The organism is Hydrogenophaga sp. LT287, from assembly GCF_055702805.1.
Genome location: NZ_JBVPZC010000022.1, coordinates 1 through 57,072, shown reverse-complemented (window position 1 = coordinate 57,072; position 57,072 = coordinate 1). Strand labels below are relative to the sequence as shown.

Below are 57,072 nucleotides of genomic sequence, written 5' to 3'. Positions count from 1 at the left end.
ACGATGAACGCGCCCGCCGGTCCGCCAATCTGCACCGAGGTGCCGCCCAGCGCTGAAATGATGAAGCCCGCAATGATCGCGGTCCACAGCCCGGCCTCGGGTTTGAGCCCGCTGGCGATGGCAAAGGCCATGGCCAGCGGCAGCGCCACAATGCCCACCGTGGCACCGGCCCCCATGTCTTTGGCCAGTTTTTCGCTGTTGTAGCCCTTGAGGTCGTTCAGCAAGCGGGGTCGAAACGGCGCCAGGGGGGGCAGGTTTTTCAGCATCGTGAAATGTTACCGTTTGCGACGGTTCGCAGAACTTACAGGAAGATGACGTCGACCTGAGGGTTTACACTGACTTTTTGGTGTTTTTTGAGGGAAATCAGATGAACACAACCTGGCACCACCTGCCCCGCTGGTTGCTGGCGGGCCTGCTGGCCCTGCTGGTGGCGGCCTGCGACCCGCAAAACATCAGCGAGCTGGAAGAGGGGCTGTCCACCGAGGCCGACGTGCGCGAGCGCTTTGGCGCCCCCGAAGCGGTGTGGGACGGCCCGGACGGCGCCCAGGTGTACGAATACAACCGCCAGCCCGCAGGCCACACCAACTACATGATCACCATTGGCCCCGACGGCAAGATGACCGCGCTGCGCCAGGTGCTCAACCCGCGCACCTTTGCGCAGGTGCAGCCCGGCATGATGATGGAAGACGTGCGCCGCATGCTCGGCAAGCCGATGAAAATCACCACCTACGCCCTGAAGCAAGAAACCCACTACGACTGGCGCTACCTGGACGGGCCGAACGAAAGCGACAGCAAGGTGTTCACGGTCATCTTCTCGCCCGATCTGCGGGTGGTTTCAACCCTGTCGGTGCGCGATCCGGATCTGGACCGCAGCCGCTGAGCGCTGGTCAGTTTGCGCGCAGGCGCTGCCAGTCGTCCAGCGCCGGGCGCAGCACCAGCAGCAACAGCAGCGCCGCCAGCGGCACGGTGCTGATGTAGCCCGCGTATTTGAAGCCCAGCGCGCCGGCCAGACCGCCCAGAAAGAAGCAGGCGATCAGCTGGCCGTGCACGCGCAGGCGCTGGCGGTTGGCGCGCACCGGCTGGTGGCCCAGTTGGCGGTTCACATAGAGCAGTTTGCCCAGCTCGATGCCGAGATCGGTGAGCAGGCCGGTGATGTGGGTGGTGCGGATGACCGCGCGTGAAATCTTGGTGATGACCGCGTTTTGCAAGCCCATGATGAAACACAGCAGCACCACGGTGAGCGGCAGAAACACGGTGGTGAACAGGCTGATGGCGGCACCAAACAGGCCAAACACCAGCAGCAGCGAGGCTTCAAGCATGAGCGGCAGGCCGTAGGCGCTGCGCAGTTCGCGCCGCAGGCCCCAGTTGACTAGCCAGGCGGTGGTCATGGCACCGAGCAAAAAAGCCAGCACCGCGCCCACCCCGGCGCCCGCCAGCACCAGCTGGCCCAGCACCAGGTTGTCGGCCACGGACGACAGGATGCCCGTCATGTGCGAGGTGTACTGACCCACCGCCAGGAAACCACCCGCGTTGGCCGCGCCGGCCACAAAGGCCAGCACCGAGCCCAGCTTCAAGTCGGCCTGCGGCGTGCGCTGCAGGCTGGTGAAGCCGCGGATGGGTTCAAACATGCGCGGCGGTCAGTGGATGCGCATGCCGGGTGTGGCGCCCGGCCACGGGTTCAGGATGTAAATGCCAGGCTGCGCCTTTTCGTCGGCGTGGCTGGCGGCCAGCACCATGCCCTCGCTCACGCCAAATTTCATCTTGCGAGGCGCCAGGTTGGCCACCATCACGGTGAGCTTGCCCACCAGGTCTTCGGGCTTGTAGACGCTGGCGATGCCGCTGAACACGTTGCGGGTCTTGCCTTCGCCCACGTCCAGCGTCAGGCGCAGCAGCTTGGTCGAGCCTTCCACCGCTTCGCAATTCACGATGTGTGCGATGCGCAGGTCGACTTTGGCGAAGTCGTCGATGGAGATCGTGTCGGCAATCGGCTCGCCACCGGGCACGGTCTTGGGCTCTTCCGCTGCCGGCGGAGGTTCAAACAGCGCATCCAGCTGCTTCACGTCCACGCGCTGCATCAGGTGCTGGTAGGCGCCAATGGTGTGGCCGGCGCCCAGCAGGCGGCCGGCGTCAGCGAAGGTGAGGGGCTCGATGTTCAGGAAGGCTTCCACGTTGGCGGCCAGCGCGGGCAGCACCGGCTTCAAGTAGAGCGAGATCAGGCGGAAGGCTTCGATGCAGGTGGTGCACACATCTTGCAGGCGGCCTTCCATGCCTTCTTGCTTGGCCAGTTCCCAGGGCTTGTTTTGGTCCACATAAGCGTTGACGCGGTCGGCCAGCAGCATGATTTCGCGCAGCGCCTTGCCGTATTCGCGCTCGGCGTACAGCTCGGCCACCGTGGGCGCCAGGGTTTGCAGGTGGTCCAGCAGGGCGTCGCCGTCGGCCGACACGGCACCGAGTCGGCCGTCAAAGCGCTTGGCGATGAAACCGGCTGCGCGCGAAGCGATGTTGATGTATTTGCCCACCAGATCGCTGTTGACGCGGGCCATGAAGTCTTCGGGGTTGAAGTCCACGTCTTCGTTTTTGCCGCTGAGCTTGGCCGCCAGGTAGTAGCGCAGCCACTCGGGGTTCATGCCGAGTTCCAGGTATTTCAGCGGGTTCAGGCCGGTGCCCCGGCTCTTGCTCATCTTTTCGCCGTTGTTGATGGTGAGGAAGCCGTGCACAAAGACGGCGTTGGGCACCTTGCGGCCGCTGAACTTCAGCATGGCCGGCCAGAACAGCGTGTGGAAGGTGATGATGTCCTTGCCGATGAAGTGGAACTGCTCGGTGGTCGGGTCGGCCATGAAGGCGTCGTAGTCACGCCCGGTTTTGGCAAAGTAGTTTTTCAGCGAGGCCAGGTAGCCAATGGGCGCGTCCAGCCACACGTAGAAATACTTGCCCGGTGCGTCCGGAATTTCAATGCCGAAATACGGCGCGTCGCGGCTGATGTCCCAGTCGCCCATTTTGGGTTTGCCGTCCGGGCCGGGTTCGATCCACTCGGCAATTTTGTTCAGCACCTCGGGCTGCACCGCACCGCTTTGCGTCCACTGGTCCAGGAAGGCCAGACAGCGCGGGTCGGACAACTTGAAGAAAAAGTGCTCAGACGTTTTCAGCACCGGCACCGCGCCCGAGAGCGCCGAGTAAGGGTTGTGCAACTCGGTGGGGGCGTACACCGCGCCACACACTTCGCAGTTGTCGCCGTATTGGTCTTTGGCGCCGCATTTGGGGCAACCGCCCTTGATGAAGCGGTCGGGCAGAAACATGTTTTTCGCGGGGTCGAAAAACTGTTCGATGGTGCGGGTCTCGATCAGGTCGTTGGCCTTGAGCGCGCGGTAAATGTCTTGTGCGAGCTGGTGGTTTTCGGGTCCGTCGGTGCTGTGCCAGTTGTCAAACCCGATGTGGAAACCGTCCAGGTAGGGTTTGCGACCCGAGGCGATGTCGGCCACGAACTGCTGCGGCGTTTTGCCGGCCTTTTCGGCCGCGATCATGATGGGCGCACCGTGCGCGTCGTCGGCGCAGACGAAGTGCACTTCGTGGCCCTGCATGCGCTGGTAACGAACCCAGATGTCGGCCTGGATGTATTCCATGATGTGGCCGATGTGGAAATGGCCGTTGGCGTAGGGCAGGGCGGTGGTGACGAACAGGCGTCTCTGGCTCATGGCAGGGGCTTTCTATCAGGGGAACCCGTGATTTTAGGGCGCATGGGCGCACGCGGCTTGGCAAGCTGCACGCCCCAGGGCGCCACGTGGCTTTGGGGGAAGCCCTCATGGTGTTTGTGTGTATCCGGTGGGGTCGGGCGGGCGGGTAGACTTCGCGCCACCTCTTCCAACACCAAAAAACCGTTCCCCACAGGAGATTTCCCACAATGGCCGTTGACCAACAAGCGCTGCTGGCTGCCCTGCAGGCTGTGACCGATCCCAATACCGGCAAAGATTTCGTGTCCACCAAGGCCGTTAAAAACCTGCAGACGCAGGACGGCGATGTGTCGTTTGACGTGGAGCTGGGCTACCCCGCCAAGAGCCAGATGCCGGCACTGCGCAAGGCCCTCATTGCGGCGGCCAAAGGCGTTGCTGGCGTGGACAACGTGTCGGTCAACATGAGCATGAAGATCACGGCACACGCTGTGCAGCGTGGTGTGCAGCTGCTGCCGCAGGTGAAAAACATCATCGCCGTGGCTTCGGGCAAGGGCGGTGTGGGCAAGAGCACCACCGCCGTCAACCTGGCCCTGGCGCTGGCCGCCGAGGGTGCCAAGGTGGGCATCTTGGACGCCGACATTTATGGCCCCAGCCAGCCCATGATGATGGGCGTGGAAGGCCGCCCCGAGAGCGCCGACGGCCAGACCATGGAGCCGCTGGAAAACTACGGCGTGCAGGTGATTTCGATTGGTTTCCTGGTGGACCGCGACGAAGCCATGATCTGGCGCGGCCCCATGGCCACCCAGGCGCTGGAGCAGTTGCTGCGCCAGACCAACTGGAAAGACCTGGACTATTTGATCGTGGACATGCCACCCGGTACTGGCGACATCCAGCTCACCCTGAGCCAGCGCGTGCCGCTGACCGGCGCCGTGATCGTGACCACACCGCAAGACATTGCCCTGCTCGACGCGCGCAAGGGCATCAAGATGTTTGAAAAAGTGGGCGTGCCCATTTTGGGCATTGTGGAAAACATGGCGGTGTATTGCTGCCCCAACTGCGGCCACACCGAGCACATTTTTGGCGCCGACGGCGGCAAAAACATGGCGGCCGAATACGGCATGGACTACCTGGGCGCACTGCCCTTGAACATGCAGATTCGCGTGCAAGCCGACAGCGGCATGCCCACCGTGGTGGCCGACCCGGACGGTGAAATTTCTGGCATCTACAAAGCCGTGGCGCGCCAGGTGGCGATCAAGATCGCCGCCCGCGCCAAAGACTTTTCCAGCAAGTTTCCGAGCATCAAGATTTCGAAAGAAACCTGAACCGCTTTCGCCTGCACACCCCGGGGCCGCAGAAGCGGCCCTTTTCTTTGGTTTCACCGAAATTCCGGCAACCGCCTGCGTCCATGTCTTTGTCCCCCCGCACCCGCCGCATCGTTCAGGCCGTCCTGTACGAGACCTTTGCCATCGCCTGCGTCGCGCCCATGCTGGTGCTGGTGTTTGGGCAGTCGCCGCTGTCTTCGTTGGGGCTTTCGGTCACCATGTCCAGCATTGCGCTGGCCTGGAACTACACCTTCAACTTCTTCTTTGAACGCTGGGAATCGCGTCAGTCCGTCAAGGGCCGGTCGTGGCAGCGCCGGGCTGCCCATGGGCTGGGCTTTGAGGGTGGGCTGGCGCTGATTTTGGTGCCCGTCATGGCCGGCTGGCTGGGCATCACCTGGTGGGAGGCCTTCGTGGCCGATCTGGGCATTTTGGTGTTTTTCCTGGTCTACACGGTGGTGTTCACCTGGGTGTTTGACCGGGTGTTTGGGCTCCCGCAATCGGCGCAGGAGCCCGCCCGCTGAATCAGCGTTTTAGCGCTCAAACAGCCGCTGCGTTTCCAAGTCGCGCAGCTTGAAGCGCTGGATCTTGCCGGTGGCGGTTTTGGGCAGTTCGTCCATGAACTCAATGAAGCGCGGGTACTTGTAAGGCGCGAGTTTTTCTTTCACGAAGGCCTGCAGTTCGGCTTCGGTGGCTTGCGCGCCATTTTTCAGCACCACATAGGCCTTGGTTTTGGTCAGGCCGTCGTCGTCGGTTTTGCCGATCACAGCGGCTTCGAGCACGGCTGGGTGCTGCACCAGGGTGGCCTCCACCTCGAACGGGCTCACGTAGATGCCGCTGACCTTGAGCATGTCATCGTTGCGTCCGGCGTAGGTGTAGTAGCCGTCGGGGTCGCGGGTGTATTTGTCGCCGCTTTTGGTCCAGCTGCCCTGGAAGGTGTCGCGCGATTTGGCGCGGTTGTTCCAGTACATCAGCGCCGCGCTCGGGCCTTGTATGTAGAGATCACCGATCTGGTTGTGGCCGGTGATCACGCTGCCGTCTTCGTTGCGCAATTGCACCTCGTAGCCTGGCACCGCCTTGCCGGTGGTGCCGTAGCGCACGTCGCCCGGGCGGTTGGATAAAAAGATGTGCAGCATCTCGGTGGAGCCAATGCCGTCGATGATCTCGCAGCCAAAATGGGCCGTCCAGCGCTCGCCAATGTCGCGCGGCAGCGCCTCGCCCGCCGACGAGCACAGGCGCAGCGCCACCTGGCTTTTGGCCGGCAGGTCGGGCGATGCCAGCATGCCGCCGTAGCCGGTGGGCGCACCAAAAAACACCGTGGGCTGGTGGTCCACCATGCGTTTGAAGGTGGCCTGCGGCGTGGGCCGCTCGGCCATCAGCACCACGCTGGCACCCACGCTCAGCGGGAAGCTCAGGCCGTTGCCCAGGCCGTAGGCAAAGAACAGTTTGGCGGCGGAAAACACCGTGTCGTTTTCCTGCAGACCCAGCACCGCCTTGCCGTAGAGCTCGGCGGTCCAGTACAGGCTGGCCTGTGTGTGCACCGTGCCTTTGGGACTGCCGGTGGAACCGCTGGAATACAGCCAGAAGGCAGGCTCGTCGCCGTGCGTGTCGGCACCCTCGCCCGGGGCGTGCGCGGCCACGAGCGCTGCCATGTCATGCGCGCCCGCAGGCAGGGCATCGTGGGCGCGTGAGACCACCAGGTGTTTCACCTCGTGGCCGCCCGCTTCCAGCGCCGTTTGCAGCGTGGGCAGCAGCGCGGCTGAGACGAGCGCCGCTTGCGCCCGGCTGTTGGCCAGCATGTAGCCATAGTCTTTGGTCGTGAGCAGGGTGTTCACCGCCACCGGCACCACGCCCGCGTGCAGCGCGCCCAGAAACGCCACCACCCAGTCGCTGCAGTCGTGCATGAGCAACAACACGCGCTCTTCGCGCTTCAGGCCCAGCGCCTGCAGCGCACCGGAAAAGCGCTCTACCTGGTCGGCCAACTGGCCGTAGGTGAGCGAGCCGGCGTCGTCGATCAGCGCAGCTTTGCCAGCCCGACCGGCGTTGAGCGCGATCAGGTGGCGGGCGAAGTTGAAGCGCTCCGGTGGGGCGGTCGTGTCGGTGTGGCTCATGGTTTGTCTCCTGCTATGTTCTGCAATACACCCCGTTCGGGCTGAGCCTGTCGAAGCCCTCGCGAGCCCTTCGACCAACTCAGTGCGCACGGTCGTTGAGTCAACTCAAACGGGGATCGGGCTCACGGTTTGAAAGATATGCCCGTAGCGGCCAGCACGTCCAGCGCGGCGCTGCTGGCCTGCACGGCGCTGCGGCGGTGGTAGAAGCCCAGCGCGCGCAGGCCGCCCAGCTCTTCGCCACCACCTGCGCGGCCGGGGCCGCCGTGCAGGCTCATGGGCATCACGTTGCCGTGGCCGGTCTGGCTGGCGGCCACGTCGGGGCTGATGATGTGCACGCGGCCATGGCTGTCGGCCAGCGCCTGCGCAGCGCGGGCCATGAAGGCCGGGTCGGCGCTGTAAACCGACGCCACCAGCGAGCCTTCGCCACGGCGAATCAGCGCGTAGGCCTGCGCTTCGTCGTCATAGGCCATAAGCGTGGCCACCGGGCCAAACACCTCCACCGCGTGCAGCACCTGGGCTTGCGTGGGCTGGCGGTGGCCCAGCAGCACGGGTGCCACGCAGGCGGCCACGGCGCGCTCAGCGTCCACCAGGGCGGCGCTGTTGCCGTCAAACAGCACCTCGGCTTCGGTTTTCAGGTGGTCGATGCCGGCCAGCACGCTGTCAAATTGCTCGCGGCTCACCAGCGAGCCCATGCGCGTGGTTTCGTTTCGGGGGTTGCCCACGGTGGTTTTGGCCAGCTTGGCGCCAATGGCCTGGGCCACGGCGTCAAACAGGGCGCGCGGCACAAAAATGCGCCGAATGGCGGTGCATTTCTGACCGCTCTTGCCGGTCATTTCGCGCGCCACTTCGGCCACCAGCAGGTTGAAGGCTTCGCTGCCTTCGGTGGCGGCGGGGTCGAGCAGGGCGCTGTTCAGGCTGTCGGCTTCAATGTTGCAGCGCACCGACCGCTCGGCCACCGCCGGGTGGCTGCGGATGATGCGGGCCGTTTCAGCCGAGCCGGTGAAGCTCACCACGTCAAACGGCTGCAACTGGTCCATGAGCCCCGCCGACGAACCGCAGATGACCGACAGCGCGCCCGCCGGCAAGATACCGGCGTCCACCACGTCTTGCACCATGCGCTGGGTCAGCCAGGCGGTGGCGGTGGCGGGTTTCACGATCACCGGCACGCCCGAAAGCAGCGCGGGCGCCGCTTTTTCCCACAGGCCCCAGCTCGGGAAGTTGAAGGCGTTGATGAACAGCGCCACGCCGCGCGTGGGGTTCAGCACGTGTTGGGTCTGGAACACCGGGTCTTTGCCCATGCGGATGCGCTCGCCGTCGAGCAGCAAGTTCGCGTCGCCCAGGGCCTCGCCCTGCTTGGCGTAGTAGCCCAGGGTGAAGATGCCGCCGTCGATGTCCACCGCCGAGTCTTTGGTTACCGTGCCGCAGTTGGCGGTGGCGATCTCGTAGTAGGCGTCGCGGTTGGCTTGCAGCACTTTCACCATCTCGCTGAGCAAACCGGCCCGTTGTTTGTAAGTGAGTGCTCGCAAGGCTTCGCCGCCCTGTTCACGGGCAAAGGCAAAGCCCTCGGTCAGGTCCAGGCCGGTGTTGCTCACGCGCACCAGGCCGGTGCCCTGCACCGGGTCGAGCAGGGTGGTGCCGTTGCCGGCACCGGTTTGCCAGCGGCCGGCGAGGAAGTTGGGGAGCAAAGGCAGAGTGGTCATGGGGTCTCGCTGGGTAAGGGTATCGGGGAGGGCTGTTCGCCGGTCGGGATTGACGCTATAAATGCATTATCTTGCGCCTGACACAGCATGCATTAAAGTGCATGTTTCGCAGACTGGCAAGTCTAACTAGGGTTTTCCCTGAATTGAAGAGCACATTTATGAACCAACTGGCGACCGCAAAAGCCCCGGCCGTGGACCTGGCCCCCGCTACGGCGGGCACCCTCGACGCCACGCCCGACGAAGCCCCGCGCCACCCGTTTCTGGTGGCGCTGGGTGAGCGGGTGCGCACGCTGCGCTCGCGTCGCGGCATGACGCGCAAGGCCGTGGCCGTGGCGGCCGACGTGTCAGAGCGCCACCTGGCCAACCTGGAGTACGGCACCGGCAACGCGTCGGTGCTGGTGCTGCTGCAGGTGTCGCAGGCGCTGCATTGTTCCTTGACCGAGCTGCTGGGTGACGTGACCACCAGCTCGCCCGAATGGCTGCTCATACGGGAGCTGCTGGAGAACCGCAACGAAGCCGACCTGCGCCGCGCGCGCGTGGCCATTGGCAGCCTGCTGGGCGGCGGTGCTGTGGCGGGGGGTGACGTGGGCCGCAGCGCCCGCATCGCGCTCATTGGCCTGCGCGGTGCGGGCAAGTCCACGCTGGGTCAGCGCCTGGCCGACGACCTGGGCTACGCCTTCATTGAACTGAGCCGCGAAATTGAAAAATTTGCGGGCTGCAGCATCAACGAAATCCACGCACTCTATGGCACGCCGGCTTACCGCCGCTACGAGCGCCGCGCGCTGGAAGAGGCGATTCAAATTTACCCCGAGGTGGTGATTGCCACGCCCGGTGGCCTGGTTTCAGACGCTGCCAACTTCAACCTGTTGCTGAGCCACTGCACCACCATCTGGCTGCAGGCCGACCCGGCCGACCACATGAGCCGCGTGGCGGCACAAGGCGACATGCGCCCCATGGCCGCCAGCCGCGAAGCCATGGAAGATTTGAAGCGCATTCTGGCTGGGCGCTCGGCCTTCTATTCCAAGGCCGATCTGCAATTCAACACCAGTGCCTACAACGTGGACGACGCCTTTGCCGCCCTGCGCCAGCAAGTGCGCGAGGTGCTGGGTGTTTCATGGCATGCATAAAAGTGCATTGACGTTTTTAAAAAGATGCAATATTATTCACATCAACGGGTTCTGACAGGCGTTTGAGTGCAGGCCAGACCCGGTGCAGCACCCGTGTCCACGGGTGTCCCCCAGCCGAACACCCGCCCGAGGAGACAGACATGACCACCAGCACCGCCGTTGACTACCGCACCGAACCCAGCCAGTACCGCCACTGGAAGCTCGCCTTTGCTGGCGACGTGGCCACGCTGTCGATCGACATCGACGAAGACGGCGGCCTGCGCCCCGGCTACAAGCTCAAGCTCAACAGCTACGACCTGGGTGTGGACATTGAGCTGCACGATGCGTTGAACCGCGTGCGCTTCGAGCACCCCGAAGTGCGCACCGTGGTGGTCACCAGCGGCAAGGACCGTGTGTTTTGCTCTGGCGCCAACATCTTCATGCTCGGTGTGTCCAGCCACGGCTGGAAGGTGAACTTCTGCAAGTTCACCAACGAAACCCGCAACGGCATTGAAGACACCAGCAAACACAGCGGCCTGAAATTCCTGGCGGCCCTGAACGGTGCGTGCGCCGGCGGCGGCTACGAGCTGGCCCTGGCTTGCGACGAAATCTTGCTGGTGGACGACCGTTCCAGCGCCGTGAGCCTGCCCGAAGTGCCTTTGCTCGGCGTGTTGCCCGGCACCGGCGGCCTGACCCGCGTGACCGACAAGCGCCATGTGCGCCACGACCTGGCCGACATTTTCTGCACCACCAGCGAAGGCGTGCGCGGCCAAAAGGCTGTGGACTGGCGCCTGGTGGACGCCGTGGCCAAGCCGCAGCAGTTTGCCGCCGCCGTGACCGAGCGCGCCGCCAAGCTGGCCGCCCAAAGCAGCCGTCCAGCCGGCGCCAAAGGTGTGGCCCTGCCACGCGTTGAGCGCACCGACAGCGCCGACGGCATTGCCTACACCTATGTGAATGTGGCCATTGACCGCGCCAAGCGCAACGCCACCCTCACCCTGAAGGCACCGAGCGGTGCGCAGCCCACGACAATAGCCGGCATCGAAGCCGCCGGTGCCGCCTGGTACCCGCTGCACATGGCCCGCGAGCTCGACGACGCCATCCTCAACCTTCGCACCAACGAACTCGACATCGGCACCTGGATCTTGAAGACCGAAGGCGATGCCGCCGCGGTGCTGGCCAACGACGCCCTGATGCTGGCCCACAAAGACCACTGGTTTGTGAACGAGACCATCGGCGCGCTGCGCCGCACCTTCGCCCGCCTGGACGTGTCGTCGCGCAGTCTGTTTGCCCTGATCGAAGAAGGCTCCTGCTTCGCCGGCACGCTGGCCGAACTGGCTTTCTGCGCCGACCGCGCCTACATGCTGGCCCTGCCCGACGACGCCGACAAGGCACCCAAGCTGCAGCTCAGCGAGTTCAACTTTGGCTTCTTGCCCATGGTGAACGACCAGTCGCGCCTGCAGCGCCGCTTTTATGAAGAGGTGGGCCCGATGGAAGCCGCCCGCGGCGCTATCGGCAAGTCACTCGACGCCGACGCTGCCTTGGCCCTGGGTCTGGTCACCGCCGCGCCCGACGACATCGACTGGGCCGACGAAGTGCGTATGGCGCTGGAAGAGCGCGCGTCCATGTCGCCCGACGCCCTGACCGGCCTGGAAGCCAACCTGCGTTTTGCACAAAAAGAAAACATGGCCACCCGCGTGTTTGGCCGCCTCACCGCCTGGCAAAACTGGATCTTCCAGCGCCCCAACGCCGTGGGCGAAAAGGGTGCGCTGAAGGTCTACGGCAAAGGCGACAAAGCGCAGTTCGACATGAACCGCGTCTGATCCGATTCCTTGAGTCTTGTTGTGCGGTGGGTTTCCCGGTGGAGCCAGCCGCAACCTTAGAGCAGTCCACCGAACGAGAAACCTGCAGGAGCCAAAACATGTCCACCATCGACTACAGCGACAAAATTCCGAACAACGTCAACCTGAGCGAAGACCGCACGCTGCAGCGCGCGCTGGAGCAATGGCAGCCCAACTACCTGAAGTGGTGGGACGACATGGGCCCGGACGGCTCGCAAAACTTTGACGTCTACCTGCGCACCGCCGTGAGCGTGGACCCGCAGGGCTGGGCGCAGTTCGGCCACGTGAAGATGCCCGACTACCGCTGGGGCATCTTTTTGAACCCCGCCGAGCAAGACCGCAAGATCCATTTCGGCGACCACAAGGGCGAAGCCGCCTGGCAAGACGTGCCTGGCGAATACCGCGCCAACCTGCGTCGCATCATCGTGACGCAGGGAGACACCGAGCCGGCTTCGGTGGAGCAGCAGCGCCACCTGGGCCTGACGGCGCCCAGCCAGTACGACCTGCGCAACTTGTTCCAGGTGAACGTGGAAGAGGGCCGTCACCTGTGGGCCATGGTGTATTTGCTGCACAAGTATTTCGGCAAAGACGGCCGTGAAGAAGGCGAAGCCCTGCTGGAACGCAACAGCGGCAACGCTGACAACCCGCGCATTCTGGAAGCCTTCAACGAAGAGACGCCCGACTGGCTGTCGTTCTTCATGTTCACCTACTTCACCGACCGCGACGGCAAGTTCCAGCTGTGCGCCCTGGCCGAGTCGAGCTTCGACCCGCTGGCCCGCACCACCAAGTTCATGCTGACCGAAGAAGCGCACCACATGTTCGTGGGCGAGTCGGGCGTGAGCCGCGTGATCAACCGCACCTGCCAGGTGATGAACGAGCTGAAGACCGACGACCCGGCCAAGCTGCGCGCCGCCGGTGTGATCGACCTGCCGACCATCCAGCGCTACCTGAACTTCCACTTCTCGGTGACGATCGACCTGTTCGGTGCCGACGAGTCCAGCAACGCCGCCACCTTCTACAGCACCGGCCTCAAGGGGCGCTATGAAGAAGGCAAGCGCACCGACGACCACGTGCTCAAGGGTCAGTTCTACAAGGTGCTGAACGTGCAAAACGGCCAGCTGGTGGAAAAAGAAGTGCCGATGCTCAACGCGCTGAACGAAGTGCTGCGCGACGACTACATCAAGGACAGCGTGGGCGGCGTCGAGCGCTGGAACAAGGTGATCGAGAAGGCCGGCATCCCCGTGCGCCTGACCGTGCCGCACAAGGCTTTCCACCGCAACATCGGCATGCTCAAGGGCGTGAAAGTGGCGCCCGAAGGCCGCGTGATCTCCGAGTCCGAATGGAACGCCAACCGCGACAACTGGTTGCCCAGCGAGAGCGACCGCGCCTTTGTGGCCAGCCTTATGGGCCGCGTGGTCGATCCCGGCAAGTTCGCCAACTGGATCGCGCCGCCGGTCATGGGCATCAACCGCCAGCCGGTGGACTTTGAGTACATCCGCTTCGCTTGAACTGTTGACCCCCCGCGCCGCGCCCAAGGGCGCGTCACCCCCCAGGGGGCGATGCGAGTGGCCCGGCAAAGCCGGTTCCACCGCATCCTGGGTGGGGCACCTCCCGCCCCGGCTACACCGGGGCGTTCCTTTTTTTGCCTCTGATGAGCACGGGTCGGGGTGACCGGCGCAGTTAGGTACAGGAGGAGCCGGCGGCAGGCCGGCGGGGGACACGAACGGAGTCGGTCGCCCCGGCCCGTGCGGTGACGTGCCAAAGCCACCAGAGATTCGAGCGGCGTTGTTTGCCCCAGCCCAGCGCTTTCATCAAGAAGCCACGACAATCCAGACCCAAGCATCCCCACGAGAAGCCGGAGACCACCCATGAACGCCCCAGCCGAAGCCGCTGTGATCAAGCAGCACCTGATCGACCCTGAAATCTGCATCCGCTGCAACACCTGCGAAGCCATCTGCCCCGTGGGCGCGATCACGCACGATTCGCGCAACTACGTGGTGGACGCCGAAAAGTGCAACTGGTGCAACGACTGCATCTCGCCGTGCCCCACGGGTTCGATCGACAACTACCGCACCATGCCGCGCATCAAGGTCTATTCGCTGGCCGAGCAGCTCACCTGGGACGAACTGCCGGTGGAGCTGTCTGCCGAAGAGCGCAAAGCGCTGGCCGGCGACGATGCCGCCGGCGAGCCTGCGCCAGAGGCCGAGACCGAAGCCGCCGTGGCGGCCGACCCCACCGGCGAGACCGCGTTCAACTCGGGTGCGTTTGGCGCCCATGTGCCGCCCTGGTCGGCCGCCCATGCCTACACCAACCTGTATGGCCCCAAGGCCGCGCAGAAAACCGTCACCGCCACCGTGGTGGGCAGCGTGCGCGTGACCGAGGTCGGCAAACAGGCCGGCCACGACTACGACACCCACCATGTGGTGCTCGACTTCGGCAGCATGCCGTTCCCCGTGCTCGAAGGCCAGTCCATCGGCATCGTGCCGCCCGGCACCGACGCCAACGGCAAACCGCACCACGCGCGCCAGTACTCCATTGCCAGCCCGCGCAACGGCGAGCGCCCCGGTTACAACAACCTGTCGCTCACCATCAAGCGCGTGCTGGAGGACCACCAGGGCCAGCCGGTGCGCGGCGTGGCCAGCAACTACATGTGCGACCTGCAAGTGGGTGACACCGTGCAGGTGATCGGGCCGTTTGGCAGCAGCTTCTTGATGCCCAACCACCCCAAGAGCCACATCGTCATGATCTGCACCGGCACCGGCAGCGCACCCATGCGCGCCATGACCGAGTGGCGCCGGCGCCAGCGCGCTTCCGGCAAATTTGAAGGCGGCAAACTCATGCTGTTCTTTGGTGCCCGCACGCCGGCCGAGCTGCCGTACTTCGGCCCGCTCAACAATTTACCCAAAGACTTCATCGACGTTGAATTTGCGTTCTCACGCGAGGTAGGCAAACCCAAGCGCTATGTGCAAGACGCCATGCGCGAGCGCGCCGCCGACCTCGTGCCCCTGCTGCAAGACCCCAACGCGTACTTTTACGTGTGCGGCCTGAAAAGCATGGAAGAGGGCGTGGTGCTGGCCCTGCGCGATGCGGCACAAAACGCCGGCCTCAACTGGGACACCCTGGGCGCGGCGCTCAAGCGCGAAGGCCGCTTGCACCTGGAAACCTATTGAGCGCCTGAACGTGGGTGGGTGACCACCCGGCAACAAAGGGTCTGGCGGGCGTTGCCCACCAGACCCTTTTTTCTGGGTGCGGTTTTTGTGCCGTTTTATCAGGGTTTCCCCTCTGAAAGCACTGCCCGCAACGGGGAAAGCGCCCGGCGCCCGCTGAGCCGGTCCGGGATGGCTTACATTGCGGTCTTTCCAACATGACCGAAAACCCCATGACCCCCACCCCCAACCGCCCCGCCATCGAGGTGGACGTGGTCATGCGCCGCGAGCCGGTGAGCGGCCCCATGAGCCGCTGGCAAGCCTGGCGCTGGGTGCTGGCCGACGTGTTGCTGCGCAGCAGCCCCGAAGTAACAACCGCCCTCACACCCGACGACGTGCACGAGCCGCAGGCCGTCGAACCCATTGATGGCGCCGGCCACGGTGCGTCCACCCATTGGCTGTTTCCGCGCTTTCGCGTCACCTTGTTTCGTGACGACGCCGAAGGCTATTTTCTGAACCTGAACAGCCCCACGCCCTGCTTTTGGGTGGTGTGGCGCCCCGACGAAGCCCAGCTGGTGGACGGCGAGCCCCTGGCCGTGCCGCAAACCGTGACGCTGAGCTACCACGACGCCGGGCGCTGGCTCGACGCACAAGAGCGCGTGGAGCAGGTGGCCGCGCCAGAAGATGCGGTGGATTGGCTGCGCGCCTTTGTCGACACCACCTACCAGCCCGAGCCCAAACGCCGCAAGCGCCCGGACAGCTTCAAAACCCTGACCGACCGGTTTGGTCAGCCGGTGCGCATCAGCACCGAAAAGCGGCCCACCGGCCCACAGCCTGGCCCAGCGCCGGCCCGCCCCGGCCAGGGCAACGGAGGTGGCCATGGCCGCTGACGACGACAACTTTTTTTCGCGCTGGTCGCGCCGCAAGGTGCAGGTGCGCACCGGCCAACCGCTGCCGGTGGAGCCGCCCCCACCAGCGGCGCCGGCGCCCCTGGTGGCCCGCGCTGCCCCGTCGCTCGCCCCTGAGCAGCCTGAAAAGGCCCAACCGAGCGCCGATGCGCCCGCCGCACCACCCGCTGCCGAGGCACCCCCGGTGCTCACGCTCGACGACGTGGCGAAACTCACCCGCGACGCCGACTTCAAACCCTTCATTGGCCGCCAGGTGCCCGCCGAGGTGCGCAATGCCGCCATGAAGAAGCTGTTCACCGATCCGCACTACAACGTGATGGACGGGCTCGACATCTACATCGACGACTATTCCCAGCCCAGCCCTTTGTCCGCAGCCATGATGGCCAAAATGGTGGGCGCCCAGTTTTTGAAACTGGTGGACGACCCCAACGAGGCCAAGCCCGCCACAGTGGCCGTGGCTCCGGCTGGCGATGCCTCGCCCGAGGAGGCACCGCCCGACAGCGACGCGCCAGCACAGCCTCAAGCCAACACCGCTGGCGCTGAGCTTGAAGCAGCACCCGACACCCCCACCGGCGCAGCCACTGCGCTGGCACAACCAGAAAACCACGATGACCACGCTGATCTGCAACTGCAACCAGACCATGCCCCTGAACGCAAAAGCCCTGGGCGAGGCGCTGGATGAAGACCTGACACTGCACACCACCCTGTGCCGGCGCGACGCGCCGGCCTTTCAAAAGGCCTGCCGCAGCAGCGACGACCTGGTGGTGGCCTGCACGCAAGAAAGCCGCCTGTTCACCGAGCTGGCTGAGCAAACCGAGGGCGCTGTGTCGCTCGACGTGCGGCCCATTCATTTTGTGAACATCCGGGAAACCGGTGGCTGGGGCCGCGAAGCCGCCCAAGCCACGCCCAAAATGGCCGCCCTGCTGGCCGCCGCCCGCCTGCCCGACGCCGAGCCTGTGCCCACCGTCACCTACAAAAGCGCCGGGCGCCTGCTGGTCATCGGCGCGCTGGAAGACGCCGAGCGCGCCGCCGCGCTGGTGGCCGATGTGCTGGACGTGACGCTCATGGCCATCGGCGGTGCCGGCATGCAGGCGCGCCGCTTCCCAGTCATTGCCGGTGAGCTGCCCCAGGTGCGCGGCTGGCTGGGTGCGTTTGACGTGCAGTGGACCACCAGCAACCCGATTGACCTGGACCTGTGCACTCGCTGCAACGCCTGTGTGGCCGCCTGCCCTGAAGATGCCATTGGTCTGGACTACCAGATCGACATGAGCCGCTGCCAGTCGCACCGCGCGTGTGTGAAAGCCTGCGAAGCCGTGGGCGCCATCAATTTCCAGCGCGCGCCCCAAAGCCACAGCGATAAGTTTGACCTGGTGCTCGACCTGCGCAAAGCGCCTGCCTTCAGCCAACACGCGCACCCGCAAGGCTACGTGCACCTGCCCGGGGGCCTCAACGACGCCGCCGCCATGCAGGCCATCATCAAGCTGCGCAACCTGGTGGGCGAGTTCGAAAAACCCAAGTTTTTCACTTACAAACAAAAAATCTGCGCCCACAGCCGCAACGAAACCGTGGGCTGCAACGCCTGCGTCGAGATTTGTTCGGCGCTCGCCATCAGCAGCGACGTGAAGCGCAACCAGATCGTCGTCAACCCCAACCTGTGCGTGGGCTGCGGCGCCTGCACCACCGTGTGCCCCACCGGCGCTCTGAGCTACGCCTACCCCCGCGCCAGCGAGCAGGGCGTGAAACTGCGCACCCTGCTCGCCACCTACGCCAAAGCCGGTGGCAAAGACGCGGCACTGCTGCTGCACAGCCAGGAAGCCGGCGCCGCCCTCATCAGCGACCTGGGCCGTGCCGCCGCGCTCGACAAAACCGTGCGCGGCGTGCCCGCTCGCGTCATCCCGCTGCCGCTGTGGCACACCGCCTCGGTGGGGCTTGACGTGTGGCTCACCGCTTTTGCCTACGGCGCCAGCCAAGTGTGGGTGCTCATGACGGGAGAAGAAGCCCCGCAGTACCGCGACGCCGTGGTCGAGCAAATGGCGGTGGCGCAGGCTATCGTGAGCGGCCTGGGCTACAGCGGCCAACACTTCAAGCTGCTTGAGGCGCGCGACGCCCGCGACCTCATGGCGCTCGACGCCGCCCTGGGCGAAGCCCCGGCGCAGGGCGTCAAACGCCGCGCGAGCTTTGCCGTGCAAGCCGAAAAGCGCGCCACCGTCGAGCTGGCCATTGACCACCTGCTGCAAGACAGTGCTGCCCACCCGCAGCGCGTCCAGGCCGGCGAAGCGCTCGCGCTGCCTGCCGCATCGCTGCTGGGCAGCATCGCCGTCAACAAAGACACCTGCACGCTGTGCCTGAGCTGCGTCAGCGCCTGCCCGGCCAGCGCCCTGCAAGACAACACCGAGCGCCCGCAACTGCGCTTCATTGAAAAAAACTGCGTGCAGTGCGGCCTGTGCGCCAGCACCTGCCCCGAAAACGCCATCACGCTCACGCCGCGCCTGCTGCTGTCCGAGCAGCGCAAACAACTGCGCGTGCTCAACGAAGCCCAGCCCTACCAGTGCATCCGCTGCAGCAAACCCTTTGGCACGCTCAAAGGCATTGAAGTGATGCTGGGCAAGCTCGCCGGCCACGCCATGTTCCAGGGCGAAGCGCTGGAACGCCTGAAAATGTGCGGCGACTGCCGCGTGGTGGACATCTACTCCAACCCGGGCGAAACCCGCATCCATGATCTGTAACCCCCTGCGCCGCTTCGCGTCTTCCCCCCAGGGGGAGCACGCCTGTGGCCTGGCACAGCCAGGTTCACGGTGCGCCTTGCCAGGCTCTGGCATGCCCAGTTTTGTCGCGCACAGCGAATCCAAGCAGCAAGCAACATGAACGACTCCATTCCCGTGTCCTCCGCCCTCGACGAAGAAACCGCCCGCGCCGAGGTGTACGGCCTGCTGGCCGCGCTGTTCTACGCGCCGCCCACGCCTGAACTCATGTCGCAACTGCGCGTGGCCGTCACCGAAGCACCCGCCGCCGGTGGCTTCCTGGAAGAACCCTGGCGCGACCTGGTGGCCGCCGCCCGCGCGGTGGACGACGCTGCCGTGGCCGTGGAATTCGACGCCCTGTTTGGCGGTATCGGCAAGCCCGAAATTTTCCTGTTTGGCTCGCACTACCTCAGCGGTTTTTTGAACGAAAAACCGCTGGCCGCTTTGCGAGGCGACCTCGCCGCGCTCGGCCTCGGGCGCGACGACACCATGTCAGAAACCGAAGACCATTTCGCCTACCTGTGCGAAGTCATGCGCTACCTGATCGCAGGCGACGAAGTCGAGGTGTCCAACCTGACCCAGCAACAAAAGTTCTTCAACGCCCACCTGCAACCCTGGGCACACACCATGTGCGACACCGTGGCCGCACACCCCAAAGCCAAGTTCTACGCCGCACTGGCCGGGTTCACCCGGGCGTTTGTGGCGGTTGAAATACAGGGCTTTGACATGCTGGCCTGAATCGGCTGGCGGTGCTCAATTCGGGCATCGAGGCGCATGGCTATTGGCCGCCTGGACCGGTGTGTTGATGAGCCCTTGTGATTCGAGGGTTCGGTGGCAGGTCCCGGCCAGCACCAGCCGGTGAGAGCCAAAGAAAGAGGACGCTCAACGTTTGAATTCAGTCGGCCTGGGTCGGCTGCAATGAATGGTTAGCCACCAACCGCGCCGCCGAGAAGTGCTGTGGCCACCTGCTTGGCTCCCTCTTTGACCAAATCAAATGTCATGGAAACACCTTGCTCCGCAAACACTTTTTTGGTCCTTTTCCAAACGGTTTCACTGCGGATTGAATCCAAGAACTCATGACCGCTCCATGTCAGTTTGCCAGCAATGAAGTCCGTCACTTCAGGCCCAACGGTCTTAACCATTTGACCCTTAACCAGCCCCGCTTCGATTAGGAGCGCCATGTGATAGGAGATTTCAGCGGCCCGCTCCTCGGGGAAATCTCCAAGACGCACCATCTCGACAGGCAGTGTGCACTCTTCAACCTTGGCCAAGAGCTCACGAATGGTGTCCCAATTACGCTTCATATTTGTACGCTCCCAATGAATGATGGTTTGTTGGTGTCTAAAGTGATGGCGGATTCAAAAGTGAGGTGCAGCACCCTTGATTTCAGTCTTATGTGGGAAAGCAGCCGTAGGTAGGAAGAGAGCGTTCGGATGGCTAAGTGGAAAGCTGTCCCTCAACTCATGGTTCGTTGACTGTGATTCAGAAACCTCATCCGGTTCCTCATAGAAAGTATCCTTCGTCTTCCCCCAAGCTTTTAGAAAGCGATAGTTCCGGTACTTGAGCCGGAGACGCTCACGCAAACATGGGACTCGACCATCATCATAACAATTACGAATCACAACGTCCAATTCAAACCTAAGCGCGGTAGCCTTTTCAATAAGATCTCGCGTATTGTTCAAATTTGCCGACCTTCGAGCAGCCCAGTCAGGAAGATAGCTCAAACTGCGAATAGCATCCTCAGCCCCCCAAAGAGAATAGCGAACCCTTGGACGAAGCAACTTTAGGGTCTTCTGGGCATTTTTAGCCCTTTCAATCCATCTGGGTCGTTGCTTTTCCTTTGCGGGCTGAAGCAGCGTATTACTTGAAGCCACCACTTCATGAAGTGCCTGGCCTAGGTCAACGATGTAAGCCTCCAGCGCCTTGCGCTTCACCCCGCGCAATTCGGTGTTTTGATCGGCACCGATTTTTAAAAAAAGACCAACAAATGAAGCAATCGCAGCTATGACGGCACTAATCAAGATAACTGTTTCTTTATCCACGCTGCACCTTATCTAGGTCACCTAACGCCTGAATTAATCCGACCCGCGAGGCGGGTTCGGCTCGAATGAATTTTTTAGAGCTTGACCCGGATTGCATCGGCTATCTCCCGAGCCACTACGTTGCATGCAGCTAGCAGAAGTTCCTGCTGGACCTCTGATGGAGCACCGCAAGCTCGCCAAGGTCTGTCAGGCAGTCAAGTGCTAGGCCGAGCTAATTGCGATGCAGATAGTCCTCAGCATCGGACCAGCATTCGATTGCTTTTACACTTGGAAAATTTTGTGGTAAGGGGGAATGACTAGTTGCTAAGTTGCGCAGTGATATTGCATAGGTAGCTATTATTTCAAGATTCGATATTGATGGAGGCAAGCTCAACTTGTTATTTATCACGAGAAACGGCGGGCAACACTTTTGAAAGTACCTGCCTCAGATAATTTATTGGTGACAAAGTAATTCTTGCTGCGCACGTCTCACCAACCCCGTTAAATTGGTAAGTATCAGATACATGCGTTGAGAATTTTTTGATGCACATCCATATAGTAGAAAGATCATCACACGCAAGGAACTTGCTTTCTAAGTTTTCGCTTGCTATTCTTTAACGCTGCTCTGAAGCAGTGGGCATTATAAATCTCTGCTTACTACCTCTTCAGATAAGGTTGCATGCAGTTAGCTATCGATGTCAGCTGGCTAGGCGTCACTTGGTGATTTGGAAATAGCAGCGGGTCGGGTGCGCCAGCAGCAAGAAAGCAATTTCGAGCGACAGAATTTCGAGCGATAGAATTTATTTCTGAGGAGGCATAAGACCGATCAGAGTTCATTCGACCATTATTCGCTTGATTTACCTCGACGCGCAACCTCAACGAACTGATGGTACGTTGATATTTTTCGGCTTGATCGGGATAGTCTCGTTCGAACGACTCGCCGGCACGCAGCCTATCGAAGTCAGAAAGTTTTGGATTATCTATATTTTGTCTGTAAGACAGTATCTCCCCTTCAGCAACGAGCTCCCTAAGCTTGGGATCATCCAGAAGTTGGGCGCAGAAACGTATACGGAGAACTGCAGGCCAGTACTCCTTATTGGCTATAAGTTTGTGATAGTCCGCCACCTTGGCGTCCATGTCGGCTCGACATTCTGCGGTTTTCGCTTCTCGTTCCCTGGCCTCATCGGCCTTCTTCGCCGCGCGGATTTGCGCTTCAGAGCTCGCCAGGACAAGATTGGTGTCGGATTGCGAGGACCTATCGCAGCCGTATAGGAACGACAAGGTTAGAACCCCGATCAGACAAAGGTGCATGTTCATTATTTTTCCCGTAAGTACTCGGTGAGTAATGTACCCGTATCAAGCAGAACCTGCGGCATAAGCTCGACGGCGCGGGATATTGTGGTGATCTCTACCTTCTAAAATACATAACTAGATCAACGAGTTAGACGCCTATCCAGGTTGCTGCGCAGCTATAAGTAAACTATGAAAATCGGCATCTTTCTTTTGCCAGCGACTGCTTTGCTTTGGTTCGTTGTCTGACCGTTTCGGGTCGCAACCAGCCGCAAAAAACCACCCCTGTCACCCGCCCGGCCGCCCATCCCGCGTATTCACCGCCGCAGGCGCTTGCGGTTCCGTCAGCAGCTGCACCGTAAAGGCTGCGCCGGTACCGTCGAGGCGGTTGGTGGCTTCTATGTGGCCGCCGTAGCGCTCCAGCAGGCCCATGCTGATCCACAGGCCGAGGCCGTTGCCGTCGTTTTTCGTCGTGAAGAACGGGCGAAACAGGCGCTCTTGTACGCCGGGCGCCAGGCCGGGGCCGCTGTCCACCACGCACAGCTCTGCGCCCGGCTTGGGCGTGTCGCCCGCTGAAATCACGCAGTTGCGGGTTTCCAGCCGCAGCACGCCGCCTGTAGGCATGGCTTGTAGGGCGTTGATCAGCAGGTTGATGATGACCTGCTGCAGTTCCTGCCGGTTGAAGCCCACGCGCTGGGTGGCTTGCAGGTCGCGCTGGACTTCAATGCGGGTCTGCGCCAGCAGGTGGGCCACCAGCACCAGGCAGTCGTCTACGGTGCGGTTCAGGTCGAGCGTTTCCACGTAGCCGGCGTATTCGGTGGGGCGGGCGTATTGCAGCAGCTGGGTGACGATCAGGCGCATGCGCTCGACTTGTTCGTCCAGCAGCCGCAGTTCGCCGCGCACGGGTTGGCTGTGGCTGCCCAGGGTTTCGCGGATCAGGTCCAGGTTGCCTTGCATCACCGCAATGGGGTTGTTGATTTCATGCGCGATGCTGGCGGTGAGCTGGCCAATGGCGGCGAGTTTTTCGCTTTTCACCAGTTGCTGTTGGGCCAGCTGCAGCGACGCGTTGCTGGCCTCCAGTTCACGGGTGCGCTCGGCCACTTTGTGGTCCAGCTCGTCGCCCCAGCGTTGCAGGGTGCGGGTTTTGTCGTCGATCACGTCGAGCAGCTGGTCCAGGTGGGAGGCGAGCGCGCCCAGTTCGTCGCGGGCGGGCAGGGTGCCCACGCGGGCTTCTGCCTGGCCTTCTTCCACCCGCTGCATGGTGCGGTTCATGCGCTCCACCGGCTGGAAGATGCTGCGGGCCCAGCGCACCGAAAACCAGGCCGACAGGGCCATGACCAGCAGAAAAATAAGCCCCATGGCCGCCAGCACGGCGTAGCGCACTTGCCGGAACGGCGCTTCCAGGTAGCCCACATACAGCATGCCCACGCGCTGCGCGTTGGCGTCCAGCAGCGGCGCGTAGGCGGACACATACCAGTCGTTGACCACAAAGGCGCGGTCCAGCCAGGTCTTGCCCTGGCCCAGCACCGTGTCGCGCACGGTTTGCGACACGCGGGTGCCGATGGCGCGCTGGTCTTGAAACAGGCGCACGTTGGTGGTGATGCGCACGTCGTCCAGAAACAAGGTGGCGGTGCCCTGGCTGCCAAAGGGCAGCGAACCGTCGGGGTAGACGATGCGGTTGATGTGGTCGATGAAGTCGAGGTTTTGGTTCAGCAGCAGGCCGCCGGTGAGCAGGGCCAGCGTGCGCCCGGTGGCGTCGCGCACCGGCAGTGTGGACACGACCACCATGGCGCGGTCTTCCCGCGTGCGCTCGGTGGGCGCGGCGTTGCGGGTGGGCACCACGGGCAGCAGCACGCGCGGCAGCAAGTGCGGCGCCAAGGCCTCCAGCGCGTCGGGTGCCATCACCATCAGCAAAGCCTTGCTGGGTGAACCGTCGTCTTGCAGCGCTTGCTGCACCTCGCGCGGCATGCGGGGCTTTTCCTCTAGGGCATAGGCGTCATCGCCGGCGGGCGCCGAGCGCGCCAGTGCCAGGCCCTGCGGGCTGTACAGCACCAGAAAGTCCAGGCCCAGGCGCTCGCGGGCGGTTGTCAGCTGGGCCTGCAGGTCGTTGCCTGCGGCGGCGGGCTGCTGCAGGGCGGCAAACAGGGCTTGCGAGTTCGCCACGCTCTGCGCACCGGCGCCCACTTCGGTGAGCACTTGGTCAAAATACCCGCGGGCCACCGCCAGGTCGCTGCGCACCTTGGTGATCAGCAGCCGGTCGTAGGCCACGTTGCCCCAAATGGCCAGCGCCAGCACCAGCAGGGGAAACGCCACCAGCAGCGGCAGCAGCGCCATGGCCAGCAGCTTGTTGCGCACCGAGGTGGCGAGCCAGCGGGGTGTGAGGCGCGTCATGTTGGGTCAACGCCGGCGTGAAGTGCCCGTTCCACGAACCCGGCGGAACCGCCCTTCGCCAAGCTCAGGGCGGGCCGCATCGGGTCGCACTCTGGAGGTGGTCGCGCGCAGCGCGGCGGGGGTGCTTTCACGCGCTCGCCCACTCGGCCACCCGGCGCTCCAGCGTGCGGCGCGACACGCCCAGCAGCTGCGCCGCGCGGGTTTTGTCGCCGTGCACCGACTCCAGGATGGAGAGGATATGCTGCTTTTCCAGCGTGTGCAGGTCGGTGGGCAGGCCACTGGCGCCGGGCTGGCCGCTGCGTGGCGTGGTGGTGCTGGGGTACAAGGCCGACACGTTGAGCACGCCCAAAATCAGCGAGCGCTCGATCAGGTTGCGCAGTTCGCGCACATTCCCGGGCCAGTCGTATTGCTCCAGAAAGCGCATTTCTTCGGGGCTGATCTGCAAGGGCTCCACACCCAGCGAGGGCGCCAGCTGCGCCATGAAATGCGCCACCAGCTCGGCAATGTCTTCCTTGTGCTCCCGCAGGGGCGGCAGGCTCAGGTCCACCACCTGCAGGCGAAAGTACAGGTCTTTGCGAAAGCGCCCAGCGGCCACTTCGTCGGCCAGGCGGCGGTTGGTGGCGGCCATGATCCGCAGGTTCACCGGCATCAGCTGTTCGCTGCCCACCGGGCGAATTTTCAGGTCTTCAATGGCCCGCAGCAGAGTGGCCTGGATGGGCAGCGGCAGCTCGGCAATTTCGTCGAGAAACAGCGTGCCGCCCTGTGCGTAGTGAAACAAGCCGTCGCGCGCGCGCGTAGCGCCGGTGAAGGCGCCCTTGGCGTGCCCAAACAACTCGCTCTCGATCAACTCGGGCGACACCGCGGCGCAGTTCACCGGCACAAACGGCCCAATGGCGCGCGCGCTCTGGGCGTGCAGTTCGCGCGCTACCAGCTCTTTGCCGGTGCCCGACTCGCCCTGCAACAGCACCGTGCTGTTGACGGGCGCCACCCGCTCGATGGACTCGCGCAAGCGCTGCATGGCCGGGGACGCGCCCACCAGCGCTGGGCCGCGCCCGGGTGCGCTGGCCACGGCGCGGCGCAACACGAAGTTTTCACGCCGCAGGCGCGAGCGCTCGTAGCAGTGCTTGATGGCGTTCAGGATTTGCGGCACCCGAAACGGTTTCAAGATGAAGTCGGAAGCGCCCGCGCGCAGGGCTTCGATGGCGGTGTCGAGGTCGGCAAATGCGGTGATCAAAATCACCTCGCCACTGAAGCCCTGTTCGCGCAGTTCTTTCAACCAGGTCACGCCGTTTTTGCCGGGCAGCGAAATGTCCAGGATCACCAGGTCCACATGGTGCGTTCGCAGCCATTGCGCGCCGTCTTCAGCGCTGGCGGCGCTCATCACCAGCTGGCAGCGTGGCGCAAGCGTTTTCACCAAAAAGTTCAGCATGCCCTGCTCATCGTCCACGATCAGGATCGACCAGTCGGGCCAGCCTTCCAGTTGTCTTTCGGGGGATGAGGTAAAAAAGGTCGGTTCCACCCGGCGGCATTCTACGGACGAAGCCTACAAAATCACTTGGGTATTGCCGAAAATCCGACGTGGCTGGCGGTATTTCACCGGTGCGACAAACCGCGCAACGTGCGACAACTTGTCGCACGACGCTGCGCGTCGCTGGGCATGCGCAGACGGCCCATGCCGCTGTGCTGTCAGGGTAATCCCGCAAGGTCGGCCGGTGCCTTGCAGGAACTCTGCCCTGCAAGCCTGTGGCAGCAAGCCTTCAGGTGTTTGCATGCGGGTTGGATCTCTATAAGCGGTGTCTTATGGCACGCTTCTGGCTATCAATTCGGAAGCGCGCCAGGCTGCCCCGCTGCCGGCTCGCTGCGCAAGGGTTCTATCCGTACAAACCCCAATCAGCACCGCCATACACCGCTTGCGCGGAGTCGGTGCGGCGGTTAGATTCCACGTATGCAAAAAGCCCACATGCGCCGCCGCCTGGCTCGCAAAGGGTGTTTGTTCAACCAGGAGACACGCATGCGCAAGCCCCTTTCTGAGCCCACCGAAGGCCGCACCAGCCTGAGCCGCCGTACCTTGTTCGCCGGTGCCAGCACCGTTGGCGCGCTGGCCGCAGCCGCCGTCCTCATTCCCCGCGTGAAAACCGAAGAAGCGGCTGCTGTTGCGCCGCGTCCAGCGCCTGAAAAAGGCGGTGGCTACAGCTTGTCGGAACACGTCAAGCAGTACTACAAAACCACCCTGATCTGAGCAGGCAGGAGACCACCATGTTGCTGACCAAAAAAACGTCTGGCACCGGCGCCCAAAGCGCCCGTGCCCACACCTCATTTGTCCACAGCCTGCAGCGCGGCCTGTCTGCGGCGTTGCCCACCATGGACCGCCGCGGCTTTCTGCGCCGCTCGGGTCTGGGTGTGGGCGTCGGTCTGGCGGCTACCCAGCTCACGCTGGTGAAGAAAGCCAAGGCCGCCACCGGCGGTTCGATCGATGGCACCGGCACGATCGAAGTCAAGCGCACCATTTGCACCCACTGTTCGGTGGGTTGCGCGACCGACGCGATCGTGGAAAACGGCGTCTGGGTGCGCCAGGAACCGGTGTTCGACTCCCCCATCAACCTCGGCGCCCATTGCGCCAAGGGCGCGGCACTGCGCGAACACGGCCACGGCGAATACCGCCTGCGCTACCCCATGAAATTGGTCAACGGCAAGTACCAGCGCATCAGCTGGGACACCGCGTTGACCGAAATCACCGCCAAGATGAACGAGCTGAAAGAGGCCAGCGGCCCCGATTCGGTGTACTTCGTTGGTTCCTCCAAGCACAACAACGAGCAGGCTTACCTGTTGCGCAAGTTTGTGAGCTTCTGGGGCACCAACAACTGCGACCACCAGGCCCGCATCTGCCACTCCACCACGGTGGCCGGCGTTGCCAACACCTGGGGTTACGGTGCCATGACCAACTCGTACAACGACATGCAGAACAGCAAGTGCGCGTTGTACATCGGCTCCAACGCCGCCGAGGCGCACCCGGTTTCCATGCTTCACATGCTGCACGCCAAGGAAAACGGCTGCAAGATGATCGTGGTGGACCCGCGCTTCACCCGCACGGCCGCCAAAGCCGACGAGTACGTGCGGATTCGCTCCGGTACCGACATTCCGTTCCTGTTCGGCCTGCTGCACCACATCTTCAAAAATGGCTGGGAAGACAAGCAGTACGTGAACGACCGTGTCTACGGCATGGAAAAAGTGCGTGAAGACGTGCTGGCCAAGTGGACACCCGACAAGGTGGAAGAAGCTTGCGGCGTGCCCGAAGCGCAAATGTTCAAAGTGGCCAAGATGCTGGCCGAAGCCAAGCCCGCCACCATCGTCTGGTGCATGGGCCAGACGCAGCACACCATTGGCAACGCCATGGTGCGTGCCTCGTGCATCTTGCAGCTGGCGCTGGGCAACGTGGGCAAGAGCGGTGGTGGCACCAACATCTTCCGTGGCCACGACAACGTGCAGGGCGCCACCGACGTCGGCCCCAACCCCGACTCGCTGCCCGGGTACTACGGTCTGGCGGCAGGCTCATGGAAGCATTTCGCCAAGGTCTGGGGCGTGGACTACGAGTGGATCAAGTCCAAGTACACCGGCGGCAACATGGAAAAGCCCGGCATCACCGTGTCGCGCTGGATCGACGGTGTGCTGGAGAACAACGAGCTGATCGACCAGGACGCGAACCTGCGTGGTGTGTTCTTCTGGGGCCACGCGCCCAACTCGCAGACCCGTGGTCTGGAGATGAAGCGGGCTATGGACAAGCTCGACCTGCTGGTGGTGGTGGACCCGTACCCGTCGGCCACAGCCTCCATGGCGGCGATGCCCGGCAAGCCCGAAGACCAGAACCCCAACCGCGCGGTGTACCTGTTGCCAGCCGCCACGCAGTTTGAAACCAGTGGCTCTTGCACGGCTTCTAACCGCTCGTTGCAGTGGCGTGAAAAAGTGATCGAGCCGCTGTGGGAAAGCCGCAGCGACCACATGATCATGCACCAGTTCGCTGAAAAGCTGGGCTTCGCCGCCGAGCTGTCCAAGAACTACAAGATGCAGAAAGTCAAGGGCATGGACGAGCCCGTGGTCGAAGACATCCTGCGCGAAATCAACGCCTCGGTCTGGACCATTGGCTACACCGGCCAGAGCCCTGAGCGCCTCAAGGCCCACATGCGCAACATGAACGCCTTCGATGTGAAGACGCTCAAGTGCAAGGGCAAAGTGGTGGACAAGGAAACCGGCTACGACATGAGCGGTGACTACTTTGGCCTGCCTTGGCCTTGCTACGGCACCGCCGCCATCAAGCACCCTGGCTCGCCCAACCTCTACGACACCTCCAAACACGTGATGGACGGCGGCGGTAACTTCCGCGCCAACTTCGGCGTGGAGCGCGAAGGCGCCACTCTGTTGGCCGAAGACGGTTCGCACTCGGTGGGCTCGGAGATCACCACCGGCTACCCCGAGTTCGACCACGTCTTGCTGAAGAAGCTGGGCTGGTGGGACGACCTGACCGACGCTGAGAAAACAGCGGCCGAAGGCAAGAACTGGAAGACCGACCTGTCTGGCGGCATTCAACGCGTGACCATGGCCCACGGCTGCCATCCGTTTGGCAACGCCAAGGCGCGCGCCGTGGTGTGGAACTTCCCCGACGCCATCCCGCAGCACCGCGAGCCGATTTATGGCACGCGCCCTGATCTGGTGGCCAAGTACCCCAGCCACGACGACCAGAAGACCCGCTGGCGTCTGCCGGTGCTCTACAAATCGTTGCAGCAGAAGAACGTGGACGACAAGGTTTACGAAAAATTCCCGCTGATCATGACCTCCGGCCGTTTGGTGGAGTACGAGGGCGGCGGCGAAGAGACCCGTTCCAACCCTTGGCTGGCCGAGTTGCAGCAGGAAATGTTTGTCGAGCTCAACCCGAAAGCAGCGGCCGAGCGCGGCATTCGCAATGGCGAGCGCGTGTGGGTGAGCAGCCCGACCGGTGCACGCCTCAATGTTCAGGCGCTGGTGACCGAGCGCGTGGCGCCCGACACGGTGTTCCTGCCGTTCCACTTCTCGGGCCGCTGGCAAGGTGAAGACATGAAGCCCTACTACCCAGACGGCGCGATGCCAGTGGTGCGTGGTGAAGCGGTCAACACTGCCACCACCTATGGTTACGACATCGTGACCATGATGCAGGAAACCAAGACCACGGTCTGTAACGTCGAACGCGCTTGAGGAGCTGACAAATGGCACGAATGAAATTTATTTGTGATGCCGAGCGCTGCATTGAATGCAACGGTTGCGTCACGGCTTGCAAGAACGAACACGAAGTCCCTTGGGGTGTGAACCGCCGCCGCGTGGTCACCCTCAACGACGGCGTGCCGGGTGAAAAGTCGATCTCGGTGGCCTGCATGCATTGCAGCGACGCACCCTGCATGGCGGTGTGCCCGGTCAACTGCTTCTACCGCACCGACGAAGGCGTGGTGCTGCACGACAAGGATGTGTGCATTGGCTGTGGCTACTGCTCTTACGCCTGTCCGTTTGGCGCACCTCAGTTCCCTAGCAACGGCACTTTTGGTGTGCGCGGCAAGATGGACAAGTGCACCTTCTGCGCCGGTGGCCCCGAAGACCACGGCAGCCAGGATGAGTTTGAAAAATACGGTCGTAACCGCCTGGCCGAAGGCAAGCTGCCCGCCTGCGCCGAGATGTGCTCGACCAAGGCACTGCTCGCCGGCGACGGCGACGTGGTGGCCGACATTTTCCGCAGCCGTGTGCTGCGCCGCGGCAAAGGCGCCGAGGTGTGGGGCTGGGGCACAGCGTACGGTACCGCACAAGGAGCCAAATCATGATCAAGCGCACCCTGACTCTTGCTGCCGTGGCGGCAGCTGTGGTGGCTCTGTCTGCCTGTGGCGATCAGCCGCAGGAAAGCAGTGGCTCTGGCGTCAAGCAGGACGGCGCGCCCTACACAGGCGTGGGCTCCAGCCAGTACGCGCAGGGCGGCTGGAAAGCGGGCGACCGCAACAGCTGGGAACAGCAGTTGAAGACCCGTGCCCAGTACGGCCAAAACGACTACACCCGCATGAGCAATCAATAAAGGGAGCGCTTTATGCAATGGTTCCCGAATTCCATGATCAGCCGACTCACGGCACCGCGCACCTGGGCGGTGGCTTTGTTGGCTTTGAGCAGCAGCTGGGCCAGCGCGCAGGCGCTCAAGGTAGAGCCTGTACCCGATGACCCAGCGCCCCCGGCAGCGGTGGTGGCGCCGGCTGAAACCGGTGGTATCCGCAGTGCAAACATCTTTGAAATTGCACCCGATGCGAGCACCGACCCCAACTATGCCGGCCAGACCAACGCCGAGCGCAAGCAGGTGCAGCCCGGCAACAACGCACCCATGTGGCGCGACGTGGGCAAGGGTGTCACCGGCTACAGCAGCCTGCCTTATCCCGAATCGGGCAACCTGATTCAGGGCTTTGTGCAGTACCCCGGCTCCCGCCTGACCAATGCGGGTGAAGCCTGGCGCCAGGTGCGCAACGACTGGCTGATCCCTTACGGTGGTTCGTTGCTGATCATCGTGGCGGTAGCCATTGGCCTGTTTTACATGGGCAAGGGCAGCATCCCGCTGCATGGCAAGGAAACCGGCCGAGTGATCGAGCGCTTCACTTACGTGGAACGCGCAGCGCACTGGGTCAACGCCATTGCCTTCGTGGTCCTGGCCGTCTCCGGCATCATCATGGCGTTTGGCAAGTTCTTCTTGCTGCCCGTCATTGGCAGCACCTTGTTTGGCTGGCTGGCTTATGCGCTGAAAAACGTGCACAACTTCACCGGGCCGCTGTTTGCTGTGTCTCTGGTGGTGGTCATCGTCACCTTTGCACGCGACAACCTGCCCAGCAAAGAAGACATCACCTGGTTGCTCAAGGGCGGTGGTCTGTTTGGCGGGCATGAGGTGCCTTCACACCGCTTCAATGCGGGTGAAAAGGTGCTGTTTTGGTCGGGCGTGTTCCTGTTCGGTTTGCTGGTGGTGGGCTCGGGGGTGTTTCTGGACAAGATCGTCCCCGCAGTGGAGTACACCCGCGCCAACATGCAGGTGGCGCACATGATCCACGGCGCTGCCTCTGTGCTGATGATGGCGATGTTCATGGGTCACATCTACATGGGCACGCTGGGTATGGACGGCGCCTACAAAGCCATGAAAACGGGTTATGTCGACGAAACCTGGGCCAAGGAACACCACGAGCTCTGGTACGACGACATCAAGGCCGGCAAGATTCCTGCTCAGCGCAGCGCCAACAGCCCCGCCGGGGCTGTGGCCAGCCAGCCCGTCAAGGCTTGAACGACCTCATTTGTCAAGGAAGATCATGAAACGCTTTCTCATTTGCACATCGGTGCTGCTGGCCTTTGCCGCACACGCCAAGCTGCCTGTGCCGGTATTGACCGACGAAGCTAAAGCCAAGGCGGCAGAGGCTGCTGCCAAAACTGCACATGGCAACAAGGTCGCGGCCTTCCAGCTGTGCCGTTCTATGGACCGTGCTGCAGGCCACTATTTCAAGACTGCCTCGGCGGCGGGTAAGTCTGTCAAGCCGGCCCAAGCAGCCCCCGCTTGTGTGGACCCGGGTCCTTTCGTGCCAGTGGCGCCAGCGGCGGTGGCTGCGAAGTCCTGATAGCCTCTGAAGCACGCTGACAAGCACAAAAGGGGCCCTCTGGGCCCTTTTTGCTGGGGTTACGGGTTGAGCCGAGTGACGCCTTGGCCTGCTTTTTTACTGCCTTCTCACGGCGGTTCATACTGCACAGCGTTTGTAATTCATGAGACTGACCGAAACCATGCCAACCGTCCAAAACCCGAGCGCAGTCCAGCACCGCGATCTGGCTGCTGAGGCGTCCTTGCCCCAGCTCACCCACGCCCGAGCCCCGCTGACCCAGGAAGTGGCTGTGCTCAACGAGTTCGGGCTCAGCAGCTTGGTGTCCATTCCTGCAGAGCGCGATCTCACGGTCTATGTGGACAAGCGTGAACTTGTCACACTCATGACGCTGGGCGCTCACCCCGAATGGCTGGTGTTGGGTTACTTGCTCAACCAGCGCCTGATTGCCTCGGTAGCAGAAATCGAGTCCATCACCGTGGACTGGGATGTAGGCGCCGCGTCGGTCAAGACACGCCACGGCATTGACCGCATTGAAGAGCGCACGTCCAAGCGCGTGGTCACCACCGGCTGCGGGCAGGGCAGCGTGTTTGGCAACCTCATGGACGAGGTGGACAGCATCCAACTGCCGGCTGAAGCGGTGCTGCGCCAGTCGCAGCTGTATGGCATTTTGAATGCGATTCGCCTGAAGGAAAGCACCTACAAATCGGCCGGCTCGGTGCACGCTTGTGCCTTGTTTCGGGGCGACGCGCTGCAACTGTTTGTGGAAGACGTGGGCCGGCACAACGCGGTGGACACCATTGCCGGCTGGATGGCGCTGCAGCAGCGTCCAGCGGCCGAGCGGGTGGAGCATGTTTTTTACACCACGGGGCGGCTGACCAGCGAAATGGTGATCAAGTCGGCCCAGATGGGCGTGGCGGTGGTTGTTTCGCGCAGCGGCATCACCCAAATGGGTCTGGACGTGGCCCAGCGTGTGGGCTTGTGCGCTGTGGGCCGTGCCACCAACAAGCGTTTTCTTTGTTACGCGCATGCCCAGCGATTGTTGCTCGACGCTGTGCCGCCAGCCTCTCCTGTCGCTGCCGCCGTGGACCACAGCGCGGCTTGAGCGCACCTGTCGCAGCCACGGCGTGGCGACCCAGCCCGGGTTCGGGCATAAACTTCATCCACTTCTGAGCGCCACACGGGCTGTGCCCGTCGTTGGCGTTTCCCCATCGTTTCTTGAAAGAACCCCCATGAGCCGAGACGTCCACCTCGTTGACCACCCGTTGGTGCAGCACAAACTCACGCTGATGCGCCGCAAAGACACCAGCACCAAGAGCTTTCGCGAACTGGCGCACGAGATCAGCATCTTGCTGGCCTACGAGCTGACGCGCGACATGCCGATGCAGGAGGTGGAGATTGAGACGCCACTGGAGAAGATGACCTCGCGCATCATCGACGGCAAAAAGGTGGTGTTGGCGTCCATCCTGCGGGCGGGCAACGGCTTTCTGGACGGCATGCTGCAGGTGCTGCCCGCTGCGCGTGTGGGCCACATCGGTCTTTACCGCGACCCGGTCACGCTCAAGGCGGTGGAGTATTACTTCAAGATGCCCAGCGGCATGGATGAGCGCGACGTGATCGTGCTGGACCCGATGCTGGCCACTGGTAACTCGGCGGTGTGGGCGGTTGACCGGTTGAAGCAGACCAATCCCCGCTCGATCCGTTTCGTGTGCCTGGTTTCGTGCCCCGAGGGCATCAAAAACTTTCACGACCACCACCCCGATGTGCCGATCTACACCCCGGCCGTGGACCGTGGCCTGAACGAGCACGGCTACATCGTGCCGGGTCTGGGCGATGCGGGAGACCGTATTTTTGGAACGAAGTAGGAACACCCCCCATCGCTGGCTCACTGCTTGTAGCCAGCTCCACTGCGTTCTGGGTTTTGGGGCATGTCGCGCCGGGTTGACTCGGATGGATTTACAGGTGGCCCACTGCGGGATTGCTCGTCGGGGGTGATGCCGACAGCGCCTATGCGTTAAGGTTGGCGCATGGAATCTCGACCCCCTTCATTTGTTCAATTGGGCTGGCGCTCGCTGTGGCGCGACTGGCGTGCTGGCGAGTTGCGGCTGTTGGTGCTGGCGGTCACGCTGGCCGTGGCGGCTCTGACGGCGGTGGGTTTTTTCGCCGACCGGCTGCAAAACGGCTTGGCGCGAGACGCTCGCGCGCTGATCGGTGGCGATGCCGTCATCAGCAGCGACAACCAGCCGCCCCCCACCATTGAGCAACAGGCGCTGGCGCTGGGCTTGCAAACCACCCAGACACTGGGCTTCCCCACCATGGGCCGGGCGCCTGAAGAAGCCGGTGGCGCTGCACGTCTGGTGGCCTTGAAAGCTGTGGGCGAGGGCTACCCGCTGCGCGGCACGCTGCGGGTAGCGCCGGCACCGCAGACTGCTGACGAGGCCACACGCGACATACCGGCCCCCGGCACCGCCTGGGTGGACGCTGCCCTACTGGTGGCCTTGAACCTGCAGATGGGTCAGCCCTTGTTGCTGGGTGACGCGTCGTTCACCCTGTCGAAAGTGATCGTGGTCGAGCCCGACCGGGGCGCCGGTTTCATGAGCTTTGCGCCGCGCGTCATGATCAACAGTGCCGATTTGCCGGCCACCGGCCTGGTGCAGCCGGCTAGCCGCCTGACCTACCGGCTGGCCGTGGCGGGGCCCGATGCGGGCGTGGCGCAGTTTGTGCGGTGGGCTGAGCTGGAGGTCGAAAAGCCCGGCGTGCGCGGGCTGCGGCTGGAGTCGCTGGAGGGCGGGCGCCCCGAAATGCAGCAAACGCTGGCCCGCGCCGAGAAATTTTTGAACCTGGTGGCCCTGCTCGCCGCGCTGCTGTGCGCGGTGGCCGTGGCCATTGCGGCGCGTGGTTTTGCCCAGCGCCACCTGGACGATTGCGCCATGTTGCGCGTGCTCGGGCTGTCGCAAGCCACCATGGCGCGCGCCTACACACTTGAATTTGCGCTGGTGGGTTTGATGGCCAGTGCCGTGGGCGTGGCGCTGGGTTACGGCGTGCACCACGCGTTTGTGCTGCTGTTGGCCGGTTTGGTGGACGCTGCGCTGCCCGCTCCGAGCCTGAACCCGGTGTTTTTGGGTTTGGGCATGGGCCTCACGCTGATGATGGCTTTTGGCTTGCCACCGGTGTTGCAGCTGGCACAGGTGCCACCGCTGCGAGTGATCCGGCGCGACGTGGGCCAGCTCAAGCCCGCCACGCTGGCGGTGCTGGGGCTGGGCGTGGCGGGTTTTGCCGCCTTGCTGCTGGCCGCCAGCCGCGACCTGTTGCTCGGCGCGATCGCCGTGGGCGGCTTTGCTGCGGCGGTGCTGCTGTTTGCGGTGGTCAGCTACGCGGCCGTGCGCTTGCTGCGCGCCAGTGTGAACGAGGCCACCGCGCCGCGCGCGCTGGTCATGGCCACGCGTCAGCTCTCGGCCCGCCCGGCTTACGCGGTGGTTCAGATCAGCGCGCTGGCGGTGGGCTTGCTGGCTCTGGTGCTGCTGGTGCTGCTGCGTACCGACCTCATTTCCAGCTGGCGCAATGCCACGCCGCCCGACGCGCCCAACCGCTTTGTCATCAACGTCCAGCCCGAGCAGGGCGAAGCTTTTCAGCAGGCGCTTCGGCAGGCCGGGGTGGAGCGCTTTGACTGGTACCCCATGATCCGGGGCCGGCTGGTGCGCATCAATGGTGAGCCGGTGAACCCCGAAAGCTTTGTGGGCGACCGCGCCCAGCGGCTGGTGGACCGCGAGTTCAACCTGTCCAGCACCGCCACGCTGCCCGAACACAACCCGGTGGTGGCTGGGCGCTGGACCGACAACGAAGCCGACGGCCTGAGTGTGGAAGAGGGCCTGGCCGAAACGCTGGGCCTAAAGCTCGGCGACCGGCTGGGCTTTGACATCGCCGGGCAGGTGAGCGAGGGCACCATCACCAGCCTGCGCAAGGTGGACTGGGGTTCGATGCGCGTCAACTTCTTTGTGGTGTTCCCCGTGGCCCAGGTGCCCAATGTGCCCGTGACCTACATCAGCGCTTTTCAGGCGCCTGAGGGCAACACCCAGTTTGACAACACCTTGGTGCGGCAGTTTCCCAACATCACCAACGTGGACATGAGCCAGACCATTGCCCAAGTGCAGCGCGTGCTGGGGCAGGTCATTGGTGCGGTGGAGTTTTTGTTTGCCTTCACGCTGGCCGCAGGCTTGGTGGTGCTGCTGGCGGCCATCACCGCCACCCGCGGTGAGCGCGAGCGCGAGTTCGCTATTTTGCGGGCGGTGGGCGCGGGTTCGGCGCTGTTGCGCCAGGTGCAGCGCATCGAGCTGCTGGGGGTGGGCTTGCTCGCCGGCTTCCTGGCCTCGGTGGTCGCGGTGATCGTGGGCTGGGCCCTGGCACGGTTCGTTTTTGAATTCGCCTGGACCGCCTCGCTGTGGGTGCCGCTGGCCGGTAGCCTGGCAGGCGCGCTGCTGGCTCTCGCCGCCGGGTGGTGGGGCTTGCGCAGCGTGTTGCGCACGCCAGTGGTGGAAACGCTGCGCAAGGCGACCGCCTGAGTGACCGTTTGACGCACGACAATACCGCCATGAATACGCCATCTACCGAAGAAAGCCATGACAGCGCGCCCGCCACCCCGTTTGAATGGATGGGGGGCGAAGCGCGCGTGCGCGCGCTGGTTGACCGCTTTTACGACCTGATGGACATTGAGTCTGGCTACCACGAACTGCGCGTGGCCCACGGCAGCACGCTGGACGACGCGCGGGACAAGCTCTTTTGGTTTCTGTGTGGCTGGCTGGGTGGCCCGCAGCACTACACCGAGCGGTTTGGGCACCCGCGCCTGCGCATGCGCCACATGCCGTTTTCCATTGGCATTCAGGAGCGCGACCAATGGCTGGCTTGCATGGACCAGGCTATGGGTGAAACCGGTGTGGACCCGGTGCTGCGCGAGCGCCTGAAAACCAGCTTTTTCCAGACGGCAGACTGGATGCGCAACACGCCATAATCCGGCTGCTGTGTGGGTGGCCCCGCCCACGGCATCACGCGCAAACCTCCATGACGTTTCTTCTCCCCGGCATTCTGGCCATGGCGGCCATCGTGCTGGCCTCCAATATTTTGGTGCAGTTCCTGTTTGGCCAATGGCTGACCTGGGGCGCCTTCACCTACCCGCTGGCCTTTCTCGTGACCGATCTGGTCAACTTTGTGCACGGCCCGAAGGCCGCGCGCAAGGTGGTGCTGGCGGGCTTTTTCATCGGGCTCTTGTGCTCCCTGGTGGGCAGCCAGATTGTGGGCGAGGCCGGCCCGCTGGTTACGCTGCGCATTGCGCTGGCTTCCGGGGTGGCTTTTCTGGTCGCTCAGTTGCTGGACGTGTCCATTTTTGACCGCTTGCGCCAGGGCAGCTGGTGGCGTGCGCCACTCGTTTCTACGCTGGTGGGCGCCTCCATCGACACGGCGCTGTTTTTCTCGCTCGCCTTTTCTGCCTCCCTGGTGTGGCTTGAGCCCGCCAATGACGTGAGCTGGGCCAACGAAGTGTTGCCCATGCTGGGCATGGGACCGCTGGCGCCGCTGTGGGTGTCGCTGGCAGCGGCCGACTGGATGGTCAAACTCTCGCTGGCCTTGCTGGCGCTGGTGCCGTTTCGCATGGCGGTGCGCCGGTTGCTGGCGCAAATCAGGTAGGTGCTGCGCGTGCGGGGAGCCGGTGCGGTTGCTGCACCGGCTGCAGCAACACGACCAAGGCGCCCGCACCGCCCTCGGCCGGGCGGGCCTGCACAAACGCCATCACCTCCGACTTTTGCACCAGCCAGCGCAGCACACGGCCCTTGAGCACCGGTGTGCGCCCGGGCGAGCCCAGCCCTTTGCCGTGCACCACGCGCACGCAGCGCAGCCCCAGCTGGTGCGATTCCCGCACAAACAGGCCCAGCGCCTCGCGCGCTTCGTCGGTGCGCAGTCCGTGCAGGTCGATCTGGCGCTGAATGCTCCAGCGGCCTTCGCGCAGCTTGCGAACCACGTCCGAGCCCAAGCCGGGCAGGCGGTAGCTCAGCAAGTCGTCGGTGTGCAGCAGGGTTTCCACGTCAAATTCGTCTGACAGGGCTTCGCGCATGACAGACGCCTCGTCCCGCAAGCGCTGCACCGGCAGGGGCTCCACCGCCACAGGCCGGGGCGCGATACGCCCGCCGTGGGCAATGGGTTGCACCGGGCCCACCGCGAGTTCAAACAAGCGTTGTTCGCGCTCCCGCCTCAAGCGGGCTGCGCGTGCGGCTTCGAGCGCTGCGGCTCGCACCGCAGCGCGCTCGTTCATCACGCGTTGGAGCGTTTTGAGGTCGGCGAACGCATGCACTTTCATGCGCCGCATTGTCGCGCAGTGCAGGCTTTCGCGGTCAGATCAGGCCCATTTCAGCCATGGACGCTGCCTGCTCGCGGGTCACGATGAAGTGGTCCAGCACCCGCACGTCCACCAGCGACAGCGCCGCTTTCAGAGTCTGGGTGAGCGCTTCGTCGGCCCGGGAAGGCTGGGCCGTGCCGCTGGGGTGGTTGTGTGCCAGCACCACGGCCGCGGCGTGGTGGTGCAGGGCGCGCAACACCACCTCGCGCGGGTACACGCTGGTTTGCGTGAGGGTGCCCCGAAACAACTCTTCCAGCTCGATCAGCCGGTTCTGGCTGTCCAGAAACATCACCGCGAACACCTCGTGAGCCCGCGCCCCCAGCTGCAGTTGCAGGTAATCGCGCACCGCTTGTGGGCTGTCAAACAGCGGTTTGAGCTTGAGTTCCTGGGCCAGGGCGCGCCGCGCCAGTTCCAGCACCGCCACCACTTCGGCCCGTTTGGCGGGCCCCAGGCCTTTGATCACCTTGAGCGCTTCGGCGCCGGTGTGCAGCAGGCCACCCACGCCACCAAAGCGGTCCAGCAGCTCTTGCGCCAGCTGCACCACGTGTTTGCCCGGTATGCCGGTGCGCAACAACAAGGCCAGCAACTCGGCGTCGCTGAGCGCGCCGGGGCCTCGGGCCAGCAGCTTTTCGCGCGGACGCGCGTCGCTGGGCAGGCTCTTCAGCCCGGACGTCAAAAGGCTATCCATTGTTTTTTCTCCCTGATCCAGCCCACTTTTTACAATAGGGCCACTTTCCTGTCGCGCGCTTTCGGTGGCCCTTGTGGCGCTTTGCACGGCAGACCCCTGAATTCACCACATTGGCTTCGCATGTCCCACGTCCAAGAAGGCTCTTTTCTCACTCTGCATTACCGCATGTCGGGGCCCGGGGGGCAGGTCATCATCGACACGTTTGATGGTCAGCCCGCCACGCTCAGCCTGGGGTCTGGGCAGCTGTCGCCTGCCATTGAACAGCGCTTAATTGGCCTGGAGGAGGGCAGCCGGCATGTGATTGAGCTCGACGACGGTGAGGCCTTTGGCGAGCGCCAGCCCGAGATGGTGCAGTGGGTAGCGCGCAAGCTGCTCAACGAACTCGGTGACCCACACGAGCAGTACGTGCCCGGTGACGTGGTGCAGTTCCCCACACCGGACGGTCTGGGCAGCTACGCCGGCTCAGCGGTAGAGGTGCGTGAAGACGGCGCGGTGTTGTTTGACTTCAACCACCCGCTGGCCGGGCAGCCGGTGCAGTTTGAAGTGCAACTGATCGGGGTGCTGTGATGGCCGATGAACCCAGCAAATTTGCGGCCGGCTCCGAACCATCAAGCGCTGGCGGCGACGTTGAAATTCTGTTGGCCGAGCCGCGCGGTTTTTGTGCCGGTGTGGACCGCGCCATCGAGATTGTGGAGCGCGCGCTGGCCAAGTTTGGTCGACCCATTTATGTGCGCCATGAGATCGTGCACAACACCTATGTGGTGAACGACCTGAAGGCCAAAGGGGCGATCTTCATCGAAGAGCTGTCAGACGTGCCCCCGGGCGCCACCCTGGTTTTTTCAGCGCATGGCGTCAGCAAAGCGGTGCAGCAGGAAGCGCAGCAGCGCGGGTTTCATGTGTTTGACGCGACCTGCCCCCTGGTGACCAAGGTGCATGTGGAAGTGGCCAAGCTGCACCGCGAGGGCTACGAGTTCATCATGATCGGCCACAAGGGGCACCCCGAAGTGGAAGGCACCATGGGCCAGCTTGACAGTGGCATTCACCTGGTCGAAGACGTGGCCGATGTGGCACGGGTCGTCCCCATGCAAGAAACCCGGCTGGCGGTGGTGACGCAAACCACGCTGTCTGTGGACGACGCGGCCGTGATCCTCGCGGCCGTGAAAGCCCGCTTTCCGCTGGTGCGCGAGCCCAAGCAGCAAGACATTTGTTACGCCACTCAAAACCGGCAGGACGCCGTCAAGCTGCTCAGCCCGCAGGTTGACATTGTGATTGTGGTGGGCAGCCCCACCAGCTCCAACAGCAACCGCCTGCGCGAAGTCGCCATCAAACTCGGGACGACCAGCCACATGGTGGACAGTGCAGACGAGCTGCGCGCCGAGTGGTTTGAAGGCAAGACCCGCGTCGGCCTCACGGCGGGTGCATCGGCGCCTGAAATCCTGGTGCGCCAGGTGATTGACCGCATCAAGGCGCTGGGCGCCATCTCGGTCCGCACCATGGACGGACTCACCGAAACCATCAAATTCCCGCAGCCCAAAGGCCTGAAGATCGACGGCGAAGAGGGCGCCGCGCTCGAACACCTGCGCTGACCCCGGGCCTTGTCAGGCTCCGGCACCCCAAAACTACAATCCCACCATGCTAGACATCGTTCACCTGAGAAAAGACCTCGACGCCGTGATTGCCCGGCTTGAGACCCGCAAACAACCCCAGGCCTTTCTGAATGTGGCCGTTTTCCGCGCGCTGGAGGCCGAGCGCAAAACCCTGCAGACCCGCACCGAAGAGCTTCAAAGCCAGCGCAACAGCCTGTCCAAACAGATTGGCATGCTCAAAGGCAAAGGCCAACTCGCCGAGGCCGACGCGGTGATGGCCCAGGTGGGCGCGATCAAGACCGAGCTGGAAGCTTCTGCCGCGCGACTGGAAACGCTGCAAGCCGAGCTGCAAAGCCTGTTGCTCGCCGTGCCCAACCTGCCCCACGAGAGTGTGCCGGTGGGCGCGGGCGAAGACGGTAACGTTGAAGTGCGCCGCTGGGGCAGCCCCCGGGCGTTTGATTTTCCGGTGCGCGACCATGTCGACATCGGCGAAAAGCTGGGCCTGGACTTTGACACCGGCGCCAAGCTGGCTGGCTCACGCTTCACCTTCATGCGCGGCCCCATCGCTCGTTTGCACCGTGCGCTCGCGCAGTTCATGCTCGACATGCAAACGCAGGACCACGGCTACACCGAGTGCTACACGCCCTACATCGTCAACGCCGAAACCTTGCGCGGCACCGGGCAGCTGCCCAAATTTGAGGCCGACCTTTTCGCTGTAAAAAAGGGCGGACAAGATGGGGAAGAGGTGCCCGATACGCAGGCGCTGTATCTGATCCCGACTTCCGAAGTCACGCTGACGAACGTCGTGCGCGACACCGTGCTCGCCGAGTCCGACCTGCCCATCAAAATGACCGCGCACACGCCGTGCTTTCGCTCGGAAGCCGGCAGCGCCGGGCGCGACACCCGCGGCATGATCCGCCAGCACCAGTTCGACAAAGTTGAAATGGTGCAGATCGTTCATCCTGAAAAAAGCCACGAAGCGCTCGAAGCCATGACCGGCCATGCCGAAGCGGTGCTGCAAAAACTGGGCTTGCCCTACCGCGTCATGAGCCTGTGCACGGGCGACATGGGTTTTGGCGCCAGCAAAACCTACGATCTGGAAGTGTGGGTGCCGGCGCAAGGGACCTTCCGCGAAATCAGTTCGGTCTCCAACTGCGAAGCCTTTCAGGCCCGGCGCCTGCAGGCGCGTTTCAAGAACGCCCAGGGCAAAAACGAACTGGTGCACACCCTCAACGGTTCAGGGCTGGCGGTGGGCCGGGCGCTGGTAGCGGTGCTGGAAAACGGCCAAAACGCCGACGGCAGCGTGACGATCCCCGAGTCCCTGCGGCCCTACATGGGTGGTCTCGAGCGACTGACCCCGGCTTGAGGCCCGCTCGGGCAGCCGCTGCAAGCAGGCAGCGGCTCGACGAACAAAGCAAAAAGCCCCGCGATGCGGGGCTTTTTCATTGGCGGAGAGGGAGGGATTCGAACCCTCGGTACCTTGCGGTACGCCTGATTTCGAGTCAGGTACATTCGACCACTCTGCCACCTCTCCGGGGTGTGATTCAGGTCATAAGCTTCGTAGTTTACCAGACCCGGGGAGCCTGAATTTCAGCTGGATTTTGTTCTGAGAAATTTTCCGGGTCAGGAAAAATTTCAACAGAACTGCTCTGTCGATTAATTTGCATGCGCGGACTGTCGCCAATGTCACGATTTCAGCAGCAGGCGGCTGCGGATTTTCAGCTACGCCAGCGCATGCCCGGTGCGACAATGCCTGACCGCGGAATCCATGGTCCAACATGCTCGTCGACACCCAACCTGCCACCCACCAGCACATGCCGGCGTCGCCCGAGGTCAGAGACCAATGGGTGGACTCGAAGTTGATTGGCGTGTTGATGGACAACGCCATGCCTTCGCTGATCTCGGCGACGCTGGCCTTGCCGGTCATGATTTACCTGATGGCGGGAGAGGTCCACAACATCGCTTTGACGGTCTGGACCGTTTTGTTGCTGGGGGTGCTGGTTTTCCGCTACCGCATGATCGGTACCTACCGGCTGCGATACGACAGCACAGAAGGGCCCCTGCGCATGGCTTTCATTGCCCGCTACGGGTGGTCGTGGGCCGCGGTGGGGGTGTTTTGGGGTGCTTCCATCGGGCTGACTTACTTGCAAGCCAGTATGCAGACGCAGTTTGTGTGTGGGCTGGTGGTGTTGGGCCACGGCTTGTTGTCTCTCACTGCATTCAGCGCTTACCTGCCGGTGTTCCGCAGTTACACCAATGCATTGGTCATCTCGGTCTTGGTGGGCTTGATGGCGCCGATGCTGGTGGGTGTGGTGCCCACCACAGGCTTGAAGCACCTCGTCTCGCTGGTGTTGTTGTTGCTGATTTTTTGGTGGTTGCTTCGCATTGCGGGTGAGCGCTTGCACCAGGTGCACCGCGCCAGTTTTGAGTTGCAGTTTTCCAACCAAGAGCTGATTGATTCGCTGACGCAGCAAACCCGTGCCTCGTTGCGTGCAGTGGCCACCAAAAACCGCTTTTTGGCGTCGGCTGCCCACGACTTGCGCCAGCCGGTGCATGCGCTGAGCCTGTATGCCGACTGGCTGGCAACCGAGCCCGAAATGGCGCGGGACATCGCCCCGCGCATTTTGCAGTCAACCCGGGCGATCAACGAGCTGTTTGACTCGCTGTTTGACCTGACCCGCATCGATGCCGGCAACTACAAGGTCCGGTTGCAGCATGTGGATGTGCAACAGCTGTTTGCCGACATGGCGCTGCAGTTTGAGCCCGTGGCGGCGGGCAAGTCGCTCAAGTTGCGCACCCACGCCCGCCCCACCACCATTTGGGCAGATCCCGTGGTGCTGCGGCGCATTCTGGGTAATCTGGTTTCCAACGCGCTGCGGCACACCCAAAAGGGTGGTGTGCTGCTGGGGTTGCGTCACCGCTCGGACATGTTGGTGTTCGAGGTTTGGGACACGGGTGTCGGCATTGCCCGTGAGCACCAGCAAGCCATTTTTCAAGAATTTTTCCGGGTGTCTCAACACCAAGGCACCGAAGACAGCCTGGGGCTCGGGCTGACCATTGTGTCCAAACTCACGACCATGATGGGCTACCAGCTCGCGCTCAATTCGGTGGCCAGCCAGGGCAGCGTGTTTCGCTTGATGTTGCCGGCTTACACGCAGAGAGATGCTGCAAGTGCAGATGGCAGCAGCGTGGTGCTGAACTCGGCCATGATGGGTTTGCGCTGACTTTTTCGTCGCAGCGAAGAAGGGCAGCAACCAACCGCAAGGGCTGGTCGCTCCCATGCCCGATGTTTAGAGATCGAGCAAGCCTGCGGTGCGCGCCAGGTGGCTGGCCTGCGAGCGGCTCTTGACGTTGAGCCGTCGGAACAGCCGCCACAGGTGCACTTTGACGGTGTGTTCGCTGATTTGCAGTTGCTCGGCGATGTCCCGGTTGCTCAAGCCACGGTCCAGCATCACCAGCAATTGTTTCTGGCGCTTGGACAGTTTTTCTGGAATGGTTGGGGCGTTTTCGTCTTCGACCTCGTCGGCCAAGAATTCACGCAGCACTTTGGCAATTTGGGCCGCGCCTGCCGATTTTTCAACATAGGCGTCAGCACCCGCTTCGCGGGACAGGTCTTCGTAGTCCGATGCAGGTGAGGCCGACAGCACGATCAACGAGGTGTCGGGCAGCATTTGACGCACTTCGCGCACACCCGACACGCCGTTGGTATCGGGCAATTTCAGGTCCAGGCACACCAGTTCGGGTTCGCCGTGTTCGGCGATGGCTTTGCTGACAGAGGCCAGTCTTTCCAGCTCGATCACCTGAGTTGATGAACGCAGCCGGCGCAACAGCATCACGACGGCTTCGCGCATCAGCGGATGATCATCAATAACAAAAATACTCATGACGGCAGTGGTGTACGTAATTGTTTTAAGGGGCAGAGCATAGCGGCAATGGTGGGGTTTGGCGATAGTGCCAAACCTTCAAATTGGTGCTGTGCAAGGGGTCTATTGCAGGTTTAACGGTCCAGATCTTTAGCCAAGCTTCAGTCGGTAGGTCGAAAGGAATCAGTTCGTGGCTTCGCTGAAGTAGCGCAGTGCCAAAGATACCGTTTCGAGGTCTGCCTTGATGACGAGGTGAGTTGGGTTCTCGGCCAGGGCGTTGGTTCCGCTCGTTTGCAGCTGCGCAATGGTTTGGCCCGCTTCTTTGGGCGAGGCAAAGCCGGTGCTTTGCAGGAGCAGCTGGCCCTTGGCGTCCATGAGCTTGAAGTAAAACAGGCCGTCGGCTTCGCGGTATTGCTTGAAGCTGGGTGCTGCAGCTTTCGCGGCTTTGGCTGTTTTGTGGGCATCGGTCAGGCTGTCCAGTGGCCGCAAGCCGACGGCATGGCGCAACCGAGCCGTGAACGGTGTAGCCACCGCGCGGGCTTTTTCTGCGCCCATTTTGAGGGTTTTCTCCAGCTGGGCGGGGTTCTGGATCAGTTCGTCGTACACCGCACGCAGGGGCGCAATTTCCGTGTCCAGGCGCTCAAACAGCACTTGTTTGGCATCACCCCACGCAATGCCGTCTGCATAGGCCTTGGCCAGTGCGGTGGTTTCTTCCGTGGAGGCAAAGGCCTGATAAAGCTGAAACAGGGCCGACCCTTGGGTGTCCTTTGGCTCGCCGGGCGCGCGCGAGTCGGTCACGATGCCCATGATGAGTTTTTTCAGCTGCTCGCGTGGTGCAAACAGCGGGATGGTGTTGTCGTAGCTCTTGCTCATCTTGCGGCCATCGAGCCCGGGCAGGGTGGCCACGTGTTCTTCAATGGCAGCCTCGGGCAGCGTGAAATGCTCGCCATACAGGTGGTTGAAGCTGGACGCCATGTCGCGCGCCATTTCAATGTGCTGGATCTGGTCCCGCCCAACCGGCACCTGGTGCGCGTTGAACATCAAAATGTCAGCCGCCATGAGCACCGGGTACATGAACAGGCCCGCTGTGACGCCGGCGTCGGGCTCTTCACCGGCTGCTGTGTTCTTGTCCACCGAGGCTTTGTAGGCGTGCGCGCGGTTGAGCACGCCTTTGCCGGTGACGCAGGTGAGCAACCAGGTGAGTTCGGGAATCTCCGGGATGTCGGACTGGCGGTAGAAGGTGACTTGCTCCGGGTCGAGCCCGCAGGCCAGCCAGGTGGCTGCAATTTCCAGCGTGGAGCGCTGCACCCGCGCGGGATCGCCCACTTTGATCAGGGCGTGGTAGTCGGCCAGAAAGTAAAAGCTTTCTACCTCCGACAGGCGGCTGGCACGCACGGTGGGGCGCACAGCGCCCACGTAGTTGCCCAGATGGGGGGTGCCGGATGTGGTGATGCCAGTGAGGACGCGCAGGGTTTTCATGATCGACAACGGTTAAAGGATCAGCATGCGCAGTGGCGTGAGCAGCACTTCAATGGCGCCGCTGGTGAGCGCCATGAGCGGGCGCAGCCAGAGGTTGCCCACGACGCCCGAGATAACGAGCGCCATGACGATGAAAAACCCCCAGGGCTCAATGCGCGAGACCAGCGCGGCCTGTTTCCAGGGCAGCAGGCCAACCAGAATGCGGCCGCCGTCGAGCGGTGGCAGCGGAAACAGGTTGAAAGCAAACATGACCAGGTTGACCAGAATGCCCGCCCGGCACATCTGCAGGAAGAAGCGCTCTTCGACGCCGGTGGCGACGAGCACATACAGCAGCACGGTCCAGAGGATGGCCTGGACGAGGTTGGCGCCTGGCCCGGCCAGGGCGACCCAGACCATGTCTTTTTTGGGGTTGCGCAGGCGGTTGAAGTTGACCGGCACCGGTTTGGCGTAGCCAAACAAAAACGCACCCGAGGTGGCAAAGTACAGCAGCAGCGGCATGGCAATGGTGCCTACCGGGTCGATGTGTTTGATCGGATTCAGGGTGATGCGCCCCAGCATGTAGGCGGTGTTGTCGCCGTAGTGGCGCGCCGCGTAGCCATGCGCCGCCTCGTGCACCGTGATGGCAAACAGCACGGGAATGGCGTAGATGGCAATGGTTTGAACGATCTGGGCGAAGTCCATGGCGGAGGTGTCGGGCAAACCGCTATTGTCCCAGATGGCGCGGTGTGCTGCCTGGCGCGGCCTTGGCCTGCACAGGCTGGCTGGTGGTGCTCACATGCCCAGCTGGGCCAGCGCACCTTGCCCTTGCCGGATCAGTTCGGGCTCGCCACCGCTGCCCATGGGCGTGAGATCGACCACGGTGGTGGGTTCCAGGGCGCAGGCGCCCGCGTCGATCACACCCGCCAGGTCGTGCTGGAAACGCTCGCGGATCTCTTGCGCATCGTTCAACGGGTCGGTTTCGCCGGGCGGAATCAGGGTGGTGGCCAGCAGCGGTGCGCCGTGCAGCGCGAGCAGCGCCAACAAGGCGTTGTGGCTGGGCACGCGCAGGCCAATGGTTTTGCGCGATGGGTGGCTCAGGCGTCTGGGCACTTCTTTGCTGGCTTCCAGGATGAAGGTGTAGGGCCCCGGTGTGGCCTGCTTCAGCAGACGGTACTGCCGGTTGTCCACGCGGGCGTAGCTGGCGAGTTCGCTCAGGTCGCGGCACAGCAGCGTCAGGTGGTGTTTGTCGTCCACCTGGCGGATGCGGCGCAGCCGGTCGGCGGCGGCTTTGTCATCGAGGTGGCAGACCAGCGCGTAGCTGGAGTCGGTGGGCACGGCCAGCACGCCGCCGCGCTCCAGCAATTGCACCGCTTGCTTGAGCAGACGGGGTTGGGGGTTGTCGGGGTGAACGTCGAATAACTGGGACATGGCTCTATTGTGCGACGGACCCGGCGCTGCTCCACCACCGCCAGCACAGCGTGCAACTGCCCCAACGCGCTGGCGTGCCGTCTGTGGGCCCGTTCAGGCGCTCAGCCGTTCACTGGATGCGGGACTCAAGCAGCTCCCATACCGGCGTGACGCTGCCCGGCAGGTCGGGCAGTTTGCCCAGGTCGGTATGGCTTTCTTCGGGGCTGTGAAAGTCGCTGCCGCGCGAGGCCACCAGGCCAAATTCTTTGCAATATTCAGCGTATTTCGCATAGTCGGCAACGCCATGCGCGCCGGTCACCACCTCAACCCCTTGGCCGCCGTGTGCTTTGAACTCGGTGAACAAGGCGTATTCTTCATTGGCCGAGAGCTTGTAGCGCCCTGGGTGCGCAATCACCGCCACACCGCCCGACTGGGTGATCCAGCCCACCGCGTCGCCCAGTGTGGCCCAGCGGTGTGGCACAAACCCAGGCTTGCCGTCGTTGATGTATTTGCGGAACACTTCGTTGGTGTCGCGGCAAATACCGGCTTCCACCAGGTAGCGCGCGAAGTGGGTACGCGAAATGAGCTCGGGGTTGTCCACGTATTTCAGCGCGCCTTCGTACACGCCCGGAATGCCCACGCGCGCCAGATCGTCGCTCATGGCGCGGGCGCGCTGCTCGCGCCCGCCGCGGGTGGCGTGCAGACCTTGCACCAGGGCCGGGTGGGTGGTGTCCATGCCCAAGCCCACGATGTGCACCGTGATGCCGGCAAATGTGACGGAAATTTCTGTGCCGGTGAGGTAGCGCAGGCCCACTGCGCGGGCGGCTTCCATGGCCCGGGCTTGGCCGCCAATTTCGTCGTGGTCGGTCAGGGCCCACAGGTCCACGCCGTTGGCTTTGGCGCGCTGCGCCAGCGCCTCTGGCGTGAGCGTGCCGTCGGACACGATGGAGTGGCAGTGGAGATCGGCGTTGAGTATGTGGGTCACACGGTCATTGTAGGTTTGACGAATCTCTGGCAACGAAAGCGCCCGTAAACCCCTCGGGAGCCGAAGTGACTCCCGGTCAAAGCGCCGCGGAACGCGGCTTTGCCAGGCCGCAGGCGGCGCGGGGACATTCCGCGCGGGTGGCTACCCGGTATTGCGCAGCCCGGCCGCAATGCCGTTGATGGAAATGTGGATGCCTCGGCGTACCTTTTCATCGCGGTCGGCCTGGTTTTCGCCGGCGCGGTATCGGCGCACCAGCTCCACCTGCAGGTGGTGCAGCGGGTCGATATAGGGGAAGCGGTGGCGAATGGAGCGCTGTAGCGCAGCGTTGTTGACCAAGCGCTGTTCTTCGCCCGTGATGAGCGCCAGCGCTTCGGTGGTGCGGTGCCATTCGGCTTCAATGGCGCTGAACACCTTGGTGCGCAGGCGCTTGTCTTCCACCAGTTCGGCGTAGCGCGTGGCCAGTGCCAAGTCGCTCTTGGCCAGCACCATGTCCATGTTGGACAGCAGCGTGCTGAAGAAGGGCCACTGTTTCACCATCTTTTGTAGCAGGGCCGTTTGTTGGGCCACACCGGCTTCGCCGTCGCGGTGCAAAAAGGCGTGCACTGCCGAGCCAAACCCGTACCAGCCCGGCAGCGTGAGGCGGCACTGGCCCCAACTGAAACCCCAGGGAATGGCGCGCAGGTCTTCAATTTTTTGGGTGGCCTTGCGTGAGGCCGGACGCGAGCCAATGTTGAGTTCGGCAATCTCGCGGATGGGTGTGGCCGCAAAAAAGTACTCGGCAAAGCGAGGGGTGTCGTACACCAGCGCCCGGTAAGAGGCCATGCTCTGCGCAGACAGCGCATCGGCTGCTGCGAGAAACGCCGCCGGCGCATTGCGCGTGGGTTGCAGCAGGGTGGCTTCGAGCGTAGCGGCCACCAGGGTTTCCAGGTTGCGCCGGCCAATTTCGGGGTTGGCGTATTTCGAGCCGATCACCTCGCCCTGCTCAGTCAGGCGTATCTGCCCGCGCACGGTGCCTGGTGGCTGCGCCAGGATGGCCTGGTAGCTGGGGCCGCCGCCCCGGCCCACGGTGCCGCCCCGGCCGTGGAACATGCGCAACTGGATGTGACCCCCACGCTGCCCCGCTGCGCGAGGTCCGCTGCCCCCCGAGGGGGCTGTTTTGCGTTGGGGCGGCCCGGCGGCGAAACTGTGGCCTTCGCTGTCCTCACCTTCTGCGTTCATCGCATCAAACAGCTCCACCAGCGCAATTTCGGCGCGGTAGAGCTCCCAGTTGCTGGTGAAAATGCCGCCGTCTTTGTTGCTGTCTGAATAGCCGAGCATGATGTCTTGCTCACTGTAGCCCGTGGCTTGCCCGCGCTGCACCATGGCGCGCACGCCGGGCAGGGCGTAGTAGTCGCGCATGATGGGCGCGGCGTTGCGCAGGTCTTCAATGGTTTCAAACAGGGGCACAACGATCAGGTCGCAGCGGGCGTCTTCTTGCAGCAGGCCATGCATCAGGCCCGTTTCTTTTTGAAGCAGCAGCACCTCCAGCAGGTCGCTCACCGTTTCGGTGTGGCTGATGATGGCGTGGCGAATGGCGTGCGCCCCGAAGCGCTCGCGCCCACTGCGGGCGTTGTCAAAAATGGCCAGCTCGTCCAGCGTGTGCGCCGAATAGGCTGCGCCGGGCACCCGCAGGGGGCGGGCGTCGTTGAGCTGGCGCAGCAGCACGGCGCGCTTGCCCATTTCGTCCAGGGCGCTGTACTGGGCTTCAATACGAGCGGTGGCCAGCAGCTCGGCCACAACCTCTACGTGTTTGTCCGAGCTTTGGCGCAGGTCGATGGTGGCCAGGTGAAAGCCAAACACCTCGACCGCTCGGATCAGCGGCTGCAAGCGTGCGCGCGCCAGCGCTGCGCCGTGGTGCGCCACCAGCGAGGCTTCGATGGTGCGCAGGTCGGCCAGCAGGTCGGTCGCTTGGGCGTATGGGTCTTGGGGCGCCACGGCGTGGCGAGCCGCTTCACCGCCGGTGAGGGTGTGCAGCGTGGCGGCCAGGCGGGCGTACATGCCGGTGAGTGCGCGTCGGTAGGGTTCGTCCTGGCGGTGCGCGTTGGTGTCGGGGGAGCGCTCGGCCAGCGCCTGCATGGCCGGGCTCACGCTGGCCAGCATGGCCGACACCGACAGCTCGGCGCCCAGCAAGTGCAACTGCCGCAGGTGGTGGCGCAGCACCATCTCAGCCTGGCTTTGCAGCGCCAGTTCCAGGGTCTGTGCAGTGACGTTGGGGTTGCCGTCGCGGTCACCGCCAATCCATTGGCCCATGCGCAAAAACGTGGCCACCGGCGCAATGGCGGAGCCAGGCTCGCTCAGGCCTTCTTCCAGCTCGCGGTAGAGCTTGGGAATTTGCGACAGAAAGGTGGCTTCGTAGTAGCTCAGCGCGTTTTCAATCTCGTCAGCCACGGTGAGCTTGGTGAAGCGCAGCAGGCGGGTTTGCCAGAGTTGCGTCACGCGGGCGCGCAGCTGCGCTTCCAGTTCGGCCTCTTCACGCGGTAGCGGTTGTTGTTGCGTGTCGCGCTCGGCCAGCAGGTGGGCGATGGCGCGCTCGGCATCCAGAATACTTTTGCGCTGCACCTCGGTCGGGTGGGCCGTAAGCACTGGCGAGATGTGGCTGTGCTCCAGCGTTGTCAACACCTCGGCCGGTGCAACACCTGCCTTTTTCAGGCGCTGCAGCGTCATGGCCAAGCTGCCTTCTTGCAGATCGCCTGCGCGCTCGTGCACCGCGCGGCGGCGGATGTGGTGGCGGTCTTCGGCCAAATTGGCCAGGTGGCTGAAATAGGTGAAGGCGCGGATGACGCTCACCGTCTGGTCACCGCTGAGCCCCTTGAGCAGCTTTTTCAGGGCCTTGTCGGCCGACTGGTCGGCGTGGCGCCGAAACGCCACCGACAGCTGGCGAATCTGCTCGATCAGGTCAAAGGCTGCCTGGCCTTCCTGTTCGCGGATCACGTCCCCCAAAATGCGCCCGAGCAAGCGAATGTCGTCGATCAGCGGTTGCTCTTTGTCTGGCCGAATGGCGGGCTTGGCGGTGCTGCTGCGCGCGCGGGTCCGTGACGGGTTGGTGGACGGGACGGTGCGGGCAGACGGTCGGCTCATGGCGTGCTCGGGTGGTGCTGATTTTTTGGGCAGGGGGCATGCTAGCATTCAAAGTTGCTCTTTTTGTTACCAATCAGGTACGAAAACACCCCTTTGGCTTTGATCTTTTTTTGATCTTTCAACGTGTCACTTTCAAACACCCCCCCAGCCCTGTCCATCACCATCGCCACCCGCGAAAGCCGCCTGGCGCTGTGGCAGGCCGAACACGTCAAGGCGCTGCTGGAGCGGCTGGGTCACAGCGTTCAATTGCTGGGCATGACGACCAAGGGTGATCAGATCCTGGACCGCAGCCTATCCAAGGTGGGCGGAAAAGGTTTGTTTGTGAAAGAGCTGGAAGTGGCGCTGGAAGAGGGCCGCGCCGATATCGCGGTGCATTCGTTGAAAGACGTGCCGATGGATTTGCCCGAAGGCTTTGCGCTGGCCTGTGTGATGGAGCGCGAAGACCCGCGCGACGCCTGGGTGTCGCCGGTGTGCGCCACGCTGGCCGAGCTGCCAGCAGGCGCCGTGGTGGGCACGTCGAGCCTGCGCCGCCTGGTGCTGTTGCGCGAGGCGCTGGACGCGCTGGGCCGCACCGATGTGCGCATTGAACCGCTGCGTGGCAACCTGGACACCCGGCTGCGCAAGCTGGACGAAGGGCAGTACCACGCCATCGTGCTGGCTGCCGCAGGGCTCAAGCGCCTGGGGCTGGCCGAGCGTATCCGCCATATTTTTGAGCCGGTTGAGTCGTTGCCGGCCGCAGGGCAGGGCGCGCTGGGCATCGAGGTGCGGTCAGACCGCGCCGATCTGGTGGCCGCCTTGGCACCACTGGTGCACCTGCCCACCTGGCACCGCGTGGCGGCTGAGCGCACCGTGTCGCGCGCCATGGGCGGCAGTTGCTCGATGCCGCTGGCCGCTTATGCGCATTGGGACGCGGCCGATGCCAGCCGCCTGCAGCTGGACGCGGCCTGGGGCGACCCCGAAGGCCAGCAACGTGTGGTGCGGGTGAGCCAGCAGGCGGTGGTGCAAGACCTGGCGCAGGCAGAAGCCTTGGGCCAGCGCGTGGCCGATGCGCTGCGGGCTGCCGGTGCCCAGCCGCCGGTGGCCGCGGCAGAGAGCTGACCTTGGCAGCAGACCCCGTGGCAGTGCCTGAGCCACATCCGCTGGCCCCCGCGCAGCGCGTGATCCTCACCCGGCCCGAGGCTGAAGCCGCCACCTGGGTGCAGGCGTTGCTGGCAGAAGGCTGGCCAGCGCAGGCCCTGCCTTTGATCACGATTGCCGAGCCGGCCGAGGCTGCGGTGCGCGAGCGGCTTGCGCAGGCACGGGCGCACTGGCTGGAAGCCGACGCCATCATGTTCGTCAGCGCGGCGGCGGTGCAGCACTTTTTTTCAGACGCGGTGCAGGCGCCGCAGGGCGGGCTGTTTCGTACCCGCTTCTGGGCGCCGGGCCCCGGCACGGCGCGTGCGCTGGCGCTGGCGCTGGCTGCCCGGGGGCTGGGTCCTGAGCTCATCGACGCGCCTGCGTCCGACGCTGCCCAGTTCGACTCCGAGAGCTTGTGGCCGGTGGTGGCATCCCAGTTGCGGCCAGGCTTGCGCGTCTTGATCGTGCGCGGCGCTTCGCTGGACGCTGTTACAACGCATCCCAGCGCACCCGCTGGGCAGGCGCTCGCAGGCCATGGGCGAGACTGGTTGATTCGGCAATGCCGGTCCGCCGGCGCGCAGGTGGACGCCTGTGTGGCCTACGAGCGCCGTGCACCTGTGGTCACGCCCGCTTTGCAGGCCCGGCTAAGCGCTGCATCAGCGCCTGGCAGCGTGTGGTTGTTCAGCAGCTCAGAGGCCCTGGCGCACCTGCGCAGCATGGCACCCCATGTCAACTGGACGCAGGCCAGCGCCCTGGCCACCCACCCCCGCATAGCGGCCACGGCCCGAGCCGCCGGTTTCGCTTCGGTGGTGGAAACACGGCCAGCGCTGCCCGACGTGCTGCGCGCTCTAGAATCGAACTGGAGCCGCCCATGAGTCAAACCACACCCGATATACCCGTCACCACACCGCCCGCTGCCAGCGCAGCCGGTGTTGCGCTGCCTTCTGCCAGATCACGCTCGGGCACTTGGTTGCTGCTGCTTGGTCTCGTGGTGGCGGTGTTGGCTCTGATCATGAGCGGCCTGTTGTGGCAAAAGCTCAGCCTGACGCAGCAAGAGATGGCCCGCCGCAGCCAGGACAGCGCCACACAGGCCTTGGAAGCGCGCACCCTTGCCGGGCAGGCCGAAGCGTTGTCGCAAGAGCTGCAAGCCCGCCTGACGGTGGCCGAGGTGCGGCTTTCTGAGGTGAGTCTGCAACGCAGCCAGCTTGAGGAGCTGATGCTCACCCTGTCCCGCTCTCGCGACGACAACCTGGTGGAGGATATGGAGTCGGCCTTGCGTCTGGCTCTGCAGCAGGCGCAGCTCACGGGCAGCGCTCAACCCCTCGTGTCGGCATTGCAGGCGGCCGATCAACGCATTGCCCGCGCTGCGCAACCCCGGTTGAACCCGGTGCAACGCGCCATTGCCCGCGACATTGACCGCATCCAGGCGGCCGCCTTGGCCGATATTCCGGCGCTGGCCTTGCGGCTGGACGAACTGGCCCGCCAGGTGGATGACTGGCCGGTGCTCAATGCCGTGGGGCCGGCTGTTGGCCCGGTGGCTGCCGTTGCGTCGCCGCAAGCCGTTCAGGCGCCTCCCGCCGAAGCCTCAGCCCAGACGGCTGTTGAGACCGTCGCGGCGCCCTTGGCCAGCAGCGTCCCGGTGGGTGTGACCGATGCCCAGGTGGTGACCCCGGCCTCTGCCGACAGCGGTTTGAGCCAGGGCTGGAGCCGCGTGGCTGCCGGGTGGCAGGGTGTGTGGGACCGCATCTGGGCCGACGTGACACGCAGCGGGCGTGAGTTGGTGCGGGTCAGCCGCATCGACCGTCCCGAGGCGGCCCTGCTGGCGCCTGAGCAGGCGTTTTTCCTGCGTGAAAACATCAAGCTCAAATTGCTCAATGCCCGTCTGGGCTTGCTGGCGCGCCACATGGTGTCCAGCCAGGCCGATGTGACTGCGGTTGAGCAGGCGCTGGGGCGCTACTTTGACACCACCTCGCCCACGGTGAGCAGTGCGCAGAGCGTGCTGGCTGGCCTGCGCAAAGACTTGGTGGACAACAACCTGCCCCGTCCGGACGAAACCTTGGCCGCGTTGGCGGCTGCGGCGGGAGGTCGCTGATGCGCAGCCTGCAGCGCGGCGCCATGCGCAGCGTGTTCTGGTTGCTGGGGCTGGCGGCGCTGGCCGTTGCCCTGGCGCTGTTGGTGGGACGCAACCCGGCCACACTCACCCTGTTCTGGCCGCCCTACCGGTTCGACGTTTCGTTCAACTTCGTGGTGTTTGCGCTCATCGCCGTCTTTGTACTGCTGCACCTGGCGCTGCGGGCCATTGCGGTGCTGCGCGAACTGCCGGCACAGGCCCAGCGCTGGCGGGGGCAGCAGGTGGAGCGCGCGGTGGTCGGCGCCGTCATGGACGCGTTGTCGCACCAGTTGTCGGGTCGGTTTGTGCGCGCCCAGTCAGCGGCCCAGCATGCGCTGGACCAGCTGAAGTCCTCAGCGGTGGCGCAGTGGCCCCGCCGCGATCAGCTTCAGCTGCTGGCGCACCTGCTGCTGGCGGAAAGCGCCCAGGCGCTGCAAAACAAGGATCGCCGTGACGAGCACCTGCAGGCGGCCTTGTCGCCCCAGCTGCTGAAAACCGCACCCGAAGCCTACGAAGGCGCTTTGTTGCGTGCGGTGCGCTGGGCGGTGGAAGACCGCGACGTTGACGCCGCCCGCAGCCGGCTGGCCGATTTGCCGCAGGGCGCCGCTCGCCGCATCCAGACCCTGCGCCTGAAGTTGCGCATTGCCCGGCTGGGCGGTGCCACCGCCGAAGCCCTGGAAACGGCCCGGGTGCTGGCCAAGCACCGGGCTTTTTCACCCTCGGTCGCCCGCAGTGTCGTGCGCGGGCTGGCTTTGGACGCGCTGGGTCAGGCGCACGATTTGCAGCAGCTGCAAGCGGTGTGGCTCAAGCTCGACAGCACCGAACGCGCCATGCCCGAGCTGGCCTTGGCGGCAGCACAGCGTGCCAACGGGTTGGCGGCCCAGGGTGGCGACGCCGCGGATCGCTTGGCCGCAGCTGCGCTGGTCCGCACCTGGCTGGAGCCGCTGTGGCAAACGTTTGGTTCGCTGGACCTTGTACAGCAGCGCCAGTGTGTGCAGGCTCTGGAACCTGGTTTGCCGCAATTGGACGCGGCCTGGCTGGCTCGGGTTGAGCAAGCCCAGCGCCAGCTGCCCAACAACCCGTTTTTGCAATACTTGTCCGGCCAGGCGTGCATGCAGCGCCAACTCTGGGGCAAGGCGGCCCAGTTGCTGGGCCAAGCCAGTCACAGTCTCCAAGAACCCACCCTGTTGCGCCGCACCTGGTGTGCGCTCGCCGAACTGGCGTTGGAGCGCGGTGACGAAACCGCTGCCCAAGCCGCCTGGAAAAAAGCGGCCCAAATCGACTGAGGTTGGCGCGGTTTCTTTTCGTGTTAGGGATGCTCTGAAAAACCCACCAGCCAGCGTGTTACGTGCCTGACGGAGTTTCGTCCGATGAGCTTTCGCGCGATCCGGCACAGTTTGGGTTGGAATTCGTATCCGGTTTGCCCCATTTGGGGCCGCCTGAGGGCCACTGACCCGGTTTCGGTCGCACTCACGCCTGTGCTCCGATCAGTTTGTGACGGGCCATCCACAAGTTGGACAACGCAAACAGCGTCTTGATCTGCAAGGTGTTCTTCTTCAGACCCCGATATCGCACCTTCGTGAAGCCAAACTGGCGCTTGATCACCCGAAACGGGTGCTCCACCTTGGCGCGAATCCCGGCCTTGATCTTCTCGACTTTGTCGATCAGCGCATCCCTCGAGTTGCTGTCTTTGTCCAGCTTCTTGCGCTTGCCTGGGCGCATGGCCACATGCCATTTGTGGCTGGCTTTTGCATCGGGGCGCTTGTCTGCGCCTTGGTAGCCCGCGTCACCGAACACGTCCGTCTCTTGACCATGCAGCAGGCTGTTGCCCTCGGTGACATCGGCTACGTTGCCCGAGGTGCCTCGCACGGTGTGCACCAAGCCCGAGTCGGCATCCACGCCTATGTGGGCTTTCATGCCAAAGTGCCACTCGTTGCCCTTTTGGCTCGAGTGCATCTCGGGGTCTCGCGCTTTGTCTTTGTTCTTGGTGGAGCTGGGCGCGGCGATGAGGGTGGCATCTACAGCGGTGCCGGCCTTGAGCAGCAAGCCGCGCTGCTGCAGCAGTTCGTTGACGGTGGCCAGGATCTGATCGGCCAGCTTGTGTTTCTCCAGCCTGTGGCGGAACCGAAGAATGGTGCTCTCGTCGGGCAGTCGGCCAAAGGTATCGAGCTGAGCGAATTCGCGGTAAAGCGGTGTGTCGAAGAAGGCTTCCTCCATGGCCGGGTCTGACAGACTGAACCACTGCTGCATGAAGTGCACTCGCAGCATCGTCTCCAGCGCAAAGGGTGGGCGACCATTGCGCCCTTCGCTGTAATACGGGGCTATCAGCTCGACCAGGGCAGCCCATGGAACCACGGTTTCCATCTGCTGCAAAAACACCTGCTTGCGGGTCTTGCGCGTGCTCAGGTTCAAGTCAAAGCTGCTTTGTTTCATGGTGCCCGAGTGTGCCGCGCTGGGCTTACATCTGCCATGCCGCTGGGGTGGTTTTGCAGAGTTTCC

49 protein-coding genes and 1 tRNA gene (1 of these 50 only partly in view) are annotated in these 57,072 nt (G+C 63.5%); 30 read left to right on the top strand and 20 right to left on the bottom strand.

The window, feature by feature from the left end:
• Positions 1-266, bottom strand: the beginning of a protein-coding gene (locus AC0GNR_RS14795) for a SulP family inorganic anion transporter (protein WP_472901682.1). It extends 1,378 nt beyond the left edge of the window; the window shows 266 of its 1,644 coding nt (coding positions 1-266); it begins with the start codon at positions 264-266; the stop codon falls past the left edge of the window.
• A gap of 101 nt (positions 267-367) precedes the next feature.
• Here AC0GNR_RS14795 and bamE point away from each other — a divergent pair, with 101 nt between their 5' ends.
• Positions 368-880, top strand: a complete 513-nt coding sequence (gene bamE / locus AC0GNR_RS14790) for an outer membrane protein assembly factor BamE domain-containing protein (RefSeq protein WP_472901681.1) — start codon at positions 368-370, stop codon at positions 878-880.
• 7 nt (positions 881-887) lie between these two features.
• Here the strand turns inward: bamE and AC0GNR_RS14785 are convergent, their stop codons facing one another.
• Entirely contained in the window at positions 888-1,628 is a 741-nt protein-coding gene (locus tag AC0GNR_RS14785) for a YoaK family protein (protein WP_472901680.1), read from the bottom strand.
• Between the two features lie 9 nt (positions 1,629-1,637).
• Positions 1,638-3,692, bottom strand: a complete 2,055-nt coding sequence (gene metG, locus AC0GNR_RS14780) for a methionine--tRNA ligase (RefSeq protein ID WP_472901679.1) — start codon at positions 3,690-3,692, stop codon at positions 1,638-1,640.
• Positions 3,693-3,898: 206 nt separating this feature from the next.
• On the opposite strand from metG, the gene apbC reads away from it, so the two are divergent.
• Positions 3,899-4,990 carry an iron-sulfur cluster carrier protein ApbC gene (gene apbC, locus AC0GNR_RS14775; protein WP_472901678.1) on the top strand — a complete coding sequence of 364 codons (1,092 nt, stop codon included), beginning with the start codon at positions 3,899-3,901 and terminating at the stop codon, positions 4,988-4,990.
• 83 nt (positions 4,991-5,073) lie between these two features.
• Positions 5,074-5,511 carry a PACE efflux transporter gene (locus AC0GNR_RS14770; RefSeq protein ID WP_472901677.1) on the top strand — a complete coding sequence of 146 codons (438 nt, stop codon included), beginning with the start codon at positions 5,074-5,076 and terminating at the stop codon, positions 5,509-5,511.
• Positions 5,512-5,520: 9 nt separating this feature from the next.
• Here the strand turns inward: AC0GNR_RS14770 and AC0GNR_RS14765 are convergent, their stop codons facing one another.
• Together AC0GNR_RS14765 and AC0GNR_RS14760 are read right to left on the bottom strand one after the other, a co-directional pair.
• Entirely contained in the window at positions 5,521-7,098 is a 1,578-nt protein-coding gene (locus AC0GNR_RS14765) for a benzoate-CoA ligase family protein (protein WP_472901676.1), read from the bottom strand.
• 122 nt (positions 7,099-7,220) lie between these two features.
• On the bottom strand, positions 7,221-8,798 hold the full coding sequence (locus tag AC0GNR_RS14760) for a 3,4-dehydroadipyl-CoA semialdehyde dehydrogenase (RefSeq protein WP_472901675.1): 1,578 nt from the start codon (positions 8,796-8,798) through the stop codon (positions 7,221-7,223).
• Between the two features lie 158 nt (positions 8,799-8,956).
• On the opposite strand from AC0GNR_RS14760, the gene AC0GNR_RS14755 reads away from it, so the two are divergent.
• The 8 genes from AC0GNR_RS14755 to AC0GNR_RS14720 all read left to right on the top strand — a co-directional run bounded on the left by AC0GNR_RS14755 (position 8,957) and on the right by AC0GNR_RS14720 (position 19,275).
• Positions 8,957-9,925: a helix-turn-helix transcriptional regulator gene (locus AC0GNR_RS14755; RefSeq protein WP_472901674.1), complete on the top strand. Its 969-nt coding sequence runs from the start codon at positions 8,957-8,959 to the stop codon at positions 9,923-9,925.
• A gap of 140 nt (positions 9,926-10,065) precedes the next feature.
• Positions 10,066-11,724 carry a 2,3-epoxybenzoyl-CoA dihydrolase gene (boxC, locus tag AC0GNR_RS14750; RefSeq protein WP_472901673.1) on the top strand — a complete coding sequence of 553 codons (1,659 nt, stop codon included), beginning with the start codon at positions 10,066-10,068 and terminating at the stop codon, positions 11,722-11,724.
• 98 nt (positions 11,725-11,822) lie between these two features.
• Positions 11,823-13,250: a benzoyl-CoA 2,3-epoxidase subunit BoxB gene (boxB, locus tag AC0GNR_RS14745; RefSeq protein ID WP_472901672.1), complete on the top strand. Its 1,428-nt coding sequence runs from the start codon at positions 11,823-11,825 to the stop codon at positions 13,248-13,250.
• Positions 13,251-13,610: 360 nt separating this feature from the next.
• Positions 13,611-14,912: a benzoyl-CoA 2,3-epoxidase subunit BoxA gene (boxA, locus tag AC0GNR_RS14740; protein WP_472901671.1), complete on the top strand. Its 1,302-nt coding sequence runs from the start codon at positions 13,611-13,613 to the stop codon at positions 14,910-14,912.
• 209 nt (positions 14,913-15,121) lie between these two features.
• Positions 15,122-15,778 (top strand): DUF3305 domain-containing protein, encoded by a 657-nt coding sequence (locus tag AC0GNR_RS14735; RefSeq protein WP_472901670.1) that lies wholly within the window; start codon positions 15,122-15,124, stop codon positions 15,776-15,778.
• Entirely contained in the window at positions 15,768-16,478 is a 711-nt protein-coding gene (locus AC0GNR_RS14730) for a DUF3306 domain-containing protein (protein WP_472901669.1), read from the top strand. Before AC0GNR_RS14735 ends, AC0GNR_RS14730 begins: the two co-directional genes overlap by 11 nt.
• Positions 16,438-18,522: a 4Fe-4S binding protein gene (locus AC0GNR_RS14725; protein ID WP_472901668.1), complete on the top strand. Its 2,085-nt coding sequence runs from the start codon at positions 16,438-16,440 to the stop codon at positions 18,520-18,522. Before AC0GNR_RS14730 ends, AC0GNR_RS14725 begins: the two co-directional genes overlap by 41 nt.
• A gap of 135 nt (positions 18,523-18,657) precedes the next feature.
• Positions 18,658-19,275: a TorD/DmsD family molecular chaperone gene (locus AC0GNR_RS14720; protein WP_472901667.1), complete on the top strand. Its 618-nt coding sequence runs from the start codon at positions 18,658-18,660 to the stop codon at positions 19,273-19,275.
• A 188-nt stretch (positions 19,276-19,463) separates the two neighbouring features.
• Here AC0GNR_RS14720 and AC0GNR_RS14715 read toward each other — a convergent pair whose 3' ends face one another.
• The 5 genes from AC0GNR_RS14715 to AC0GNR_RS14695 form a co-directional block, all read right to left on the bottom strand.
• Positions 19,464-19,841, bottom strand: a complete 378-nt coding sequence (locus AC0GNR_RS14715) for a DUF2513 domain-containing protein (RefSeq protein WP_472901666.1) — start codon at positions 19,839-19,841, stop codon at positions 19,464-19,466.
• Positions 19,842-19,895: 54 nt separating this feature from the next.
• On the bottom strand, positions 19,896-20,579 hold the full coding sequence (locus AC0GNR_RS14710) for a hypothetical protein (protein ID WP_472901665.1): 684 nt from the start codon (positions 20,577-20,579) through the stop codon (positions 19,896-19,898).
• Between the two features lie 636 nt (positions 20,580-21,215).
• Positions 21,216-21,875 carry a hypothetical protein gene (locus AC0GNR_RS14705; protein WP_472901664.1) on the bottom strand — a complete coding sequence of 220 codons (660 nt, stop codon included), beginning with the start codon at positions 21,873-21,875 and terminating at the stop codon, positions 21,216-21,218.
• Between the two features lie 261 nt (positions 21,876-22,136).
• The gene (locus tag AC0GNR_RS14700; RefSeq protein ID WP_472901663.1) at positions 22,137-24,239 is read right to left on the bottom strand and encodes a sensor histidine kinase; all 2,103 of its coding nucleotides are present in this window, start codon (positions 24,237-24,239) and stop codon (positions 22,137-22,139) included.
• Between the two features lie 127 nt (positions 24,240-24,366).
• Positions 24,367-25,758: a sigma-54-dependent transcriptional regulator gene (locus tag AC0GNR_RS14695; protein ID WP_472901662.1), complete on the bottom strand. Its 1,392-nt coding sequence runs from the start codon at positions 25,756-25,758 to the stop codon at positions 24,367-24,369.
• A 492-nt stretch (positions 25,759-26,250) separates the two neighbouring features.
• On the opposite strand from AC0GNR_RS14695, the gene AC0GNR_RS14690 reads away from it, so the two are divergent.
• The 11 genes from AC0GNR_RS14690 to AC0GNR_RS14640 all read left to right on the top strand — a co-directional run bounded on the left by AC0GNR_RS14690 (position 26,251) and on the right by AC0GNR_RS14640 (position 37,537).
• Complete coding sequence (locus AC0GNR_RS14690; RefSeq protein WP_472901661.1) at positions 26,251-26,478, top strand: formate dehydrogenase; 228 nt, start codon at positions 26,251-26,253, stop codon at positions 26,476-26,478.
• 17 nt (positions 26,479-26,495) lie between these two features.
• On the top strand, positions 26,496-29,462 hold the full coding sequence (locus AC0GNR_RS14685) for a formate dehydrogenase subunit alpha (protein ID WP_472901660.1): 2,967 nt from the start codon (positions 26,496-26,498) through the stop codon (positions 29,460-29,462).
• An 11-nt stretch (positions 29,463-29,473) separates the two neighbouring features.
• Positions 29,474-30,076, top strand: coding sequence for a formate dehydrogenase FDH3 subunit beta (gene fdh3B, locus AC0GNR_RS14680; protein ID WP_472901659.1), 603 nt, complete (start codon positions 29,474-29,476; stop codon positions 30,074-30,076).
• Complete coding sequence (locus tag AC0GNR_RS14675; protein WP_472901658.1) at positions 30,073-30,321, top strand: hypothetical protein; 249 nt, start codon at positions 30,073-30,075, stop codon at positions 30,319-30,321. Before fdh3B ends, AC0GNR_RS14675 begins: the two co-directional genes overlap by 4 nt.
• Before the next feature lie 33 nt (positions 30,322-30,354).
• Positions 30,355-31,557, top strand: a complete 1,203-nt coding sequence (locus AC0GNR_RS14670) for a formate dehydrogenase subunit gamma (protein ID WP_472901657.1) — start codon at positions 30,355-30,357, stop codon at positions 31,555-31,557.
• A 25-nt stretch (positions 31,558-31,582) separates the two neighbouring features.
• The gene (locus tag AC0GNR_RS14665) at positions 31,583-31,885 is read left to right on the top strand and encodes a hypothetical protein (RefSeq protein ID WP_472901656.1); all 303 of its coding nucleotides are present in this window, start codon (positions 31,583-31,585) and stop codon (positions 31,883-31,885) included.
• Positions 31,886-32,045: 160 nt separating this feature from the next.
• Entirely contained in the window at positions 32,046-32,966 is a 921-nt protein-coding gene (locus tag AC0GNR_RS14660; RefSeq protein WP_472901655.1) for a formate dehydrogenase accessory sulfurtransferase FdhD, read from the top strand.
• A gap of 127 nt (positions 32,967-33,093) precedes the next feature.
• Entirely contained in the window at positions 33,094-33,726 is a 633-nt protein-coding gene (upp, locus tag AC0GNR_RS14655; RefSeq protein WP_472901654.1) for a uracil phosphoribosyltransferase, read from the top strand.
• A 162-nt stretch (positions 33,727-33,888) separates the two neighbouring features.
• Entirely contained in the window at positions 33,889-36,420 is a 2,532-nt protein-coding gene (locus AC0GNR_RS14650) for an ABC transporter permease (protein WP_472901653.1), read from the top strand.
• Positions 36,421-36,449: 29 nt separating this feature from the next.
• The gene (locus tag AC0GNR_RS14645; protein ID WP_472901652.1) at positions 36,450-36,866 is read left to right on the top strand and encodes a group II truncated hemoglobin; all 417 of its coding nucleotides are present in this window, start codon (positions 36,450-36,452) and stop codon (positions 36,864-36,866) included.
• Positions 36,867-36,916: 50 nt separating this feature from the next.
• Entirely contained in the window at positions 36,917-37,537 is a 621-nt protein-coding gene (locus AC0GNR_RS14640) for a queuosine precursor transporter (protein ID WP_472901651.1), read from the top strand.
• Here the strand turns inward: AC0GNR_RS14640 and AC0GNR_RS14635 are convergent.
• Together AC0GNR_RS14635 and radC are read right to left on the bottom strand one after the other, a co-directional pair.
• The gene (locus AC0GNR_RS14635) at positions 37,530-38,213 is read right to left on the bottom strand and encodes a Smr/MutS family protein (RefSeq protein WP_472901650.1); all 684 of its coding nucleotides are present in this window, start codon (positions 38,211-38,213) and stop codon (positions 37,530-37,532) included. The genes AC0GNR_RS14640 and AC0GNR_RS14635 overlap by 8 nt on opposite strands.
• A gap of 25 nt (positions 38,214-38,238) precedes the next feature.
• Complete coding sequence (gene radC, locus AC0GNR_RS14630; RefSeq protein WP_472901649.1) at positions 38,239-38,931, bottom strand: RadC family protein; 693 nt, start codon at positions 38,929-38,931, stop codon at positions 38,239-38,241.
• A 120-nt stretch (positions 38,932-39,051) separates the two neighbouring features.
• Here radC and AC0GNR_RS14625 point away from each other — a divergent pair, with 120 nt between their 5' ends.
• Genes AC0GNR_RS14625 through serS form a run of 3 tightly spaced genes read left to right on the top strand, consistent with a single transcriptional unit; the run spans position 39,052 to position 41,883 of the window.
• Complete coding sequence (locus AC0GNR_RS14625) at positions 39,052-39,498, top strand: FKBP-type peptidyl-prolyl cis-trans isomerase (protein WP_472901648.1); 447 nt, start codon at positions 39,052-39,054, stop codon at positions 39,496-39,498.
• Positions 39,498-40,517, top strand: coding sequence for a 4-hydroxy-3-methylbut-2-enyl diphosphate reductase (gene ispH / locus AC0GNR_RS14620; RefSeq protein WP_472901647.1), 1,020 nt, complete (start codon positions 39,498-39,500; stop codon positions 40,515-40,517). Before AC0GNR_RS14625 ends, ispH begins: the two co-directional genes overlap by 1 nt.
• Before the next feature lie 46 nt (positions 40,518-40,563).
• On the top strand, positions 40,564-41,883 hold the full coding sequence (gene serS / locus AC0GNR_RS14615; RefSeq protein ID WP_472901646.1) for a serine--tRNA ligase: 1,320 nt from the start codon (positions 40,564-40,566) through the stop codon (positions 41,881-41,883).
• An 80-nt stretch (positions 41,884-41,963) separates the two neighbouring features.
• Here the strand turns inward: serS and AC0GNR_RS14610 are convergent.
• Positions 41,964-42,051: transfer RNA gene (locus AC0GNR_RS14610), tRNA-Ser, on the bottom strand.
• 244 nt (positions 42,052-42,295) lie between these two features.
• Between AC0GNR_RS14610 and AC0GNR_RS14605 the strand changes: the two genes are divergently transcribed.
• The gene (locus AC0GNR_RS14605; RefSeq protein ID WP_472901645.1) at positions 42,296-43,741 is read left to right on the top strand and encodes a sensor histidine kinase; all 1,446 of its coding nucleotides are present in this window, start codon (positions 42,296-42,298) and stop codon (positions 43,739-43,741) included.
• Between the two features lie 66 nt (positions 43,742-43,807).
• Here AC0GNR_RS14605 and AC0GNR_RS14600 read toward each other — a convergent pair whose 3' ends face one another.
• From AC0GNR_RS14600 to AC0GNR_RS14575, 6 genes are all read right to left on the bottom strand, one after another.
• Positions 43,808-44,401: a LuxR C-terminal-related transcriptional regulator gene (locus AC0GNR_RS14600; protein WP_439113913.1), complete on the bottom strand. Its 594-nt coding sequence runs from the start codon at positions 44,399-44,401 to the stop codon at positions 43,808-43,810.
• A 162-nt stretch (positions 44,402-44,563) separates the two neighbouring features.
• On the bottom strand, positions 44,564-45,859 hold the full coding sequence (locus AC0GNR_RS14595) for a tryptophan--tRNA ligase (protein WP_472901644.1): 1,296 nt from the start codon (positions 45,857-45,859) through the stop codon (positions 44,564-44,566).
• 12 nt (positions 45,860-45,871) lie between these two features.
• Positions 45,872-46,540, bottom strand: a complete 669-nt coding sequence (locus AC0GNR_RS14590) for a site-2 protease family protein (RefSeq protein WP_472901684.1) — start codon at positions 46,538-46,540, stop codon at positions 45,872-45,874.
• Positions 46,541-46,630: 90 nt separating this feature from the next.
• On the bottom strand, positions 46,631-47,266 hold the full coding sequence (locus AC0GNR_RS14585) for an L-threonylcarbamoyladenylate synthase (RefSeq protein ID WP_472901643.1): 636 nt from the start codon (positions 47,264-47,266) through the stop codon (positions 46,631-46,633).
• Positions 47,267-47,375: 109 nt separating this feature from the next.
• Positions 47,376-48,230, bottom strand: coding sequence for a 3',5'-nucleoside bisphosphate phosphatase (locus tag AC0GNR_RS14580; RefSeq protein ID WP_472901642.1), 855 nt, complete (start codon positions 48,228-48,230; stop codon positions 47,376-47,378).
• Positions 48,231-48,371: 141 nt separating this feature from the next.
• A complete protein-coding gene (locus AC0GNR_RS14575; protein ID WP_472901641.1) occupies positions 48,372-51,347 on the bottom strand; it encodes a phosphoenolpyruvate carboxylase in 2,976 nt (991 codons plus the stop codon).
• 123 nt (positions 51,348-51,470) lie between these two features.
• On the opposite strand from AC0GNR_RS14575, the gene hemC reads away from it, so the two are divergent.
• The 4 genes from hemC to AC0GNR_RS14555 are packed head-to-tail and all read left to right on the top strand — an operon-like array spanning position 51,471 to position 55,859.
• Entirely contained in the window at positions 51,471-52,445 is a 975-nt protein-coding gene (gene hemC, locus AC0GNR_RS14570; RefSeq protein WP_472901640.1) for a hydroxymethylbilane synthase, read from the top strand.
• Positions 52,446-52,447: 2 nt separating this feature from the next.
• Positions 52,448-53,338 carry a uroporphyrinogen-III synthase gene (locus AC0GNR_RS14565; RefSeq protein WP_472901639.1) on the top strand — a complete coding sequence of 297 codons (891 nt, stop codon included), beginning with the start codon at positions 52,448-52,450 and terminating at the stop codon, positions 53,336-53,338.
• The gene (locus tag AC0GNR_RS14560) at positions 53,335-54,555 is read left to right on the top strand and encodes a uroporphyrinogen-III C-methyltransferase (protein WP_472901638.1); all 1,221 of its coding nucleotides are present in this window, start codon (positions 53,335-53,337) and stop codon (positions 54,553-54,555) included. Before AC0GNR_RS14565 ends, AC0GNR_RS14560 begins: the two co-directional genes overlap by 4 nt.
• Complete coding sequence (locus tag AC0GNR_RS14555; protein ID WP_472901637.1) at positions 54,555-55,859, top strand: heme biosynthesis HemY N-terminal domain-containing protein; 1,305 nt, start codon at positions 54,555-54,557, stop codon at positions 55,857-55,859. Before AC0GNR_RS14560 ends, AC0GNR_RS14555 begins: the two co-directional genes overlap by 1 nt.
• 184 nt (positions 55,860-56,043) lie before the next feature.
• Here AC0GNR_RS14555 and AC0GNR_RS14550 read toward each other — a convergent pair whose 3' ends face one another.
• A complete protein-coding gene (locus tag AC0GNR_RS14550; protein WP_472901589.1) occupies positions 56,044-57,006 on the bottom strand; it encodes an IS5 family transposase in 963 nt (320 codons plus the stop codon).
• Positions 57,007-57,072: the final 66 nt, after the last annotated feature.

Coding starts and splice junctions, on each gene's coding strand:
- bamE (WP_472901681.1), top strand. CDS start 368: ATGAACACAACCTGGCACCACCTGCCCCGCTGGTTGCTGGCGGGCCTG.
- AC0GNR_RS14785 (WP_472901680.1), bottom strand. CDS start 1,628: ATGTTTGAACCCATCCGCGGCTTCACCAGCCTGCAGCGCACGCCGCAG.
- metG (WP_472901679.1), bottom strand. CDS start 3,692: ATGAGCCAGAGACGCCTGTTCGTCACCACCGCCCTGCCCTACGCCAAC.
- apbC (WP_472901678.1), top strand. CDS start 3,899: ATGGCCGTTGACCAACAAGCGCTGCTGGCTGCCCTGCAGGCTGTGACC.
- AC0GNR_RS14770 (WP_472901677.1), top strand. CDS start 5,074: ATGTCTTTGTCCCCCCGCACCCGCCGCATCGTTCAGGCCGTCCTGTAC.
- AC0GNR_RS14765 (WP_472901676.1), bottom strand. CDS start 7,098: ATGAGCCACACCGACACGACCGCCCCACCGGAGCGCTTCAACTTCGCC.
- AC0GNR_RS14760 (WP_472901675.1), bottom strand. CDS start 8,798: ATGACCACTCTGCCTTTGCTCCCCAACTTCCTCGCCGGCCGCTGGCAA.
- AC0GNR_RS14755 (WP_472901674.1), top strand. CDS start 8,957: ATGAACCAACTGGCGACCGCAAAAGCCCCGGCCGTGGACCTGGCCCCC.
- boxC (WP_472901673.1), top strand. CDS start 10,066: ATGACCACCAGCACCGCCGTTGACTACCGCACCGAACCCAGCCAGTAC.
- boxB (WP_472901672.1), top strand. CDS start 11,823: ATGTCCACCATCGACTACAGCGACAAAATTCCGAACAACGTCAACCTG.
- boxA (WP_472901671.1), top strand. CDS start 13,611: ATGAACGCCCCAGCCGAAGCCGCTGTGATCAAGCAGCACCTGATCGAC.
- AC0GNR_RS14735 (WP_472901670.1), top strand. CDS start 15,122: ATGACCCCCACCCCCAACCGCCCCGCCATCGAGGTGGACGTGGTCATG.
- AC0GNR_RS14730 (WP_472901669.1), top strand. CDS start 15,768: ATGGCCGCTGACGACGACAACTTTTTTTCGCGCTGGTCGCGCCGCAAG.
- AC0GNR_RS14725 (WP_472901668.1), top strand. CDS start 16,438: ATGCCCCTGAACGCAAAAGCCCTGGGCGAGGCGCTGGATGAAGACCTG.
- AC0GNR_RS14720 (WP_472901667.1), top strand. CDS start 18,658: ATGAACGACTCCATTCCCGTGTCCTCCGCCCTCGACGAAGAAACCGCC.
- AC0GNR_RS14715 (WP_472901666.1), bottom strand. CDS start 19,841: ATGAAGCGTAATTGGGACACCATTCGTGAGCTCTTGGCCAAGGTTGAA.
- AC0GNR_RS14705 (WP_472901664.1), bottom strand. CDS start 21,875: ATGAACATGCACCTTTGTCTGATCGGGGTTCTAACCTTGTCGTTCCTA.
- AC0GNR_RS14700 (WP_472901663.1), bottom strand. CDS start 24,239: ATGACGCGCCTCACACCCCGCTGGCTCGCCACCTCGGTGCGCAACAAG.
- AC0GNR_RS14690 (WP_472901661.1), top strand. CDS start 26,251: ATGCGCAAGCCCCTTTCTGAGCCCACCGAAGGCCGCACCAGCCTGAGC.
- AC0GNR_RS14685 (WP_472901660.1), top strand. CDS start 26,496: ATGTTGCTGACCAAAAAAACGTCTGGCACCGGCGCCCAAAGCGCCCGT.
- fdh3B (WP_472901659.1), top strand. CDS start 29,474: ATGGCACGAATGAAATTTATTTGTGATGCCGAGCGCTGCATTGAATGC.
- AC0GNR_RS14675 (WP_472901658.1), top strand. CDS start 30,073: ATGATCAAGCGCACCCTGACTCTTGCTGCCGTGGCGGCAGCTGTGGTG.
- AC0GNR_RS14670 (WP_472901657.1), top strand. CDS start 30,355: ATGATCAGCCGACTCACGGCACCGCGCACCTGGGCGGTGGCTTTGTTG.
- AC0GNR_RS14665 (WP_472901656.1), top strand. CDS start 31,583: ATGAAACGCTTTCTCATTTGCACATCGGTGCTGCTGGCCTTTGCCGCA.
- AC0GNR_RS14660 (WP_472901655.1), top strand. CDS start 32,046: ATGCCAACCGTCCAAAACCCGAGCGCAGTCCAGCACCGCGATCTGGCT.
- upp (WP_472901654.1), top strand. CDS start 33,094: ATGAGCCGAGACGTCCACCTCGTTGACCACCCGTTGGTGCAGCACAAA.
- AC0GNR_RS14650 (WP_472901653.1), top strand. CDS start 33,889: ATGGAATCTCGACCCCCTTCATTTGTTCAATTGGGCTGGCGCTCGCTG.
- AC0GNR_RS14645 (WP_472901652.1), top strand. CDS start 36,450: ATGAATACGCCATCTACCGAAGAAAGCCATGACAGCGCGCCCGCCACC.
- AC0GNR_RS14640 (WP_472901651.1), top strand. CDS start 36,917: ATGACGTTTCTTCTCCCCGGCATTCTGGCCATGGCGGCCATCGTGCTG.
- AC0GNR_RS14635 (WP_472901650.1), bottom strand. CDS start 38,213: ATGCGGCGCATGAAAGTGCATGCGTTCGCCGACCTCAAAACGCTCCAA.
- radC (WP_472901649.1), bottom strand. CDS start 38,931: ATGGATAGCCTTTTGACGTCCGGGCTGAAGAGCCTGCCCAGCGACGCG.
- AC0GNR_RS14625 (WP_472901648.1), top strand. CDS start 39,052: ATGTCCCACGTCCAAGAAGGCTCTTTTCTCACTCTGCATTACCGCATG.
- ispH (WP_472901647.1), top strand. CDS start 39,498: ATGGCCGATGAACCCAGCAAATTTGCGGCCGGCTCCGAACCATCAAGC.
- serS (WP_472901646.1), top strand. CDS start 40,564: ATGCTAGACATCGTTCACCTGAGAAAAGACCTCGACGCCGTGATTGCC.
- AC0GNR_RS14605 (WP_472901645.1), top strand. CDS start 42,296: ATGCTCGTCGACACCCAACCTGCCACCCACCAGCACATGCCGGCGTCG.
- AC0GNR_RS14600 (WP_439113913.1), bottom strand. CDS start 44,401: ATGAGTATTTTTGTTATTGATGATCATCCGCTGATGCGCGAAGCCGTC.
- AC0GNR_RS14595 (WP_472901644.1), bottom strand. CDS start 45,859: ATGAAAACCCTGCGCGTCCTCACTGGCATCACCACATCCGGCACCCCC.
- AC0GNR_RS14590 (WP_472901684.1), bottom strand. CDS start 46,540: ATGGACTTCGCCCAGATCGTTCAAACCATTGCCATCTACGCCATTCCC.
- AC0GNR_RS14585 (WP_472901643.1), bottom strand. CDS start 47,266: ATGTCCCAGTTATTCGACGTTCACCCCGACAACCCCCAACCCCGTCTG.
- AC0GNR_RS14575 (WP_472901641.1), bottom strand. CDS start 51,347: ATGAGCCGACCGTCTGCCCGCACCGTCCCGTCCACCAACCCGTCACGG.
- AC0GNR_RS14560 (WP_472901638.1), top strand. CDS start 53,335: ATGAGTCAAACCACACCCGATATACCCGTCACCACACCGCCCGCTGCC.
- AC0GNR_RS14555 (WP_472901637.1), top strand. CDS start 54,555: ATGCGCAGCCTGCAGCGCGGCGCCATGCGCAGCGTGTTCTGGTTGCTG.
- AC0GNR_RS14550 (WP_472901589.1), bottom strand. CDS start 57,006: ATGAAACAAAGCAGCTTTGACTTGAACCTGAGCACGCGCAAGACCCGC.